Here is a 56955-nt window from a genome sequence, read left to right as displayed (position 1 = left end):
AGTCGAGGTTGGTCGGTTGCGGGGCGTTGGCGATCATGAAAATGATGCCCTGGTCCTCATCCGGCGCCAGTTCCGACTTGGTGAATTTGAGAAGGACCGGAATCAGGCACAACACGATCACGGCGAACACCAGCACCACCGGGCGGGTATTGAGGGTGCCGTGAAGCAAGCTCTGGTAGCGGCGCTTGAGGCTTTCGAAAATCATGTCCAGGCGATGGGCCAGGCCGCTGGGATTCTCGTCGTGACGCAGCAGAAACGCGCACATCATCGGCGACAGGGTCAGGGCAACGATGCCGGAAATCACCACCGCGCCAGCCAGGGTCAGGGCGAACTCCTTGAACAGCGCCCCGGTCAGGCCGGTCAGGAAACCTATCGGTGCGTACACCGCCGCCAGGGTGATGGTCATCGAAACCACCGGCATGGCGATTTCCCGGGCGCCTTCAATGGCGGCCTCAAGCGGTGTCTTGCCTTCCTCGATGTGACGGTGAATGTTTTCCACCACCACGATGGCGTCATCCACCACCAGGCCGATGGCCAATACCATCGCCAGCAGGGTGAGCAGGTTGATCGAGTACCCCATCATCTGCATGAAGAACATCACGCCGATCATCGACAGGGGGATGGTCACCACCGGGATCACCACCGAGCGCAGGGCACCAAGGAACAGGAACACCACCACGATCACGATCAGCACCGCTTCGAACAGGGTTTTCACCACTTCGTCGATCGAGGCCTGGATGAACAGGGTGGCGTCGTAGGCGATTTCACCTTTCAGGTTCGGCGGTAGCTGGGCCTCCAGGTCCGGCATGATCTTGCGCACTTCCTTGATCACTTCCAGCGGGTTGGCGCCGGGAGTCCCCTTGATGCCGATGTACACCGAAGGGGTGCCACCGAACGAGCTGATGGTGTCGTAGTTTTCCGCACCCATTTCCACGCGCGCCACATCCCGCAGCAGCACCCGGCTGTCGCCATCGACCTTGAGCGGAATCGCCCCGAAGGCTTCGGCGGACTTGAGTTCGGTATTGGCGTTGATGCTGGTGACCACGTATTCGCCCTTCACCTCGCCGGCGGCAGAGAGGAAGTTGTACTGGCGCACCGCGTTGGTCACATCGCTGGCACTGAGGCCGAAACCCGCCAGCTTCATCGGGTCCAGCCACAAGCGCATGGCAAAGACCTGGTTACCGAGGATCTCGGCTTCGGCCATGCCGGGCAAGGTCGCCAGTTTCGGCTGGATCACCCGCGACAGGTAATCGGTAATCTGCGGGTTGCTCAATTCCTTGCTGAAGAAGCTCATGTACATCAGCACTGACGCATCGGCAGATTCTTTGCTCAGCACCGGGTCTTCAGCGTCCTGGGGCAGCTGGCTCTTGACCTCGTTGGCCTTGGCCAGCAGTTCGGTAAATAGACGGTCGCTGTTGGAGCCGACGCGCGCGTAGATCGAGATCACCGAGAAGTTCTGGCGACTGACCGAGGTCATGTAGTCGATGCCCTCGGCGCTGGCCAGGCTTTGCTGCATCGGTTGGGTGATATAGCCCTGGATGGTCTCGGCGTTGGCCCCCGGGTAGGCGGTGGTCACCGTGATCAGGGCGTTTTCCATTTGCGGGTACTGGCGCAGCGGCAGCTTGCTCCAGGCCTGGAAGCCCAGCAGGACTATCAACAGGCTGACTACCGTAGCGAGAACCGGACGACGGATGAACGGGTCGGTAAAAGCCATGGGGATTCCTTGATCAGTCCGCGCGTGGCGGGCTGTTCTGCCCGGCCAGGGTCTTGTCGTCGCTGATGGCAACGCGTGAGCCGTTATCCAGTTTGAGCTGGCCGGCGGTCACCACTTTCTCGCCGCTCTGCACGCCTTTGGTGATCATCACTTGCCCGTCGCGGCGTTCGCCGGTCTCGACAAAACGCCGCTCGGCGATCAGCACCGGTTGGCCCTTGTCGTCCTTTACCAGGCTGCCATCCTCGGCCTTCTTTGGTACGGCCACATACACCGAGTTGCCGTAGAGCGTGTAGGTAATCGCGCTTTCCGGCACCACGATGCGTGGCTGCGGGTCGGGCAGGAGCACCTGGAGGCTGGCGAACATGCCTGGAATCAACTTGCCATCGGGATTGGCGAGGGTGGCGCGGACCTGCACGTTACGGGTGCTGTTCTCGACCTTGGGGTTGATTGCACTGATGGTGCCGGGGTACTCCCGGGTCGGATACGCCGCGACAATGACCCGCACTGGCTGGCCGAGCGCAATCTTCGGCACCGACTGCTCGGGCACGAAAAAGTCGACATACAGGCTACTGAGGTCTTGCAGGGTGGCGATCATGGTGCCACTGGCCACATAGTCGCCGACGTCCACCTGACGAATGCCGATGGTGCCGCTGAAGGGCGCGACGATGCTTTTTTTGCCGAGCGCAGCCTTGAGTTGATTGACCGTGGCCTTGCTCTTTTTCAGCACCGCCGAAAGTCGGTCGAACTCGCCTTTGGAAATGGCCTGGCTGCCGACCAGTTGGCTGCCGCGACCGTAATCGAGCTGTGCCAGCCCGAGGTCGGCCTGAGCAGTTTCCAGCAGGGCACTTTCCACGGCGCTGTCGAGGCGCAGGAGTGGTTGACCGGCCTTGACCTTTTGCCCTGACTCGAACTGCAAATCGATGACGGTGCCATCGGTCTCCAGGCTCAGGTCCACGCCCTGCAATGCCTTGAGCGTGCCAACGGTAGGCAGGCGGGCTTGCCATGGGCGCTCGGTGGCGGTGGCCACGGCAACGCTGACGGCCGGTCTGGGCACAGAGAAGCCTTGAACCATCGTATAGATCGAGAAGGCTTTGTACGCGGCCAGGACCAGCACAATCAGTAGAACAACACCCAACATGATCAGCATGCGGCGACGCAGCATATCCAGTTCCTTGGAGAAAATCAGGTGAGACAGTGGGGGCACATTACCGGGAGTGTAGAGGGTAATCCAACTGCCGTTTTTACAGGTTGTGAGGTATTAGAGGGGTGAATGCCTGAAAAGATTCGCCGCCTCGGGTCGCGCCTGTGGGGTGTACGTCATCCCGATGCAGGCGCGGCCCAAGGCGGCGATTTTTTCAATGATTCAGGCCATCAGATGCAGATGGTTGTCCCAGAGCCCTGCGGGTAGCTCCAGCGGTTTTGCAACAAGGTTTGTCTGGCGGCAGTCGTAGTAGCGGCAGCGTCCCTGGCCCGAGGTCACGACAAAACCATCGGCCACGGCACCGACCCCGGCGCAATCGGGCAGTGGCGCGTCCAGGCGTACTTCACCGCTGTCCAGGTCCCAGATGAAAAAACGGTTGCCCCGCGGTGCCGTCAACGCCACCAGGCGCAAGTCGCTGTGTACCGCGACGCTGGCGGTGTAGTGCCCCATGGCCTGCAACTGGTGCTCAGGCAGCGGGAACGCGACGAAGGGCTGACCGGGCCGCTTGATCGCCAACAGCTCTGACGACTCGTGGGCCGCGCCCATGAACTGCTGGCTGGCGACGATGGTGCCGTCGTTGGCGATGGCCAGATGGCGCACGCTGTTCATCTGCTGGGCGAGGGTTTCCTTGCTCAGCAGGGTGCCGTCGCGGTGCATCAGGACCAGGCTCGGTTCCATGGCGTTGAGGTTCATCTCCACCCGGCTTTCGGCCTCGGTGCGAATCCCGCCGTTGGCCACCACCAGGGTTTCGCCATCGGGCATCCACGACACCTGGTGCGGACCGAGGCCGTGGGTGGAAATCTCACCGCTGTGCACCAGCCGTTCGCCTTCGAACTTATACACGCCGAGCAGGCCGCGACCCGGATCGGTGGTGTCGTTTTCGGTGGCGTACAGCCAGTCGCCGCTATGGTGAATGACCGCGTGTCCGTAGAAGTGCCGGTTCGGCTGTGACACCACGGTTTGCAGGAGCGCGCCGTCGCGCAGATCGATCAGGTAGCTCTCGGTGCCCGGACGGCGGGCGACGAACAGTGCAATCGGCAGTGTCGGGTGGTTGACGATGTCGTGGCATCGCTGGCCGACCCGGGTGGCGAACACCTGGGTGCCATCCAGTCGATAACCGACGGCGTAATGCTGGCCATCGGTATCGTCCCGTGCCGAAAGCAACAACGGACTCTTGTCCTTTTGCTTGAACAGCGTCCAGCCGCCCAGCGTCACTGCACCCAGCAGCAAACTACCTAATGTCAGAACCTGGCGTCGCAGCATGGAACCGGCCCTCATCAGTCACCGTCGTTGGCGTTGAAGCCCAGTTGGATGCCCAGTGCCTTGGCCAGATCAGCCTCGTGCAGGCGATGGACGACGTTGAGGCTGTCATACAGCTCGTTGAGTTGTTGGCGGCCGGCTTCGTCATTGAGCATGTCGGTCAGCGAGCGCTGGTTGCCGGCGAACAGTTTCAGCGAGGCGGCATAGGCCGCATCGATCTTGTCGGCCAACGGCTTCTGCTCGCTCGGCAACAGGCCGCGCAGGCCTTTGTTATCCACACCTTCCCAGACGGTCCTGGCAGCCGCGAGGCTGGCTTCGAGGCTGGTCAGGGACGCCTGGCTGCGCCATGCATCGGCCTGGAACGGTTGCGGCACGCCCTTGCTCTGGCGGCCCATCGGCGTGCCGAGTTTTTTCTTCAGGGTGTCGATGGCCGTGACTTGCACGCGCAGCAGATCGGCGATCGCTTCGTGGGAGTCTGCATAGCGCTGGTTCGGGAATTTGCTCATTTGCGCGAGCATGCCGTCGGTGTTGTTCCAGGTTTGCAGAATCTCTTCGGCCAACTGCTTCTGGCGTTCACCGATGGCGATCAGCAGCGGGCAGTATTTGCTCTTCTGCTCAGCGTTGGCCACGTCAGGCTTGCTGTCGAACAGAATGTATTCGTAGGCCGAGAGCCCCTGTACCACAACGCTGGACTTGGCCAGGGCGGCGGCATCGATTTGCGGCTGGGCGGTGACCAGTTGCTCGACCTGACGGCCGACCAGGTTTTTCTTGTCCGGCCAGAACTGTACTTGCCACGAACGGTTGCCTTCGGCCAGCGGCCCGATCAGCAATGGTTGCAGCTCGGCCCAGGCTTTTTGCGCATGCAGGAAGTCGGCACGGGCGGTTTCCAGGTTTTCCTTGCCTTCGCAGTAGGCGAGGGCGCTGACCGCCAATTGACGGTCGGCTTCAACCCAGCGGGTGTAGGTCGGCAGGATCACCGACTTGGCGATGGCCGCCGACGTGACCGCTTGCGGGTCCTGGGGCGAGCAGGCGCCCAGGGCGAGGGCGGCAAGGCTGGTGAACAACAGTTTGGGACGGAACATGTCGGGCTCCCGCGAGTGGAATGCGTGTTAAAGGGAATTCAGGAACGCCAGCAACGCAGCGCGTTGCTCGGCATTGAAAGACAAAACCTGTTGCTGCGCCGCAGTCGCCTCGCCGCCATGCCAGAGCACGGCTTCGAGCAGGTTGCGGGCGCGGCCGTCGTGCAGGAACTGGGTGTGACCGCTGACCGCCTGTGTCAGGCCGATGCCCCACAACGGTGGGGTACGCCATTGACGGCCGCTGGCCTGGAATTCGCTACGGTTGTCGGCCAGGCCGTCGCCCATGTCATGCAACAGCAGATCGCTGTACGGGCGAATCACTTGATTGGCCAGTTCAGGTTCGGCGGCATTCGCGGCGGTGGTGTATTTCGGTGTGTGACAGGACTGGCAACCGGCCTGATAAAACAGGGTCTTGCCGGCCAGCACTTCAGGTGCGCTGACGTCACGGCGGGCCGGTACGGCGAGGTTTCGGCTGTAGAACAGCACCAGGCGCAGGATGTTGTCGCTGACTTCCGGCTCGCCATTGGGGCCGTTGCCACTGGGTGCCTGTTTGCAGGCCGTTTGCGCGTCCGTGCAGTCATCAAAGGGTCTCAGGCTGGTCGTGAGCCCCATATCCCCCGAAAACGCGTGGACATTCTGTTGATTGAGGTTCGGTTGTCCGGCTTTCCAGCCAAATCGCCCCAGGACGGTCTTTTGCTGGACGTCATCCCAGACCCGGTTCGGTTGGCCGCTGATGCCGTTGTTCGCCTTGGCCTGTGCCTCGGCGTTAGCCAGGATTGCCTCGTCGGGGATCGCTTCGAGCAGGCCCAGGCCAATCATTGGCGGCGCCACGCGGGCCGAGAAACGGGTGTCGGGGTGCATCGGGCCGTAGCCCAGCTGGGTGATGTTCAGGCTCGGTTTGCGCAACTCGACTTCGGTGCCGTCCTTGAAGCGAACCAGCACGGCGGTGTAATCGACCCGTACTTTGCCTTCGGGGGTCACACCGGGGACGGACATGTCCTGGAACTGGCCGCCGTAGACGGGCTCCGGTACCACGCCGAGCTGTTCGATGACCTTGGCATACGCCGGGGCGTCGGGAATCGACAGGCGTACCAGCATCGACACGGCGTTCACATCGTCGGGAGTCGGCGGATGGCCACGGCCGTCCTTGATGTGGCAACCCTGGCAGGCATTGGTGTTGAACAGTGGACCGAGGCCATCGCGAGCGGTCGTCGTCGACGGGGCGATCACCCAAGGGCTGCGGAAGAAACTGTTGCCGACGCTGAAATCCACGCGCCGTGACGGCGGCAGGTTCGCCGAGGGCATGGAAAACGCATTCTGATCGGTCTTGCGCACCGTCGCACTACCGCCGGAGCGGGCCTCACCGGGCTCAGCCTGGGTGAATTTCGGGGCGTCATCGCAGGCACTCAGGCCCAGGGCCAGAAACAGTGCGGACAAGCGAAGAGGCAGCGAGGGCATCAGACATCCTGCAAGACGAGCAAAACAAGGGCGCAAAGTCTAACAGGGGATGGGAATTTGAATAAGAGGAATTATCGTTTGCTTGATGTGGAGCAGGTAATTTGGCTGACCCATAACCCTGTGGGAGCGGGCTTGCTCGCGAAGACGGCGTCACATTCAACAATTGTGGTGACTGACACACCGCTTTCGCGAGCAAGCCCGCTCCCACAATGGACTGTGTAGGGCAGATATGAAAAAGGCGACCCGAAGGTCGCCTTATTACTCACTCAGCCAGCATTGATCAGAATTCGTGATCAGCGTTGTCCGGGTTCAGGTCGTTGATGCCCAGTTTGCCAGCGGCGGCTTCGATCGAACCGGTCTGCTTGACCAGGGAAGCGATGGCGTCACGGACGATCTGGTTGCCCGCGGTGTTGCCGGCAGCGATCAACTGGTCGTAGTGCTCACCCTTGTTGGCGTGGTCGACCATGACCTGAAGCTTGGCTTCGGTGGCGGCCAGGTCATCTTTGAGCGCGGTGTCGGCAGCCGGATCGGCCTTGGCCACCAGGGACGACAGGCTGGCGCCGGTCATTTTGGTGCCGTCGACGCGAGTGTATTCACCCAGGTACACGTTACGAATGCCCTTGGCATCGTAGAAGTGCGAGTTGTGGGTGTTGTCGCTGAAGCAATCCTGTTCGTCTTCCGGGGAGTTGGCTTCCAGGGAAACCTTCATGCGCTCGCCCGCCAGTTCGCCCAGGGACAGGCTGCCCATGCCGAACAGCATTTTGCGCAGGCCGGTTTCAGCCGGTTCTGCTTCCAGGGTGGCGCGGTAGTTGTCGGCCACGTTCGGCTTCCAGTTACCGACCATTTCTTCCAGGTCGCTGACCAGCAGCTGAGTCACAGACTTCAGGTAGGCACGACGACGATCGTTGTGACCGCCGGTAGCGCCTTTGCCTTCCAGGTAGTCCGAGGCCGGACGGTTGCCGGCGCCAGGGCCGGTACCGTTCAGGTCCTGGCCCCAGAGCAGGAATTCGATGGCGTGGTAGCCGGTGGCAACGTTGGCCTCGGAGCCGCCCAGCTCGTTCAGGCTGGCGAGTTTTGCCGGGGTGATGTCTTTGACATCGACCTTGTCTTCGCCGATCTGCACTTGAGTGTTGGCGATGATGTTGGCAGTGGCACCCGGGTTGCCCAGGGCGTGTTCGTAGGATTTGTCGACGTAGTCGATCAGGCCTTCGTCCAGCGGCCAGGCGTTCAGCTGACCTTCCCAGTCGTCAACGATGGTGTTGCCGAAGCGGAACACTTCGCTCTGCAGGTAAGGCACGCGTGCGGCAACCCAGGCAGCCTTGGCGGCTTTCAGAGTGTCGGCGTTCGGCTTGGCGAGGAAGGCATCTACGGCGGTTTGCAGGGTCTTCGCGGTGGATTCGGCATCGCTGTAAACGGCGAAAACGATGTCGGCATAATGGGCGACAACGGCCTTGGCGGCGGCTTCGTCGACTTTACCGGCAGCGGCAGGCGCAGCGGCTGGAGCAGCCGGGGCAGCGGCAGTGCTGGCAGCTGGCGCGGCAGCTTTTTCCTGGTCTTTACCTTCGCCACAACCGGCGAGGGAAATAGCGATGGCCAACAGACTGGCGGTAGCCAGAGGCATACGAATCATGGCGAACATCCTGCTTCGATAGGGGTGGAGTCGTGCTATGCACACGCAAAACTGCGACATAATGCAAATCTTTCGCATTATGTGTAAAGGGTTGTACCTGTAAATATTTCTTATTCACTGTAGGAGCGAGCTTGCTCGCGATGGACTTTAACGATGACGCGTTCATTCTGAATGAGCGTGTTGCTCTCAGGTTCATCGCAAGCAAGCTCGCTCCTACAGGACCACGGGATTTACAAAATAGCGGCGTTGCTGCGTTGGGCCTGCTTCAGGTAAACGCCGAGTTCCCGTGCCGGCAACGGCTTGCTGTAGTGATAGCCCTGACCTTCGTGGCAGCCTTCGGAGATGATGTAGGCCTCTTGCTCGGCGGTTTCCACGCCTTCGGCAATCACCTGCATGCCCAGGCTCTTGCCCAGCTGGATGATGGCGCGAACGATGGTCGCATCGTCGTCGTCATCGAGCAGGTCTTGAACGAAGCTCTTGTCGATCTTGATCTTGTCCAGCGGCAGGCTCTTGAGATAACTCAAGGACGAATAGCCGGTTCCGAAGTCGTCGATGGCGATCAGCGCGCCGGAGCGGCGCAGGCTGAGCAAATGCTGGGCCGCGGTGCTGATGTCTTCCATCAGGCCGGTTTCGGTGACTTCCAGTTCCAGGCTGCGCGGCGGCAGGCGGTACATCTGCAGCAGGTTGTTGACCACCCGTGGCAGTTCGGCGTGGTGCAATTGAACCGTAGACAGGTTCACCGCCATGCGCAGGTCGGAGAAGCCCTGGTCATGCCACTCGCGCAGTTGTTTGCAGGCTTGGTCCAGCACCCATTCGCCGATGGCAATGATGGTGCCGTTCTGTTCGGCCAGCGGAATGAACAGGTCTGGCGGCACCATACCGTGCTCGGGGTGTTGCCAGCGAATCAGGGCTTCGACGCCCACCACGCGGTTGTCGCGGTAGCTGATCTGCGGCTGGTAGACGAGGTAGAACTGATTGCGGATCAGGGCATCGCGCAGGTCTTTTTCCAGCTCGCGGCGGCGGCGCATTTCGGTGTCGACGCTGGCGATATAGAACTGATAGCGGTTGCGCGAACGGGTCTTGGCCAGCGTCATGGTCTGCTCGGCCTTTTGCAGCAACTTCTCGGTGCTGTTGCCGTCCTCGGGGAACAGGGTGATGCCGATGGTGGCGCGCAGGCGGATTTCCTGATGGTCGAGGGCAAACGCCGCCTCCAGGTCATCGAGAATGCTTTGCGCCAGCTCGGCGGCTTCGTAGGGCTGCTCGATGTCGGCCTGGACCAGGGCGAACTGGTCGCCACCGAGGCGGGCGAGGGCGCCCAGGCGACCGCTATGACCGCGCAGGCGATCGGCCAGGGCCAGCAACAACTGGTCGCCGGTCTGATAGCTGAACTGCTCGTTGATGCCCTTGAAGTCATCCAGGCCGACACACAACACGGCGACCCGGCGCTGTAATTTGCCGGCGTCGACGAGGATCTTGTCCAGTTGCTGCTGCAATTGCTGCCGGTTCGGCAGCCCCGTCAGGAAGTCGTACTGGGACATGCGCACCAGGCTGTTTTCCGCTTCGTGGCGCAGATGGGTATTGCGTTCGATGGACTCGAGCAACTGGTTGGCGGTGTTGATCCAGATGCCCAGTTCGTTGTTCTCGTGCCCCTTGAGCAGCGGAATCTTGTGTTCGCTGGGACGATCCGGATTGATTTCCGTGAGGTGCTCGATGATCCGCGACAGCGGCTTGGTCAGCAACCAGTGGTAGACCAGATACAACACCAGCCCCATGGCGAGCGCGCGCAGTACGCCGGAAATGAAGATGATCACCGAGCTGACAATGAACTCTTGGCCGTAGGTGGCGGTATCGAGGGTGATGCTCAGGTCGCCGTAATACTCGCTGTAGGGCCCGCGACCGACCAGTTGGGTGGTGAAGGTGCGTTCCTTGCCAAGAATCAGGTCGGTCAGCCAGCGACTGTTGGAGTGCTGCAATTCACGGTTTTTTTGCGCGAGCATGGCTTCGTTGGGATGGCCGATGGAGGCCTGGCGTACGGCGGCGTCCTGAAACAGGCCTTCGATCACTTGCATGCCCATTTCCCGGTCCAGGCTGTAGACGGCCTGGGTCGAGGGGTCGCGAAACATGTCGAGGATGCGCTCGGCATCGCTGGCGACGGCCTGGCGTGTTTTATAGGCATCGAACACAATCTGCGCGCAGCTCAAGACCACGCCGACGATCAATGCCGACAGGAGCACGACCCGGAGCAACTTCACCGACAAGCTGTTCTTGAGATCCAGCTTCAAAGGGTTATTCCTTGTTCCGTGCGGGTGGCATCAAGTTGCCATGAGTATTGGCAATCCTGTGATGGCAGTCAAAGGGACAATCATCCCTGGGGGATTTTGCCTTCAGCTTGGCCGATTTGCAGTTGTCTTGACGAGTTAGCCTATTAGCACTGTGTCGGTTGTCGAGTCCTTCAACTTGAGGGGCGGGGGTGGAGATATTTTCCTTTTGTTGATGTTAGTCGTCCGCGGCGGGGGAGCAAGGGCCAGGGGGGTTGTTTCATCGACGGAAAATGCCTTGGATTCTGTAGGTTGTTTTGGAGTTTTGACGGAGTACATATCCATTTCTTCGGTAACGGCGGCTGGCGGTTTCGCCCTTACGGCGAGTCCCTTTGGCAAACGCCCCAAAGGAACCAAAGGTCTCGCCCCTTACGTACGGCCCCTCGCCTATGCTCGGGGTTCCTTCGCTGCGGCATTCATCCGGGGGCATTGCCCTCCGGTCGGCTTCGCTTCGACCTACATGCAATGAGTTCGACTGCGTCGAACGGCGCTGCGCGCCAATCCCCGGATAAACACCTCCACTCAGCCTTCCGAGGGGGCGGGTGGATCAAGATCAAAAGCTGCAGGCGAGCTAACGCTCGACCTGATGAGTGGTGAGGAGCGTCTGTGTACGCCGGCCTGCCTTTGCTCTTCTGTGGGAGCGAGCTTGCTCGCGATGGCGGCCTGACAGCCGACCAATCTCCCACGCCTCTAAGCTGATCGTTCCCACGCCCCCGCGTGGGAATGCTGCCAGAGACGCTCCGCGTTACGTTTTTGCGAGTTAGTGCGGTGTAGGAAAGCGCCAGAAGTTTCCCACGCAGTTTTCAGGTTGCCCGTCGGAAGCGGGCTGAATAGCCTTTGGCTGTCGCTGAACACTCAGCGATCGGGTGTGAGAACCCGGCAAGTCATAGTCATCCAGTGCCAGTATCCGCATAATTGCCGCCAGCTTATTCGCTGACTGTAAATGCGTTATGGCGGCTGTGTGCGGGCAGACTTTTGTCTGGCCGGGTGCCTATGACCGGTTTTCTCACCTCGCACATAGCTGCCACCTCTTTGCCGTGTGAGAACGGCAATGGGTGGCACCCACCGCATAGGAATATTTCAGTGGATAAGTTAATCCCCGATCCGCCCTTAAATACTGTCAAACCCTACACCCCCAACACCATGTTCATGATCGTCCCGAACATGGATACCGAATCCCTGCTGGCCCACGCTTGTGAGTCATTGGCTTCGGCCAACGTCATGGCGAGTGATTTCGCCACCTTCCTGACCGGCTCTCAGCGCAACACGGCGTTGGCCATTGCGCAGATCATCATGCTGGCGGAGCTGGCGGTGAATCGTGCGTTGGATAACGTCGATCCACGGTAGTTGGCAGGCTGACCGCGTTATCGTTCTTCGCGAGCAAGCCCGCTCCCACTGGCTCGGTGATGACCTGTGGGAGCGGGCTTGCTCGCGAAGGCGGCGGAACGATCGCCACCGTCCCGTTGCTCATATCCTTCCATAAAAAAACCCGGCATAAGCCGGGTTCTTTTGACTGGCGTCGAGCTTAAGCAGTGAAGGTTTTGCCTTCGAACTGCTCAGCCACGAATTTCCAGTTGACCAGGTTCCAGAACGCTTCGACGTACTTCGGACGCAGGTTGCGGTAGTCGATGTAGTAAGCGTGTTCCCAGACGTCGCAGGTCAGCAGCGGGGTGTCGCCGTTGGTCAGCGGGTTGCCGGCGCCGATGGTGCTGGCCAGGGCCAGGGAACCGTCAGCCTTCTTCACCAGCCAGCCCCAGCCGGAACCGAAGGTGCCGATGGAAGTCTTGCTGAACTCTTCCTTGAACTTGTCGAACGAACCGAAGGCCGCGTTGATGGCTTCAGCCAGTGCGCCGGTTGGTTGACCGCCGGCGTTTGGCGCCAGGCAGTTCCAGTAGAAAGTGTGGTTCCAGACCTGAGCGGCGTTGTTGAAGATACCGCCCGAGGAAGTCTTGACGATTTCTTCCAGGGTCTTGCCTTCGAACTCGGTGCCTGGCACCAGGTTGTTCAGGTTCACGACGTAGGTGTTGTGGTGCTTGTCGTGGTGGAACTCCAGGGTTTCCTTGGAGATGTGCGGCTGCAGGGCATCGTGTGCGTACGGCAGTGGCGGCAATTCGAAAGCCATGATGATTCTCCTAATCAGGTCAGTTGCGGTGAGCGCAAGGCCGATCACGGGCGGCCAGACAAGCGCCGGGGAGTTTGTACTCTTTGCGGCGCAGGGAGTCGGATCATAGCACCGGGGGGGCGGCATAACCACGCAACAACTGTGTGGAATAGAGGTTCCGCCAATCAGCTGGCCACGATCAACTGCAGTGCTACGGCAAACATCATCACCGCCACCAACAGATCGAGAATTCGCCAGGTGCTGGGGCGGGCGAGCCACGGTGCCAGCCACGCCGCACCGAGGGCCAGGGTGAAAAACCACAGCAGCGAGGCACTGGCCGCACCCACGACATAGGCGCCTGGCTCGGTTTGTTGGGCACCCAGGGAGCCGATCAGCAAAACGGTGTCCAGATAGACGTGCGGGTTGAGCAAGGTCACTGCCAGCGCGCTGAGCATCACCGCCCGCAGCGAGCGCACGGTCTGGCCTTCGCCCTGCTCAAGGCTCTGCTTCGAGAAGGCCCGGCGCAGCGCCTGGCTGCCGTACCACAACAGGAACGCTGCACCGCCCCAACGAGCGATGGCCAGCAGCGTCGGGTTCTGCGCCAGTACCGTCGCCAGGCCAAATACCCCGGCGGCCACCAACAGGGCGTCGCAGGCCACGCAGAGCGCCGCCACCGGCAGGTGATGTTCACGCCGCAGGCTTTGCGCCAGGACAAACGCATTCTGGGTGCCGATCGCCATGATCAGGCCGAAGGCCACGAGCAGGCCGTTCACATAACTTTGCCACATGATTTTTTACTCCGCGTTGGCTGCCAGATCCCGCAGCACTTGCAGGGCACGGTCGGCGTCGGCCTGGCCGACAAACAGATGGTCGTGGTAGTAGCCGGCAATCACGTTGCAGCTGATTCCGGCCTGGCTCAATGCCGTGGCGAACGCGGCGGTCAGGCCGACGGCTTCGAGGGCCGAATGTACGTTCAAGGTGATCCAGGCGGCGATGTAGTCGAAGCTGAACCCGGCCTTTACGGCACGGGAACGTTCGAGAATCACGGTCAGGCCTTCCTGCTCGCGAAAGCTGCCGACAATTTCCAGCTCCGTAGGCAACTTGCCGTCGCGCAGGGTGCAGAACACGTATTCGCCGGCATTGAGTTGCGGGCTCATGCTGCGCAGCAGCGTTGCCAATGAAGTTTCGCCAGCCATGTGGGTGATCCTTGTTCAAGAGTTCTTGCTGGTCATTGTCCTTGTGAAGGTTGTATAAGAAAAACCAATCTTGCTGATCGCTCATTAGGAAAACTGATGTTCGACTATAAATTGCTTTCTGCCCTCGCCGCCGTGGTCGAACAGGCCGGTTTTGAACGGGCGGCCCAGGTGCTGGGCCTGTCGCAATCGGCGATTTCCCAGCGCATCAAGCTGCTGGAAGCGCGGGTTGGTCAGCCTGTGCTGGTGCGGGCCACGCCGCCAACGCCGACGGAAATCGGTCGGCGGTTGCTCAACCATGTGCAGCAGGTGCGATTGCTTGAACGGGATCTGCAAAGCCTGGTGCCGGCGCTGGATGAAGAGGGTCTGCCGGAACGCCTGCGGATCGCCCTGAACGCCGACAGCCTGGCCACCTGGTGGGCGCAGGCCGTGGGGGCGTTTTGTGCCGAACAGCATCTGCTGATGGATCTGGTGGTCGAAGACCAGACCGTCGGCCTCAAGCGCATGCGTGCCGGTGAAGTGGCGGCCTGTGTCTGCGCCAGCGAGCGGCCGGTGGCGGGGGCGCGCAGCGTGTTGCTAGGGGCGATGCGTTACCGGGCACTGGCCAGTCCCGCCTTCATTGCCCGGCATTTTCCACAAGGCGTACGCGCCGATCAGTTGGCCCGAACCCCGGCGCTGGTGTTTGGCCCGGACGATTTCCTGCAGCATCGCTACCTTGCGTCCCTCGGCGTCGAGGGCGGCTTCGAACACCATTTATGCCCGTCTTCCGAAGGTTTCATTCGTCTGACGGAAGCCGGGCTGGGCTGGGGGCTGGTTCCGGAACTGCAGGTGCGCGAGCAACTTGAAAGGGGGGTATTGAAGGAGTTGCTGCCAGATAAGCCGATCGATGTGCCGCTGTACTGGCATCATTGGCGTAATGGCGGCCAGTTGCTGGGGCTGCTCACCGATCAATTGGTCAGTGCATCAAAGCAATGGCTGGTGCCCTTGGACTGACGCGCAGCGTCAAGACCTCACGTAATACGCAAAGCGAAATATTCGGAGCAATTCATGAAGATTCTGGTTACCGGCGCAAGCGGCTTCATCGGCGGGCGCTTTGCGCGTTTTGCCCTGGAGCAGGGCCTGGACGTGCGGGTCAACGGTCGCCGGGCCGAGAGTGTGGAGCATCTGGTACGCCGCGGAGCCGAGTTTATCCAGGGCGACTTGAGCGACCCGGAACTGGCGCGCGAGCTGTGTTCGGACGTCGAGGCCGTGGTGCATTGCGCCGGTGCCGTCGGTTTGTGGGGACGTTATCAGGACTTCCATCAGGGCAACGTCCAGGTCACCGAGAACGTGGTCGAAGCCTGCCTCAAGCAACGGGTTCGGCGGCTGGTGCATTTGTCGTCGCCGTCGATCTACTTCGATGGACGCGATCACCTGGGCCTGACCGAAGAACAAGTGCCCAAGCGCTTCAAGCACCCTTTCGCCGCCACCAAGTACCTGGCCGAGCAAAAAGTCTTCGGCGCCCAGGAGTTCGGCCTCGAAACCCTGGCCCTGCGCCCGCGCTTCGTCACCGGGGCCGGCGACATGAGCATCTTCCCGCGCCTGTTGAACATGCAGCGCAAGGGGCGCCTGGCAATCATCGGCAACGGTCTGAACAAAGTTGATTTCACCAGCGTGCAAAACCTCAACGAGGCGTTGCTCAGCAGTTTGCTGGCCAGTGGTTCTGCGTTGGGCAAGGCTTACAACATCAGCAACGGCACGCCGGTTCCGTTGTGGGACGTGGTCAATTACGTCATGCGCAACATGGAAGTCCCACAGGTCACCCGCTACCGTTCCTACGGCCTGGCCTACAGCGTGGCCGCGCTCAACGAGGGCGTGTGCAAGTTGTGGCCGGGGCGCCCCGAGCCGACGCTGTCGCGTCTGGGCATGCAGGTCATGAACAAAAATTTCACCCTGGACATCAGCCGCGCCCGGCACTATCTGGATTACGATCCCAAGGTCAGCCTCTGGACGGCGCTCGATGAATTCTGTGGCTGGTGGAAGGCCCAGGCTATTCGATGATGTCAGGACAACGACCCCTTACTGAACCGGATACGGGACTTCAGGGTCAATGGTTACGGCTGTGGGGTTTATACTGCGCGGCATAAAGCCATCATGTGTTTCACTAAGGTTTATTCAATGTCCATGCGTAACGATGCCAACGACGACTTCGACGATGTACCGAGCTTGCGTGCAGACGTTCTCGATGACGATTTTCCGCCCACTGCCCGCACGGTCGTGCATTCGCGCCCGGCGCCAGTGGTGAAGGTCAAGGCGGCGAGCACCGGCCCCCTGTGGGCGTTGGTCGGGGCGCTGATCTTTGCGTTCGCGGGCCTGGCCTGGTGGAGCTTCCAGCAGATCTCCCTGATGGAACAGCAACTGGTGGCGACCCAGGAAAGCTTCGCGCGGATCAGTGAGGAAGCGGCAGGGCGCTTGCAGGATATTTCCGGAAAGGTTGTTGCCAGCCAGACCAATGTCACCACTGACAGCGAGGCCTTGAAACTGCAAATCCGCCAGCTGGAAAGCAAGCTCCAGGACCAGAGCGCCCAGCAGCAAGGTGTTGCCGGCCAGGCCTCGGACCTGGACAAGCGGCTGGCACAGATGACCGCGCAAACCAGCGAACTGGACAAGCGTCTGGTGCAGTTGACTGCCCAGGACACCGAACATCAGACGGTCAACACGCAGTTGCAGGCCCAGGTCAAAGCCTTGAGCGCTGAATTGGCCGCCCTGAAAAGTGCCCCGTCGGACGCCGAAAAACTCGATGCACAGCTCAAAAGCCTGGGCGCCGATATTGTCTCGCTGAAAAAGCAAGGCAACCCGAGCGCAGCCATCGAACGTCTTGAGCAAGACATGATTGTGCTCAAAAGCGAACAGGACAACCGCCCGGCCGCCGCGCAGGGTTCGACCAATACGGCCGAGTTCGATGCCTTCCGCAGTCAGGTCACCCGCAACATCAATACCCTTCAGGCGCAGATCCAGAACTTGCAGCAGCAACTGCGCGCCCGGCAGTAATTGACTGCTTCAGGAAGATCCGGAGGATCCTGATATCCATGCATCCCCCCATTGCCGTCTACGCTCTTCAAACACCACCAGGAACGAGGGATGCGCAATGGGGTTTCTGCATAGGTTCGCCTTGCTGTGCGGCATGTTTTTGTTGTGCCTGGGCCAGGTGCAAGCCGCCGGGACGGAAAAGGACGACAGCAAGGCGGCCATCGCCCTGCTGGAAAAAGCCCTGGCCTACTACCACGAGAATGGCGACAAGGCCTTTGCGGCGTTCAGCCGTCAGGGTGAGTTTGTCGACAAGGACCGTTATGTCTTTGTGCTCGACACCAAGGGCGTGATGCTCGCCAGCGGCGGGCCGTCGTCGGCATTGATTGGTCGGGACGTGTCGGAAGTGCTTGGGCCGGATTTGCAGAAAACCTTCAAGGACGCCCTGAAAGTACCGGAAGGCAATGGCATTCAGCAGGCGGAATATCGCTGGCAGAACTGGAGCGACGGCAAGGTCGAGCGCAAGCATGTCTACTACCAGCGCATCGGCCAGCGGATTCTGGCGGTCGGTTATTACCTGCCACGGGCTTCCGCCGAACAGGCCATGGCCTTGCTGAACAAAGCAGCAACCGATCTGGCCAAGGACGAAAAGGGCACCCTGACGGCGATCAATTCCCTCAAGGGCGGCTACCTGCAGGATGACCTGTACGTATTTGTCGTCGACCTGGACACCCAACGTTACGTGGCCCACGGCACCAATCTGCGGCTGATCAATACCGACTTCAGCAAGGTCCTGGACCCGGAAGGCAAACCGGTGGGCGAGCCGATTCTGGCGTTGATGGCCCAGCAGGATGATGGCGAATACGAATACCGCTGGAAAAACCCGGTGACCGGCAAGGTCGAGAACAAACATGCCTACCTGAAAAAGGTCGGGCATTTTCTGGTGGCTGTCGGGTATTACAGCCCTTGAATGGTAGTGACTGTTAAACCGTCTTCGCGAGCAAGCCCGCTCCCACAGTTGACTGCGTACTCATGAACAACTCAGTCTAATGTGGGAGCGGGCTTGCTCGCGAATACAGGCGACGCGGTCTGCCTAGCGAACCTTATCCTCCCGCCCGCGCAACAACATGTTCGGCATGGCAATCGCCGCCGCCAGCCCCAGCAACGACACCACCGCACTGACCGTCAGCAAGTGCCGGAACGTCAGCAACAACTCGCCACGCAAGGCGTTCTGCGCGTCCCCCGGTGCTGCATTCAACCCGTCCAGCAACACATTCCCCGAGCTGCCTTCGGCAATCAGCGACGAACCGGCCAGGTGCGCGAAACTCGAATCCTGCAATAACGCCAACAGCAGCGCCGACATCAACGCCACACCCACGGCACCACCCAGCGAACGGAACAGATTGGTAGTGCTGGTGGCCACGCCGATGTCTCGCTGCTCCACCGAGTTCTGCGTGCCGACCAATGACGTCGGGAACTGCATGCCGGAGGCAATCCCGCAGAGCAGCATGAACAGACTGCTGACGACGAACGCCTGCGGCGGGCTGAATGCCATGCCGATAATCGAGACAGGCATCAGCGCTGCACCGGCAAGGATCATCGGTTTGTAGCGCCCGGTCACCGAGGTGCGGCGGCCGGCGAAATACGCGCCAATCGGCAAGCCCATGGCCAGGGGCAGCAGGTGCAGGGCGGCGCTGTCGGCACCGGCGCCGGTGACGCTCTGAAAGCGCAGCGGCATCAATACGATCAGCGAGATGGCCTGGAAACTGGTGAAGAAAATCGTGCACCAGCACAGGATCGCGTTGCGGTTGGCGAACAGATGCATGGGCAACAACGGCTCCCGTGCCCGCCGCTCGTGGACGACGAACAGCCCCAGCACCAGCACCGCACTGGCCAGCAGCGCCAACACTTCGGCGCTGCGCCACGAATGGCCCTGGCCGACCTGGGTGATGCCCAGCAACAATGCCGTGAGCCCGATGATCATCAGCACGGTGCCCAGGTAATCGATGATCGGTCTGCGTTGCGGAATCGGCAGCCCCACCAGTGTGCGATGGGCCACCAGCCAGGCACCCAGGCCCAGCGGCAGGTTGATCAGGAACACCCAGCGCCAGGACAGGTATTCGGTCATGTAGCCGCCAAGCACCGGGCCGGCCACGCTGGCCACGGCATACATGCTGCTGAAATAGCCCTGGTAACGACCGCGCTCCCGTGGCGGCACGATGTCACCGATGATCGCCTGGCTCACCGAAATCATCCCGCCAGCGCCGATGCCCTGGAGGATCCGCGCCAGCACCAGTTGCTCCATGCTCTGGGCCATGCCGCAGAACACCGACGCCAGGGTGAACAGGCCCATGCCGAACAGCATCAGCTTGCGCCGCCCGTACAGGTCGCCCAGTTTGCCGTAGATCGGCACCGCCACGGTCATGGCCACCATGTAGCCGGAAATCACCCAGGCCAACAGGCTGACGTCCTTGAATTGCGCGGAAATGGCCGGCATCGAAACGGCGACGATGGTCTGGTCCAGCGCCCCGAGAAAGATCGCCAGCATCAGGGCGATCAGCACGCTGCGGATCGCTGGTTTAGGCGTTTCAGGCTGGTGGAGATTGGTCACGGGAAAACCTGCGGGCAGTGATTGACCCGCAAGTAGCAAGGCGAGCGGGGATGCTCGCCAGTGTAAGTCGGTAGGAAGCTATTCGATAGCCTCATAAGGAAGCCCGACGTAGTTTTCTGCAATGGTCTTGCGACCCGCTTCGGAGCCGACAAAATACTCCAGCTCCGACTCGGCGATGCGCTGGCTAAAGGCATCGTGGTCATCGAAACGGTGCAGCATCGAGGTCATCCACCAGGAAAACCGCTCGGCTTTCCACACGCGGCGCAGGCAGATTTCCGAGTATTTCTCCAGCAGATCAAGGCGATCTTCGCGGTAAACCTTGAGCAGGATATTGAACAGCGTACTGACGTCACTGGCCGCCAGGTTCAAGCCCTTGGCGCCGGTGGGCGGGACGATGTGCGCGGCATCGCCGACCAGGAACATGCGCCCGTATTGCATGGGTTCGACGACGAAGCTGCGCAGTGGCGCGATGCTTTTTTCGATGGACGGACCCGTTATCAGTTTGTCCGCCAGCTCTTGTGGCAGTCGCGACTTGAGTTCGTCCCAGAAGCGTTGATCCGACCAGTTATCCACATGATCGCTGGTGGGCACTTGCAGGTAATAACGGGTGCGTGTCGGCGAGCGCATGCTGCACAAGGCAAATCCGCGCTCATGGCGGGCGTAGACCAGTTCTTCATGGACAGGCGGGGTGTCGGCCAGGATCCCGAGCCAGCCGAACGGATAGATCCGTTCGAAGACTTTCAGGCTGTCGGCGGGAATCGATTGCCGCGCCACTCCATGGAAGCCGTCGCAACCGGCGATGTAGTCGCAATCGAGACGATACAGCTCGCCGTCCTTCTCAAAAGTGACAAACGCTTCGTCGGTTTTCATGCCGTGGGGAACGACGTTGTCGGCTTGATAAATCGTTTGCGCGCCAGCCTCCCGACGAGCGGCCATCAGGTCGCGGGTGACTTCGGTCTGCCCGTAGATCATCACGGTCTTGCCACCCGTCAGGGCGTGCAGGTCGATGTGTACCTGGCGTCCGTCGAGGGCCAGCTCGAAGCCGCCATGCACCAGTCCCTCGGCGTCCATGCGCTGACTCACGCCGGCCTGACGCAACAGCTCTACCATGCCTTGTTCAAGCACGCCGGCGCGGATTCGGCCGAGTACATAGTCCGGGGTCTGACGTTCGAGAATGAGGGTGTCGATTCCGGCATTGTGCAGCAATTGGCCGAGCAACAAGCCAGAAGGGCCGGCGCCAATGATGGCGACTTGGGTTTTCAGCGTTTTCATTGTTCTTATGACTCGCAAGCTTCACGCGACCAGGGCCGGTGAATGATTTTTATGGATCGAGTGCTTGCATTTTTCCCTTGCGGGTCTGTCAATTGAAGGTGAAAACTGAGCCGATAGCTGTACATTCTGCCAATCGGTGCGATTATCGCCCGCCATCTACTCCGAGGCCTGGATTGAAGTGATGAACAAGCCTGACCTGCCTTCGATTCCAGTGTTCAAGCTCTACGGTGAAAGCCTGGATTGGCCGACCCCGGACTTGCTGCACTGTGAAACCATTTCCAAACGCAGTCGCGAACATCATTGGGAAATCAAACCGCACCGCCATGCTGACTTGTGCCAGTTGCTCTTCGTATTCAAAGGTCAGGCCGAGCTTGAAATCGAAGGCAAACGTACGCAACTGGTGGAACCGGCGATCCAGATCCTGCCACCGTTGTCGGTGCACGGCTTTCGCTTTTCCGAGGACGTGGAAGGGTTTGTCGTAACCCTGGCCACGCCGCTGATTGCCCACCTGCAGATGCAGTTGGGACAGTCGGTCAATGCCCTGGCCCAGTCCGAAAGCTACCCGGCAGGCAAGGACGCCGAGTACCTCAACAGCCTGTTCAGTGCCTTGCAGAACGAATACACCAGCCATCAACCGGCGCGGGAAATGCTCATGCATTCGCTGGTCAGCGTGATCGTGGTGTGGGTCAGCCGCCAGGTGATCCAGCGTCGCACCGCCATGGCGCGACCGCAGCGGGCCCGGGAATACCTCAACGGGTTTATTCAGCTGGTGGAAGAGACCTATCGCCAGCACGTCAAGGTCGAGGACCTGGCGCACCGACTGGGGATATCCGTGTCGCACCTCAACGGCACCTGCCGTGAATTGGCGGGGCAACCGGCGTTGCAGATCATGCACGAACGGCAATTGCTGGAGGCCAAGCGTTTGCTGACCTACACCAGCATGACCATTTATGAAATGTCCGACGTGTTGGGGTTTTCCGATCCGACCAACTTCACGCGCCTGTTCCGGCGTCGAGTGGGGATTTCGCCCAAGGCATTTCGTGACCGCTTGAAGGCCGATCAGGACAACGAAGCCTGACCCCCTTCGTTACCGGAGGGTGTTGAAGGTAGCGTTGTGGGGGATGCAGCGCTCGAAGTTGCAGCTCGCGGTTTCACGGGGCAGGTTGCGCAACTGCTCGACGCGCCAGGCCGCAGCGCCATACAGCCCGAGTGTGACCGCACAGGTGATGAAAATCGCGAGGTATCTTCTTGTTCTGATGTTCATGGCGTTGACCTCTGAACGAATACCTTTCGGTATTACTTTGAGCATAGGTCAGCGTCGGTGAGTTACCAGCAAACCGGGTTTGGCATTTGACGCGGTATTCAGAACATTGATGCCCCCCTTGTGGGAGCGGGCTTGCTCGCGAAAGCGGTACTTCACGCGCAAAATCTACGTCGGATGTACCGACCTCTTCGCGAGCAAGCCCGCTCCCACATTTTCGATCCGGTCACAACCCGATATCCCATTCCGGCTCTTCCGGAAATCTAAGCACCAGAAAATCCAGCAAGCTGCGCAACGCCGCCGGCATGTGCTTGCGCGAGGCATACACCGCATACACGTTCATTTGCCGGGGCTCGGCCGTCGGCAGCAGGCGAATCAACTCGCCGCTGTGGATGTGCACGCCGGCCTGGTACGTGGGCAGCATCGCCACCCCGGCGCCGGCGATCGTTGCGCGCAGCAGCGTGCTGGCCTCGTTGGCGCTGATGTTGCCCTGCACCGGTACTGAAACCTGCTCACCGTCCTGCTCGAAATGCCACAGGCTTTTGCCGAAGTAGGAGTGGGTGAGGCAATTGTGCAGGCTCAGGTCCTCGACCCGTTGCGGCGCCGGGTGCTCGCGCAGGTAAGCGGGGGACGCGCAGATCACCGAGCGGCAAACCGTCAGGCGGCGGGCGATCAGGTTCGGGTCCAGGTCGTTGCTGGTGCGGATCGCCAGGTCGATGCGCTCATCCACCAGGTTCACGGTGCGGTCGAGCATCTGCATGTCGATGCTGACGCCGGGGTAGCGTCGGACATAGGCGGCCATGGCATCGGCCAGTTGCGCCTGGCCGAAGGAGGTGCTGACGCTGATCCGCAGCAGGCCGCGCGGCGCGTCATCCGGTTCGCTGACGGCGGCTTGCATGTCGCTGGACAAATCGAGCATCTGCCGACAGCGCGGCAGGATCTCGGTGCCGGCGGCGGTGAGGCTCAACTTGCGCGTGGTGCGATGCATCAGGCGCGCGCCGACCCAGTCCTCCAGTTCCGCCAGATACCGCGACACCACTGGCCGTGACAGCTCCAGATGATCGGCGGCGGCCGACTGGCTGCCGAGGTCGACCACCGTGACGAACACGCGCATTGCTTGAAGACGATCCATGATTTGCCCGCTTTCAGAAACAAACTATGTTCAAGCATCGCATTTTTTGTACTGACTCAGGCAACTAAGCTCTGTTCCTCTGTAGGAGCGAGCTTGCTCGCGATGGACCCCCAGGCGCCGCGTTTAACCGGCAAGTATGCGTCATCGATTACGACCATCGCGAGCAAGCTCGCTCCTGCAAGGGACCACGACAGCCATTGGAATACGGAGCAACAGATGATCGGTTTCACCACTTTAAAGCGCATTTTGCTGGCAAGCGCCGCCCTCGGTTTCGCCGCCCATGCAGCCGCCTCGACCCTGACGCTGGATGTCTACAACCCCGGCGAAAAAGCCATCTTCCCGGTAACCTCGGTGCTGGTCAGTGGCGAGAAAGAAGCGATCCTGGTGGATGCGCAATTCGGCAAATCCCAGGCCGAACAGGTGGTGGAAAAAATCCGCGCCAGCGGCAAGCAACTGACCACCATCTACATCAGCCACGGTGACCCGGACTACTACTTCGGCCTCGATACCCTGACGGCTGCGTTCCCCAAGGCCAAGGTCCTCGCCTCGCAGCCGACCGTCGACCACATCAAGCGAACCGTCGGCGGCAAACTGGCGTTCTGGGGCCCGAAAATGGGCACCGACGTGCCGGCCAAAACCATCGTGCCGGACGTGCTCAAGGGCGACAGCTTGAACCTCGAAGGGCAGAAGTTGCAGGTGCTGGGTCTTGAGGGCCCGCAGCCGGATCGCAGCTTTGTGTGGATTCCGTCGATCAAGGCCGTGGTCGGTGGTGTCGTGGTGGCGAAAAACATCCACGTGTGGATGGCGGACACGCAAACGCCACAGTCCCATACCGATTGGTTGGCTACGCTGCATTCCATTGAAACCCTGAAACCGCAGACCGTGGTGCCGGGTCATTACCTCGGCGAGAGCGATCGCTCCCTGACAGCCGTGCAGTTCACCGCCGCTTACATCAAGGCCTTCGACGAGGAAACCGCCAAGGCCAAGGATTCTGCCGCGCTGATCGTGGCGATGAAAAAACGCTTCCCGACCCTGAGTGACGAAAGCTCCCTGGAGCTGAGCGCCAAGGTCGCCAAGGGCGAGATGAAGTGGTAACCCGCCTCAACTGAAGTCCAAGAAGCTCAACCCACTGGAGAACGTCATGAGCAAAATCGCAATCATCGGTGCCACCGGTCGTGCCGGTAGCCAACTGCTGGAAGAAGCCCTGCGTCGCGGTCACAGCGTTACCGCCATCGCCCGCGACACATCGAAAATCGACCTGCGTGAAGGTGTGGCCGGCAAGGCCGTCGATGCTCTTGATGCCGCTGCGTTGCAAGCTGCAATTGCGGGCCATGACGTGGTTATCAGCGCGGCGCATTTCGCCACGCTGCCTGCCAGCGCAGTCGTTGGCCCGGTGAAAAGAGCCGGGGTCAAACGTCTGGTGGTGGTGGGCGGGGCGGGTTCGCTGCTATTGCCCGATGGCACTCGAGTGATCGATAGCGAAGGTTTCCCTGAGGCTTACAAGGCAGAGGCCGGCGCCGGTGCCGAATTTCTCGCAAGCTTGCGTGAAGAGCGGGATCTGGACTGGACCTTCCTGTCGCCATCGGCTGAATTCGTCGAGGGCGAGCGCACGGGGACATTCCGCCTCGGTCAGGATGATTTGCTGGTGAGCAGCGCAGGGCGCAGCTGGATTACCTTTGCCGACTACGCGATTGCGATGCTCGACGAAGTGGAAGCGCCGAAGCATTCGCGGCAGCGCTTTGCGGTCGGGTATTGATGGCGTGGCTTAAACCATTCGCGAGCAAGCCCGCTCCCACACGTGATCACCGTCGTACACAAATAGTGTGTTCACGAGAGATCTACTGTGGGAGCGGGCTTGCTCGCGAAGCTTTTCAGCGGCTCTGCGCCTGCTCCACCAACCAGCCCATCAATTCACGCAACTTCGGCGAAGGCCCGGGTTTTTCGGGGAACACCAGGTAATACGCCAGTCCTGTCGTCACTTTCAATTCGAATGGCATGACCAGCCGCCCGGCGTTCAGGTCATCGCCGATCAGCGACCAGTCGCCAATCGCCACCCCCGTTCCCTGGGACGCCATCGACATCGCCAGGTCCAGTGTTTCGAAATGCTGGCCCTTGCCGACATTGGTCAGGTGCACATCTGCGGCTTTCAACCAGGCCTTCCAGTCACGCTCGTCGCGGGTCGGGTGCAGCAACAGGTGCTGTTGCAGATCGGCTGGTGTCTGCAGAGGCATGGGGCCTTCGAGCATCGGTCTGGAACACACCGGCGTGAGTTGTTCGTCGAAGAGTTTTTGTGACATCAATGAATCGTCCGGCGGTGCGCCGTACATCACCGCGGCATCGAACTGCTCGCGATGAAAATCCACCCCGTGCTTGACCGTGGTGGTCAGTTCCACCGGCACGTCCGGGCGTTCCCTTTGCCATTGCAACAGACGCGGCAGCAACCAGCGCATGACGCAGGTCGGTGCCTTGAGTTGCAGGGTTTCGCGCTTCTCGCCGATCTGCTCAACGGCCTCGTCGATCAGGCCGAAAATCTGCTGGACCCGTGGCAGCCATTCCCGTCCCTCGGCTGTCAGGTCCAGGCCTCGGGCCAGGCGGATGAACAGCTCATAACCCAGATGATCTTCCAGCCCGGCGATCTGCCGACTCACCGCGCCCTGGGTGATGTGCAGCTGTTCGGCGGCCCGGGTGAAATTGCAGCACTGCGCGGTAATCAGAAAGGTGTGCAGCGCCGGCAGGGGAGGCAGTCGTTTCATTGGGATCCAAGGTATGACGTGAGGACATGGCTAGTATGACTTTTTATCCATTGTTGCGGCTACCTGTCGCCCGTTCCAATGAGGCCATTCCACGGACCCTGTGGGAGCGGGCTTGCTCGCGAAAGCGGTCTTACATTCAACATTGATGTCGGTTGATACACCGCTTTCGCGAGCAAGCCCGCTCCCACAAGGGCCCTTGTGTCTCAAACGAACAAAAAGGGCAAAGACATGGCGACGTGCGGCGAAGTATTGGTCAAGTTACTCGAAAACTACGGGGTCGAGCAGGTGTTCGGTATTCCGGGGGTGCATACCGTGGAGCTGTATCGCGGGCTGGCCCGTTCGAGCATCAACCACGTCACGCCGCGCCACGAACAGGGCGCCGGTTTCATGGCCGACGGCTACGCCCGCACCAGCGGCAAACCGGGTGTGTGCTTCATCATCACCGGCCCTGGCATGACCAACATCACCACCGCCATGGGCCAGGCCTATGCCGATTCGATCCCGATGCTGGTGATCTCCAGCGTGCAATCGCGCAGCCAGTTGGGCGGCGGTCGCGGCAAGCTGCATGAGCTGCCGAACCAGGGCGCACTGTGCGCCGGTGTCGCGGCGTTCTCCCACACCCTGATGTCGGCGTCCGAGCTGCCGGGCGTGCTGGCCCGCGCCTTTGCACTGTTCCAGGCCGGCCGTCCGCGTCCGGTGCACATCGAAATTCCATTGGACGTATTGGTCGAAGAAGCCGATGACCTGCTCAGCAGCCTGCCGGTCAACATCGACCGCGCCGGTGCTTCGCCGAGCGCTGTTTCGCGCATGACCGAATTGCTGGCCGACGCCAAGCGTCCGCTGATTCTCGCCGGTGGCGGCGCCATCGACGCGGCCGTCGAGCTGACTGAGCTGGCCGAGCTGCTGGACGCGCCGGTCGCCCTGACCATCAATGCCAAGGGCATGCTCGCCTCCGGCCACCCGTTGCTGATCGGCTCGACCCAAAGCCTGGTCGCCACCCGTGCGCTGGTCGCCGAGGCCGACGTGGTCCTGGCCATCGGTACCGAACTGGCCGAGACCGACTACGACGTGACCTTCGCCGGTGGCTTCGAGATTCCTGGCAAGTTGCTGCGCGTCGATATCGACCCGGACCAGACCGTGCGCAACTACCCGCCGCACGTGGCGCTGGTGGCCGATTCGCGCAACGCCGCCCAGGCTTTGCTCAGTGCCCTGTCGCACAAAACCCTGGGCGAGCGCCGCAACGATTGGGGTCAGGTACGTGCCGCCCGTCTGCGTGAAGACCTGGCCGCGACCTGGGATGCACCGACCCTGGCCCAGACCCGCTTCCTCGAAACCGTGCTGCAGGAATTGCCGAACGCGGTATTCGTCGGCGATTCGACCCAACCGGTGTACACCGGCAACCTGACGTTCAACCCGGAGCGTCCGCGTCGCTGGTTCAACTCGTCCACCGGTTACGGCACCCTCGGCTACGCCTTGCCGGCGGCGATTGGCGCCTGGCTGGGTGGCAGTGTCGAAGGTGGCGCGCGTCCTCCGGTGGTGTGCCTGATCGGCGACGGTGGCCTGCAGTTCACCCTGCCGGAACTGGCCAGTGCCGTTGAAGCGCGCACCCCGGTGATCGTGCTGCTGTGGAATAACCAGGGCTACGAAGAGATCAAGAAATACATGGTCAACCGCGCCATCGAGCCGGTGGGCGTGGACATCTACACCCCGGACTTCATCGGTGTGGCCAAGGCATTGGGTTGCGCCGCCGAAGCGGTCAGCAGTGTCGAGCAACTGCGTGGCGCATTGCGTGTGGCCACCGATCGCCAGGGCCCGACCCTGATTGAAATCGACCAGACCCAGTGGATGCAGGCGGTGTCGAAATGACTTTCCCTACGACTCTGGATGGCCTGTACATCAATGGCCAATGGTCGGCCGGCAACGAACACCTGCGTGTGATCAACCCGGCGACCGAAGCCCTGTTGACCACCGTCAATGGCGGCGACGAACGCGCGGTTGATCAAGCCGTGAGTGCGGCGACCCAGGCGTTCGCCGACTGGTCGAAAACCACGGGCGCCGAGCGCGGCGCGATCCTGCGCAAAATCGCCGCGGGCGTGCAGGCCAATCGTGAAAAGTTGATGCACTTGCAGTCGAGCAACAACGGCAAGCCGCAATTCGAAGCCGCGATCGACGTCGATGACGTGATCGCCACGTTCGAGTATTACGCCGGTCTGGCCGAAGGGCTGGACGCGAAACAGGACAGCGCCATTGAGCTGCCGACCGACGACTTCAGCGCTCGCCTGCGCCGTGAACCCTGCGGTGTGGTCGGCCTGATCGTGCCGTGGAACTTCCCGATGGTCACCACCGCGTGGAAACTCGCCCCGGCCCTGGCCGCCGGTTGCTGTGTGGTGCTCAAGCCATCGGAAGTGACGCCGCTGCCGGAACTGGAACTGGCGGCGATCATCGCTGAAGCCGGGTTGCCTGCGGGCGTGTTCAACCTGGTGTGCGGCACTGGCCTCGCGGTTGGCGCGCCCCTGTCGGCTGACTCGCGCATCGCGAAAATTTCCTTCACCGGCAGCAACGCGGTCGGTGTGCAGGTCATGCAACGGGCGGCGGAAACCGTCAAGGGCGTGAGCCTGGAACTGGGCGGCAAATCCTCGCTGCTGGTACTGGCCGATGCCGATCTCGACCTGGCGGTGGAAGTGGCCTGCGGCGGTGGTTTCTTCAACGCCGGGCAGATGTGCTCCGCCACCAGCCGCGTGCTGGTCGCCGATGAACTGGCCGATGAGTTCCTGAGCCGAGTGAAGGCTCGTGCAGAAGCCATTCGCGTGGCCGACCCGTTCGACCCGAACGTGGAAATGGGCGCACTGGTCAATCAGGCGCAATACCAGCGCGTGCTCGGTCACATCGACCGCGGTTTGAGTGCCGGCGCCAAGCTGGTTTGCGGTGGCAATCGCCCGGCCGACCTGTCGCGCGGATATTTTTTGCAGCCGACGGTGTTCACCGAAGTGCCCCTCGACAGTGCACTGTGGTGTGAAGAGATTTTTGGCCCGGTGATCTGCGTACGCCGTTTCGCCTCTGAAGCCGAGGCGATTGCCCTGGCCAACGACAGCCAGTTTGGCCTGGTCGCCAGTGTGGTGACGCGCAATGCACAGACCGCTGACCGCGTCGCCAACGCCTTGCAGGCGGGGCTTGTGTGGATCAACGCGCCGCAGGTGATCTTCCCGCAGACCGCCTGGGGTGGCTATAAGCAGAGCAGCATCGGCCGTGAATTGGGGCCGTGGGGCTTGCAGGCTTTCCAGGAAATCAAACACGTGATCCGGGCCGTCTGACGCCGACCACTGTAGGAGCGAGCCTGCTCGCGAGGGACGTCAACGATGACGTGGGTCGCCTGAAGGTACGCGGTGCCCTTGCACCCATCACGAGCAGTCGAGCGTCGACCGGCTGCTCCTACAAGAGGCATGCGCTGGCGTCATGGCTTCAATGAGTTTTTATCGATAGTCAGGTGTTTTACACGACCTCAGGATGAACTCGCTGGTTCAACCAAACCCCCGAAAATAGAGGGGCTAACGCTGATCCAGTCGCGCGGATGCAACAGTTTCGACCTGCCTTATACCTACAAAAACAAAGGGAGTCCGTAATGGGCGAGCATGATCTGAACAGACGTCAATTCATCAAGACCGTGGGCGTAGCCTCGGTTGCAGCGGCAGCCATGAGCATGCCGTTCATCAAGGCCAATGCCAGCGACACACGTTTTGCCGGCAAGACCTTGCGTTTGCTGACCTGGTCCGATGACACCGGCCTGGCTGCACTGCGCAACATCGCCGCGACGTTCGAAGACAAGTACGGCTGCAAGGTCATCGCCGACCGCACCGGCAGTACCTCGGAAATGGTCGCCAAACTCAAGGCCGGCGGTGATCGTCCGCAGTACGACATCATCACCCTGGCAGGCGTCGGCGCCGAAGGTCTGGCCGCCGCCAACCTGCTGGAAAAACCCGACCTCAACCGCATTCCCAACCTCGTCGATGTACCGGAGAAGTACCGCACCGGCGCCAACGGCCACGGCATCGGTTACCTGCTGTGGTGCAACAGCCTGGTCTACAGCACCCGCACCCAGAAAGAAGCCCCGACCAGCTACGCCTCCCTGTGGGATGCCGACGCGGCGCCGAACATCTTCCTGCCGCCGCCGAACTGGACCGAGGCCATGGACCTGATCATCATCGCCGCCAAACTGGCCGGTGGTGACGAACACAACATCGAGCCTGGCTTCAAGAAACTCGCCGAGCTCAAAGATCGTGTGGTGACCCTGGGCGAAAACCCGAACCAGATCGCCGAACTGTTCCGCACCGGTTCCCTGGACATGGGCGGCCTGTACGCACCAGCCTTCTTCCCGAAACAGATCCGCGATCCGGCCTACGGCCTGGGCGCCACGTTCGGCATGAAGGAAGGTTTCTACACCGACCTGATGCTGTCGGTGATGCCGAAGAACCGTCCGGGCGATATCGACATGGCCTACGCCTTCATCAACCACTCCCTGGACCCGCTGGTGCAGGGCAAGATGGCTGAAGACATCTACAACGGCCCGGTCAACGCCAAGGCGATCATCTCCGCCGAAGCTCGCAAGAGCCCGTACATCCTCACGCCGGAGCAGATTGCCGAGAAGGCGATCATGCACGACAACGCCTTCCTGGCCAGCGTGCATGACCAATGGATTCGTCGTTACACGGAAATCTTTTCTTCCTGATCGAGTGACTTACACAAGCCCGTAAAGCACCACAAATCAAATGTGGGAGCGGGCTTGCTCGCGAATGCAGTGTGACATTCAACATTGATGTCGGCTGACACGGCCTCTTCGCGAGCAAGCCCGCTCCCACATTGGACCTCGGTGTCGTCAGGTCTTGTGTCTGTCAGCTGCTTTCCATTGACGAGACCTTTTGCTATGGAACACCAACCTTTGACCCATTCGGTCAGCGCCGCTGAGTCGCGCCCGAGTCGGGGTGTTTCGCCGACCGCGCGCGCCTGGCTTTTCCTCTCGCCGTCGATGCTGTTTCTTGGCGTATTGATTGCCGCGAGCCTCCTGGTACTGCGCATGAGCGTGGGCACCAAGGGCGCGGAATGGTCCGGGTTCAGCCTGGCCAGTTACGCCCAGTTGCTGGAACCCTATTACCTCAAGTCGCTGATGCTGACCTTGCGCCTGGCGCTGATCAGCGCGGTGATCGCAGTGATCCTGGCGATCCCGGTGGCCTACACCATGTCGCGCCTGACCTCGCCGTTCGTGCGCCGGATCTTCCTGGCGGCGGTGTTGCTGCCGCTGCTGGTCAACCTGCTGCTGCAAAGCTACGGCTGGCTGGTGATCCTCGGCCCCGGTGGCATGCTCAACCAGACCCTGATGGGCCTGGGCCTGATCAAGCGCCCGATCATGCTGCTCTACAACCAGAACGGCGTGTTGATGGGCCTGGTGCAAACCGCCTTCCCGCTGGCCGTGTTGCCGATCGCCAGCGCCATGCGCGGCGTTGCCCGCAGCTACGAAGAAGCCGCCGCGACCCTCGGCGCCAGTCGCTTCCAGGTGTTCCGCCAGGTGGTATTGCCGATGAGTCTGCCGGGGATCATTACCGGTGCGACCCTGGTGTTCGCCTACAACGCCAGCAGTTTCGTGGTGCCGTTGCTGCTCGGTGGCCGGCGTGTGCCGATGCTGGCGGTGATGGTGCATGACCAGATCGCCCCGCTGATGAACTGGCCCGCCGCATCCGCTGCCGGTGTGGTGCTGATCGTCACCACCCTTGCGATCATGACCCTGTCCGAATACATCACTGGCCGTCGTCGCCGCATGCTGGAGGCTTCGCAATGAGTACCCTGACCAAGAAGCGCCAGTCGCTGTTGCCGGGTGAAACCGGCAAGTTTGCCGGCATCCTCTCGGGCTTCATCCTGCTGTTGGCGGTGCTGCCGATCCTGACCATGATCGTCATGTCGTTCAGCGGCGCGTCGAACCTCGACTTCCCGCCGAGCAGCTACAGCCTGCAATGGTACAAGGCCGCCTGGCACACCTTCGTGTCGCCGGACGCCAGTGACGTGCTGAGCCTGGGCAAAGCCATGAGCACCAGCCTGCTGGTGGCGTGCCTGACCATGATTTTCGCCACGATCATTGCGGTGCCGGCGGCCTACGCGCTAACCCGTTGCGAGTTCCGCGGCAAGGCCGTGGCGCTGCAACTGATGTCGTTGCCACTGGTGTTCCCGATGGTGGTATTGGGGCTGGCGTTGCTGCTGGTGTTCGACAGCCTGCCGTTCCAGATGACCACTTCGCGCCTGGTGATTGCCCACGTGATCCTCGCGTTGCCGTTCGTGGTGAAGAACTGCACGGCGGCGATGCTCTCCATCGGCAGTGAAGTCGAAGAGGCTGCGCAAATGCTCGGTGCTTCACCGCTGCGGGCGATTGTCGATGTGGTGGTGCCGTTGATGAAGTCGGGGATCCTGGCGGGCATGCTGCTGGCGTTCATCGTCTCGTTCAACGAGTTCACCGTGACCTACTTCCTCTACACCATCGATGTGATGACCGTGCCGATCTGGATGTACAGCCGCACCGTGTCTTCGCTCGACCCAACCGTATTTTCGTTTGCCGTGCTGATCGTGTTGATCGACTTCGTCCTGATCTGGGCGCTCGAAAAACTGGTTGGTGAAGGTGGCGTTTCGTTCTGATTTCTTGAGGTGATTCACATGTCTGGTCTGATTCTGGAAAACGTCGAGAAACATTACGGCTCGGCCTGCGCGGTAACGGATGTGAACCTGCATTTGCCCGAGGGCAAACTGGTGTGTTTCCTCGGCCCTTCGGGCTGCGGCAAAACCACCTTGCTGCGCATGATTGCCGGCCTTGAAACCCTGACCGGCGGCGAGATCCGCCTGGACGGCGAAGACATCGGCAATACCCCGGCGCATCTGCGTAACTTCGGCATGGTGTTCCAGTCCCTGGCGCTGTTCCCGCACATGACGGTCGGGGAGAACATCGCCTATCCGCTGAAACTGCGCGGGGTAAGCAAGGCCGATCAGCAGGCGCGGGTGGTTGAGTTGCTGGAACTGATCCAGCTGCAGCAGATGATCAATCGTCCGGTGGCCAAGCTGTCCGGCGGCCAACGCCAGCGCGTGGCGATTGCCCGGGCGATTGCCTCGCACCCGAAAATCCTCCTGCTCGACGAACCGCTGTCGGCGCTGGACGCCAAGCTGCGCGAGTCGATGCAGGTGGAAATCCGTCAACTGCAACAGCGCCTGAACATCACCACCATCATGGTGACCCACGACCAGCGCGAGGCCATGACCATGGCCGATATCGTGGTCGTATTGGGTGAGCACAAGGTGCAGCAGGTGGGCACGCCGATCGAGATCTACCGGCACCCGGCCAACGAGTTCGTCGCGGACTTCATTGGCTCGGGCAACATCTTCCCGGCCACGGTGCTGGGTAACGGCAAGGTCAGCTTGCCGGGCGGCGATGCGCTGCAAGTGCCGATCTGCAGCAGCATTGTGGCCGGGGAAAAGGTGAAGATGCTGATTCGCCCGGAAGACCTGCAACTGTCCGCACCCCAGGCGACCGCGGGCAACCGCTTGCTGGGCAAGGTGACGTTCGTGCGCGATATCGGGGCGACCATCGAGACTACGGTGGAGTGTTCCGGGGTGTCGTTTACCGCGCTGAGCACGCCTTGCCAGGGCTTTGGCCTGAGCGTTGGTCACCCGGTTTCGGTGACCTTGCCGGTGGAGGCTTGTCGGGTACTTGGGGCCTGATCCAAATTTGATTTTGGTCTTGCTGGCCTCTTCGCGGGCAAGCCCGCTCCCACAGGGTATGTGGCGTTCACAAAACCTGTGGGAGCGGGCTTGCCCGCGAAGGCGTCAGTAGCCACACCACTGGATCCGGATCAAACCGTCAACCGCAACCGCGCCAGATCCCGCAACGGCGGAGCCCCGAACAACCGGCTGTACTCCCGGCTGAACTGCGACGGACTTTCATACCCGACCCGATACCCCGCCGCCGAAGCCTCCAGCCCTTCGGCGAGCATCAATCGCCGTGCTTCCTGCAGGCGCAACTGCTTCTGATACTGCAACGGACTCATCGCCGTCATCGCCTTGAAGCGGTGATGCAGCGTCGACACGCTCAGGTTCACTTCCTTGGCCAGATCATCAATGCGCAACGGCTGTTCAAAATTGCCATTGAGCCATTTGATCGCCTGGCTGATGCGATGGCTCTGGCTGTTGGCAATGGCGATTTCGTACAGCCGATGCCCCTGTTTGCTGCGCAACAGGCGATAGAGGATCTCCCGGCGAATCAGCGGCGCGAGCATGGCGATGTCTTTGGGCGTGTCCAGTAACCGTGCCAGACGCAGCACGGCGTCGAGCATCGCGCTGTCGAGTTTTTCGACATACAGCCCGCGCCCGGTCGGCCGGGTGGGCACGCCGAGGGGGCCGGCGTCGGCGATCAGTGCGGTGATTTCTGTCGGGTCGATGTCCAGGCGCAAGGCCAGGATCGGTTCCTCGGCCGAGACATTCACCACGCGCCCGCTCAGTGGCATCGAGACCGAGACCACCAGGTAGTTCAACGGGTCGTAGTTGAAGTACTCGTTGGCCAACTGAACTTCCTTGCGCCCCTGGGCCATGATGCACAGCGCCGGTTGCGCGAGCACCGGGGCGAACTCGTGGGATTGGCTGTGGCGGGACATGAACAGCGAGCCAATGGCCGTGGCATAACTGCCATCTTCGGCGGTGTTGCGGCGAATGATCGCCGCCAGTTCCGTGCGCTGCTTTTCCATGTCGGTGTCCAGCGGGGTTTGAAAGTGATCGAGCGACGACATGCGCGGCATCCTCGGCAAGGCATGGAGGGAATGGAGCAGAGCATAAGTTTGTGCAAGTGGCAGCGGTAGACACATCCTGCCGGATGCTTGCCTGATTCTGCCTGGTGGCGACCGGCGGTGTAGCCACTAGAGCCTTGTGCCGCAAGAACTTGCTTGAAACTCGTATGGCAGAACCGTGACAGGGTTTTACAGCTTGTTACAGGCTGGCGATGCAGTTTCGCAGGATTGTGCAACGCGCCGGCAGGAATCGACTAACGAGGCAGGCGTCGCGGCCCTTAACCTTTGATCCTGTCGCAGCCCGTCCCCCGGCTGCCACGCGACTCCCCGGGAGGGTTGAACATGTCCACGCAGATCCCCGTCAGTCATATGGCCTTCGTTCGAGCGCGCACCGGGCGTTCGGCGGAACTCGGTGTGCGCCTCAGCGCCCTGATCGAGCCGTCCCGCGCAGCGCCAGGCTGCCTGAGCTTTGCCTTGCAGCATTCGCAGTGCGACCCGGAACTGTGGCTGGTGTCCGGTTTCTGGAGCAATCAACAGGCCATGACCGCGTACTTCAGCACGCCGGCGATGGACATTTTTGCCGAGCTGGTGCAGGAGCTGGTGGTCAACAGCCTGGATTTCCACACCTTCAAGGATGTCTCGGTGGCGCAGGCCCTGGGGCAGTCCGCAGTGGCGGTACACAAACTGGCCGGTTGAGGGTTTAATGACGGCATTCTCAACCAGCCAGGATGCGCGACATGGCACGTAAAGCCTTTGATCACTTCGAAGCTGTTTCCGCTGTAGTACCGGGCGAGGGTGGCTACCACGCCGCTATCGCCGTCAAGGCGCTGGGTGGTGCCGGCGCCCCGCGTTTTCACAAAGTGCTGGAAGGGCAGATCTTCAAGACCGCCCATGACGCCGACCTGGCAGCGGCCAAAGAGCTGACCCACCTCAAGGACGTCAAAGAAGACGCCGACCTGCTCTGGTAGTCACTTCACCGCCCTGGGCGGTACATCTTGAACAAGGCCTCAGGCCCCAACTGGAAATAATCCGCCGGCCCGCCGCCGCGCAGAATCGGTTCTGCCGCGGCGGTGTCGTATACCCCATCCTTCAACAGCCATTTGGCGATATGCACGGCGACCACTTCGCCGAGGATCAGCCAGCTCGGCACCACATTGCCGTCCGCCCGTTGCAGCTGAATGATCTGCGTGACCTTGCACTCGAAGGACACCGGGCTCTCGGCCACCCGTGGCACCTGAATGACTTTCGAGGCGACGGTCGTCAGCCCGGCCAGTTCGAACTCGTTGACCTCAGGCCCGACCATGGCGCAGCTCTGGTTCATCTGCTCGGCCAGCGGCCGGGTGGCCAGGTTCCAGGCGAACTCGCCGGTTTGTTCGATGTTGTTCAGGCTGTCTTTGCGCCCGACGCTGGAAAAACCAATGATCGGCGGGATGTAGTTGAAGGCGGTGAAGAAACTGTAGGGCGCCAGGTTCAGGCGGCCCTCGGCATCCTGTGAAGAGATCCAGCCGATGGGGCGCGGGCCGACGATGGCGTTGAACGGATCGTGGGGCAGGCCGTGGCCGTTGGCGGGTTCGTAGAAGTGGATGTCGTCGGGCATGGGATTTCCAGGGCTTTCGGGAGACGTTCATGGTGCAAGCACGCGCCGCAGATTTCCAGTCGGATTCGGTACTTGAGTTGATGAGATCCAATGTGGGAGCGGGCTTGCTCGCGAAAGCGGTGTGCCAGTCACATTGATATTGGATGTGCCGCCGTCTTCGCGAGCAAGCCCGCTCCCACAGGTCTTCGGCCAACCCTGAGATTTGCTTTACCCCAATAACGACCAAGCCCGGCCGAAGCCGGGCTGTGAGTTTCCCTCCACATTCAGCCGATAGCTTCAGCGCTACCGGTTTTGTCGAAACCGTCGGCAGCGACAGCGTCCGCGGTGCCGGTTTTATCGAAGCCGTCCGAGGCATAGGTGCCCGAGTGGCTGCGTTCGATGGCAGCGCTGGCATCGGAGCCGAAAGAGGCCGAGCCGGTTTTGTCGTAGCCATCGGCGGCGAACGTGTTGGCGGCCAGTACGGAAAGGGCCAGGGCAAGGATCAGTTTGGTTTTCATGGTGGTGACTCCCGTCTCGTTGGCGTTTAGTGGAAAAAGCCAAGACGCCAGATAAATCGATTAAATTTCGCAATTAAATCCTGCTACTGATCGATTAATTGGATGTTAAGGCCGTCAGGCTTTTTCGCTTTCAAGGACTGAGTGAGCACATCGCAATGAATCGATCAGGCCGTTAAAGGTTGGGCGGCGAGCATTAACGCGTGATTAATCGGCTCTTTTACCTGGGTGACAGATTTTTTATGAAGCCCTTGTCCATTTTTCACTGCCGCAACGCCAATCCGGGCACCGGTCGAACCTGGATTTGGCTGTCATGACTATGCTGACCTGGTACCGAGTCGGCTCCATTCGCGAGCAAGCCCGCTCCCACATTTAACCGGGTTGTTCCAGAAGGAACGCGGTCGAATGTGGGAGCGGGCTTGCTCGCGAAGAGGCCAGTACAGCCAGCCTCGATTTGTCAGTCAGTCAGTGACGATCCGCGAATGCTTGCGGGTGTCTTTCATGGTGACGTACACCAGCAACGACACGGCAATGCACGCGGTAACGTACCAGTAGTAACCCGTCTCCATGCCGATGCTCTTGAACCACAGCGCGATGTATTCAGCGGTGCCGCCGAAGATCGATACGGTCAGTGCGTACGGCAGGCCCACGCCCAGGGCGCGGATTTCAGTCGGGAACAGTTCGGCTTTCACCACGGCGTTGATCGAGGTGTAGCCGCTGACGATGATCAGCGCCGCCATGATCAGGAAGAACGCGCCCCACCAGGTCGTAATGGTGTGCAGGGTGGTCAGGATCGGTACGGTGAACAGCGTGCCCAGAATGCCGAAGGCAATCAGGATCGGCCGACGACCGATTTTATCCGACAGCCCGCCGATGATCGGTTGCAGGCACATGAACAGGAACAACGTGGCAGCGGAAATGGTGGTGGAGTCGGAAATGCTCATGCCGACGGTATTCACCAGGTATTTCTGCATGTACGTGGTGTAGGTGTAGAACGCCAGCGTACCGCCCATGGTCAGGCCGACCACGGTCATCAGTTCCTTCGGGTGGCGCATCAAAGTGCGCATCGCGCTTTCCTTGGCTTTTTCCTTCTTGGTGAAGGACTCGGTCTCTTCCATGCCGCGACGCAGGTACAACGCAACCACGGCACACAGCGCGCCAATGGCGAACGGGATGCGCCAGCCCCAGGCGTACAGCTCTTCGGTGGTCAGGAAGTTCTGCAGGACAATCAGCACCGCCAAAGCGATGAGTTGGCCGGAGATCAGGGTCACGTACTGGAAGCTGGAGTAGAAGCCGCGACGCTCCTTGGTTGCCATCTCGCTGAGGTAAGTGGCCGAGGTGCCGTATTCGCCACCCACCGACAGGCCTTGCAGCAAGCGCGCGAACACCAGCAGGATCGGCGCGCCGATGCCGATGACTTCATAACTCGGGCTCAGGGCGATCAGCAGCGAGCCGAAGCACATCAGGTACACCGAGGCCATCAGGGCCTTTTTGCGCCCGACCTTGTCGGCATACAGCCCCATCAGCCAGCCGCCGATCGGGCGCATCAGGAAGCCCACGGCGAAGATCGCGGCGGTGTTGAGCAGCTGTGCGGTGGTGTCGCCTTTGGGGAAAAAGGTCTTGGCGAAGTACAGGGAGAAGGCGGCGTAGACGTACCAGTCATACCACTCGACCATGTTGCCGACAGAACCGCTGAAAATCGATTTGATGCGACTGGCGGTGGTTCTTTCTTTAGCCGGCGTGGCAGCCGACCCAAGGGGCAGGGCGTTGGAGTTATCCATTGAAGGATCCTTCATTTAATTGTTTTTGTGGAGCGCGATTAAACGCAGCCTGCAGGGGCTATAGCAGGAGCTGTGCCAAGGGAGAGAGGGCCGGTTTAGAGGGGTGAGGGTGTTTTGATGAGCGGAAATCCGCTTATAAAAGTTTGGTGGTGAGCGGAAAGTTGCTTGTCGGGAGGTGTATTTGTATTGCCTTTGCCGGCCCCATCGCGAGCAAGCTCGCTCCCACAATGTTCGGCGTACACAGATCCACTGTGGGAGCGAGCTTGCTCGCGATGAGGCCAGGACAGGCACTGCAAAAACTCAGCTGTCCTGCAAAAACATCTCCCGACTCAACCCATGTCGCTGCATCTTTTCATTGAAGGTCCGGCGCGGCAGTTGCAGTTCTTCGAGCACCGCTTTCACATCGCCCTTGTGCCGGGTCAATGCCGCACGCAGGCATTGCGCCTCGAACGCTTCCTGCTGCGCCGCCAGTGACTGGCCGGGCTCGATGCCCAAGGGCTCCGGCTCACCGAGCCCCAATACCTGACGCTCGGCGACGTTCGCCAGTTCGCGTACGTTGCCCGGCCAGTCGTGGCTCAGCAGGTGACTCAACTGTGCGCCGCTCAACGGTGGAAATTTGCGTCCCAGGCGTTCGGCGGCGTTTTGGGCAAACGATTCGAACAGCAGAGGGATGTCTTCACGGCGTTCGCGCAAGGGCGGCAGGCGTAGTTCAGCGACGTTCAAACGATAGGCCAGGTCTTCGCGAAAACGTCCGGCCCGCGCTTCGTCGAGCAGGTCCGGTTTGGTCGCGGCGATGATTCGCAAATCCACGCGGATGCTCTGGTTCGAACCCAGTCGCTCAAGCTTTTGTTCCTGCAACACCCGCAGCAATTTCACCTGCTGGGCCAGCGGCATGCTTTCGATTTCATCGAGAAACAGCGTGCCGCCGTCGGCGTACTCCAGCTTGCCAATGCGCTTGCCGGACGCCCCGGTGAACGCGCCGCTCTCGTGACCGAACAGCTCGGCCTCGAACAATTGCTCGGGGATGGCCGCGCAGTTGAGTGCGACAAAGGGCTTATCGGCCCGCGGCCCGAAGTCGTGTAGGCAACGCGCGACCAGCTCCTTGCCGCTACCGGTTTCGCCGCGAATCAGTACGTTGACCGGCAGTGCTGCCAGGTCCAGCACCTGCCGGCGCAAGGTCTGCAAGCCCCGGGACACGCCGAGCAGCGTGGCATCCAGCTTGGCGCGGTTGTCCGCCTGCTCGTGCAGCGCGCGGTTCTCCAGCACCAGCCGGCGCTTGTCGAGGGCGCGGCGCAGGCTGCCGAGCAGGGTTTCCGGGCTGAAGGGTTTTTCGAGGAAATCGTAGGCACCGTCGCGCATGGCCTCGACGGCCATCGGCACATCGCCGTGGCCGGTCAGCAGGATCACCGGCAAATCGGCATCCCGGCGTTGCACCTCGGCCAGCAGTTCCAGGCCGGTCATGCCGGGCATGCGCACATCGCTGAGAATCACCCCGGCAAAATGCCTGGGCAATTGCGCCAGGCATTCATCGGCGCGGCTGAACAGCTGCACCTCGAAACCCGACAGGCTCAACCATTGCTCGACGGCACTGCGGATGCTGCTTTCGTCGTCGACCACGATCACTGAGTTCAGCATGGTTCATGCACCTCCAGGTCGATGGGCAAGGTCACGGTAAACACGGCCCCTTTGTCATGATTTTCGGCACTCAGGCGCCCGCCGGATTCGTGAACGATGGCAAAGGACACGGCCAGCCCGATACCCAGGCCTTCGCCCACCGGCTTGGTGGTGAAGAACGGATCGAAGACTTTGGACAGGTTCTCTTCGGCGATACCGCCACCGTTGTCGATCACGCTCAGGCGCCACAATTGTTCGTCGGCTTCGAGGCGGATTTCCAGGCGTTTGCAGGGTTTATCCTGCATCGCATCGAGGGCATTGCGCAGCAGATTGATCAGTACCTGTTCCAGGCGAATCGCATCACCACGCACCCAGGCCGGGCGGGTCAGGTGCAGCACGGTGCTGACCTGTTCGTCGCGCAACCGGGTGTCGAGCAATTGCAGCGACTGGTCCACCACCGCCGCCAGGTCCAGGCGTTCGCGCAAACCGCTGGGGCTTTTGCGGGCGAAGGTTTTCAGATGGCCGGTGAGGGCGGCCATGCGGGTGAGCATTTCATCCACCGGTTTGAGCGCCTTGTAGGCGTCGTCGATGCGACCGTGGTCGAGCAGCAGTCTCAGAGTAGCAAGCTGCATGCGCTGGGCGGTGAGCGGCTGGTTGATCTCATGGGCCAGGGCGGCGGACATCTGCCCCAGCGCCGCGAGTTTGGCCGACTGCACCAGGCCCTCCTGGGCGGTGCGCAAGTCGCGGGTGCGTTCTTCTACCAGTCGTTCGAGTTCTTCGCGACTGCGCTGACGCAGTTTGGCCAGGCGCCAGCGCTGGTTGAGGAACAGCAGCAGGAACACCAGGGTCAGCCATAGCCCGGCCGCGGCAAGCGCGGCGTTGCGGCTGTCTTCGAAGGCGACCTGCGGGCGCCGCAGCAGGTGCAGGGTCCAGCCTTCAGTAGTCAGCGGCAGGGATTCCCACAGGTAATCCGCCTTGCCGTCGGGGCCATCGACCCGAGCCAGGTCGCTGTTGTCGTCGAAGCGCCGCAACGATTGAAACTCAAGCGGCGTCAGCGGCTGCTTGTCGTACTGGCGAGTGGTCTTGAGTTCGGCATGATCGCTGTCACTCAGCGGCTTGAGCAGGCGATAGCGCCAACCCGGCTGGTTGGCGATGAAGATGATCCCGCGCGCATCGCTGACCAGCAGCGTGTCGCTGCCCTGACGCCACTCGCGTTCCAGTTCGGGGAATTCCAGTTTCACCACCATGGCACCGAGAAACTGGCCGTCGTCATCGCTGACCGCGCTGGAGAGGAAGTAGCCGGGAATCCCGCTGGTCACCCCCACGGCATAAAAGCGCCCGGTGCCCTGGGTGCGGGTCTGGTTGAAATAGGGACGGAAACCGTAGTTGTGACCGACATAACTGCTGGGCAAACGCCAATTGCTCGCCGCTACGGCCAGACCGGTGCGATCGAGCAGTTCCAGGGTCGAGGATTGAGCGGCGCCGTTGATCTTTTCCAGTTTGCGGTTCAGCGCATCCTGTTGCTCGGGACTCACCGCCCCCTTGAGCGCTGAGCGCAGCTCCGGGTCCAGCGCCAGCACCGCGGGCAGGGCGCGGTAACGTTCGATCAGGGTATGCAGGGACGTGGCATACAGCGCCAGTTGCTGATTGGCGCGGCCAGCGTCTTCGACCATTGACTGGCGCACGGTGTGGCGCATGGCCAGAGTGGCGGCGAGGGCGGCGCCGGCGATGATCAATAGGGTGTAGAGCGCCAGGCGCAGGGATCTGGAAGTCGGGAGCATCGAACGAAAATCGGACAAAAGATAGGAGGCGCAAGATAGCATGCGGACTCTCTTGCGCCAGATCTCATCTCACTGCGCCCGAGTGGATACCTTGAGCTTTCAACGATTCATGTTTCGTCTCATCTGCTCCAGTTCATCTGTCAGTTTCCCCAACGAAACTACCGAGTTCCCGGAGTTACTCAGATCATCATTGTTCAAGTGTGCTTCATGCATTCTGTTGGTTAGCCCGGTCTATTCAGACGGGCTGTCACCAGGATCCTGATTGGCTCCACGGGTTTGGTAAAGGGCGAGCCGGTGAAAACGCATGAGTGTTTCACGGAAAAACGTTTCCCATGCTCAGGGGGAAACTCGACGGGTAGATGGCCGCTGATGAGTCGCCTTGTGCGGCGTTACCCCGAGAACATTCCCAAGCGTTTCACTGTGAAACGCTTCGAATGACCAGCACCTCACGCACGGCACCGCCCTCGAGCATGGCGCGCATCAAAACAACCCCGCTTGGATTTTCTGCTGCAGCAGCGCAGCCAATTCCCGACTGGGGTATTGGGCTTGCAGTCTCCAGGCTTTACAGCCGAGAGCATGCCGAAAAGCGCCGGCGTCCGCGAGGTCCTGAACGCTCCCACACAGCCGACAGCGCACCAGCGGGCCGTCGAGTGTCCAATGTTTATTCCAGGCTTCCAGCGGCAGGTAGGTCACGGACATTCAAAACTAGGCCTTTGGCGAGGTACGACAGGGACTGCGTGCGCGTAAAACTACTCACTGCAAGTGATGGTAGGCCAGTCCCCGGGGGGTGGTGACCAGAAGGTAAAAAAAAGCCGCGCTGTCGTACAGACAGCGCGGCTCTTTTTTAATCAGCGGTTAAGTGCTTACTGCACTTCCACCGCCAGGCTTTCACTGATCTTTTTCTGCCAGATCGCAGGACCGGTGATGTGTACCGACTCGCCCTTGCTGTCGACCGCAACGGTCACTGGCATGTCTTTTACGTCGAACTCGTAGATCGCTTCCATGCCCAGTTCGGCGAAAGCTACTACGCGGGATTTCTTGATCGCTTGCGCCACCAGGTAAGCCGCGCCGCCGACTGCCATCAGGTAAACGGCTTTGTGGTCTTTGATCGCTTCGATTGCGGTAGGGCCGCGCTCGGATTTGCCGATCATGCCCAGCAGGCCAGTCTGCTCGAGGATCTGACGGGTGAACTTGTCCATCCGCGTCGCGGTGGTAGGACCTGCCGGGCCAACCACTTCTTCGCGCACCGGATCAACCGGGCCGACGTAGTAGATGAAGCGACCCTTGAGGTCCACCGGCAGGGTTTCGCCCTTGTTCAGCATCTCGACCATGCGCTTGTGCGCAGCATCACGACCGGTGAGCATTTTGCCGTTGAGCAGGACGGTCTCGCCCGGCTTCCAGCTCTGCACTTCTTCCGGGGTCAGGGTGTCGAGGTTGACGCGGCGGGCCGACGGGCCGGCTTCCCAGACGATTTCCGGGTAGGCGTCCAAAGGTGGCGCTTCCTGGGCAACCGGGCCGGAACCGTCGAGCACAAAGTGCGTGTGACGGGTGGCGGCGCAGTTTGGGATCATGCACACCGGCAGCGAAGCGGCGTGGGTCGGGTAGTCCATGATCTTCACGTCGAGCACGGTGGTCAGGCCACCGAGGCCCTGGGCACCGATGCCCAGCTGGTTGACCTTCTCGAACAGCTCCAGGCGCATTTCTTCGATGCGGTTCTGCGGGCCACGGGCTTTGAGCTCGTGAATGTCGATGGATTCCATCAACACTTCCTTGGCCATGACCGCGGCTTTCTCGGCGGTGCCGCCGATGCCGATGCCGAGCATGCCTGGTGGGCACCAGCCGGCGCCCATTTCCGGGACGGTTTTCAGCACCCAGTCGACGATCGAGTCGGACGGGTTGAGCATGGCCATCTTCGACTTGTTCTCGGAACCGCCGCCCTTGGCCGCCACGTCCACTTCCACGGTGTTACCCGGAACGATGGAGTAGTGGATGACTGCCGGGGTGTTGTCCTTGGTGTTCTTGCGAGCGCCCGCCGGGTCGGCGAGGATCGAAGCGCGCAGGACGTTTTCCGGCAGGTTGTAGGCGCGACGTACGCCCTCGTTGATCATGTCGTCCAGGCTCATGGTGGCGCCATCCCAACGCACGTCCATGCCCACGCGGACAAACACGGTCACGATGCCGGTGTCCTGGCAGATCGGACGGTGGCCGGTGGCGCACATGCGCGAGTTGATCAGGATTTGTGCCATCGAGTCGCGGGCCGCTGGCGATTCTTCGCGCAGGTAGGCTTCGTGCATCGCCTGGATGAAATCCACGGGGTGGTAATAGGAAATGAACTGCAGGGCGTCGGCAACGCTCTGAATCAGGTCGTCTTGCTTGATCACGGTCATGAGTCGCGCTCCTCTAAAAGACGGGAACATTCAATAAGGTGCTTGCAGCTTGGGTGCATCGGTCGGTTGCAAGCACCTTTCAAGGCACGCCGGGCAAGCTGGCGCGACGCTAAAAAGGCGCGGCAGTATAACGCGCCTCGCGAACAGGCACACCCGCCGGCAGTCAATCGTTGGTCGCATGGAAGCAGCTGCATGCGGCAAGTTTGAAGCTGCAAGTCAAAGCGCATGATATTTGTGGCGAGGGAGCTTGCTCCCGCTCGGCTGCGAAGCAGTCGTAAATCTGCCGGCACATTACTCCTGAAAGAATGCGGGGGGCCGCTTCGCAGCCCGGCGGGAGCAAGCTCCCTCGCCACAGAGTCTTCCGATGCTCGGAAAGTCGATCCCGAAAATTGAATGGTCATTTATCGGTCTCGCCACTAAAGTGACATACGGTCTGTAGAGTAGGACGCTCTGTCAGTCTCCTTTCATTTGGTGAGTCAACGATTGACCCATAACGCCATCCAGCGCCTGTTGCTCAAACGTTTCGCCCTCGCGGCCGGCACCTATGCCCTGGCATTGCTGTTGCTGTGGCTGGCGTTTTTTACCGGTCACTATGATGCACCGCTTTCCAATATCGCCATCGGCAGCGCACTGGTAGTGATCAGCCAGGCCACCCTGTTCGCGGTGTTCTACAGAGGCTACAACCTGCGCTTCGCCGACCCCAGCCTGACCGAGGCGCAAGTGTTGCTGGGGCTGGGCTGGCAAACCTGGCTGATCGCCCATCTGGACGAAGCCCGGGGCGCGTTTCTGGTGTTTTACGTGCTGATCCTGCTGTTCGGCCTGTTCCATCTGTCACGCCGGTCTTTAGTACGATGCGCGCTGCTGGTGTTTTTCAGTTTCAGTGCGATCACGCTGTGGGAGGGCTACCACTTCCAGCTGCCTGACCCGGCAATGGCGGTGTTGCAGGTCTGTGTGCTGTTCATCGTGCTGGTGTGGCTGGTGCTGTATGCCCGCTATGTCCAGGCTTCGCGACAGCGTATGCGCCAGCGGCGTTTTGCCTTGCAGGCGCACCAGGACACGTTGCGCGGGATGATGCGCCAGCTCGAAGACCTGGTGGCCACCGACGAGCTCACGGGCCTGTTCAATCGCCGGCATTTCCTGCGCCTGGCGTCCCGTGAGCTGAACGCCATGGACGCGGGTGTCGTGCATGGCCTGGCGCTGATCGACCTTGACCATTTCAAGTGCATCAACGACCTGCACGGTCATGCCGCCGGCGATCAGGTGCTGCAAGCCTTTGCCGGCGTTGCCAGCGCGTGCCTGCGCGACGGTGATGTTCTGGCCCGCTACGGCGGCGAAGAGTTCGTGGTGCTGCTGCCCGATTGCGATGCCGACAGCCTGACTTCGTGCTGCGAACGGCTGCGCATCGCGTTCACCGATGTCGAGCTGATTGGTCTGAATGTGCGCAACCTTAGCCTGTCCGCCGGCATGACCCTGCTGGAACGGGGCGACGACCTCGATGACGCCCTGCAACAGGCCGATCAGGCGCTTTATCGCGCCAAACGTGACGGCCGTAACCGGTGCGCGGCAGCGTGGGAGAACGTCGATGCCTGAGCTGCGGGTCGGCGAGCGCCATTGGTCGGTGGCGGCGGGCAGCAATTTGCTCGACGCGCTGAACCAGAACGGCGTGCCGGTGCCTTACAGTTGCCGCGCCGGCAGTTGTCATGCGTGCCTGGTGCAGTGTGTACGGGGCCTGCCGAGCGACAGCCGCCCCGATGCCCTGAGTGTGCTGCAGCGTGAACAAGGCTGGCGCCTGGCGTGCCAGTGCCAGGTGGTCGAGGACTTGCAGGTGCACGCCTTCGACCCGCAAACCGATGGCCGACCGGCCGAAGTGGCTGCCGTCGATTGGTTGAGCGCCACGGTCCTGCGTCTACGCGTAACCCCCCAGCGACCGTTGCGCTATGGCGCCGGCCAGCACCTGGTGTTGTGGGCGGGCAGCGTGGCACGGCCGTACTCTCTCGCCAGCCTGCCGCAAGAAGACCGTTTTCTGGAGTTTCATCTCGATTGCCGCAAGCCCGGGGAATTCAGCGATGCAGCCAGGCAATTGCGCATCGGCGATCCGATCCGTCTCGGTGAACTGCGCGGCGGTGCCTTGCATTACGACCCTGACTGGCACGCCCGGCCGTTGTGGTTGATGGCGGCCGGCACCGGGTTGGGGCCCTTGTTTGGTGTATTGCGCGAAGCGCTGCGACAGGATCACCAGGGCGCCATCCGCGTCATTCACCTGGCCCATGACGCCGATGAGCACTATCTGGCCAAACCTTTGCAAGCCATGGCCACCAGCCGTCCGAACCTGAGTGTCGAACTGTGGACCCCGGCCGAGTTGCCAGCGGCTTTGGCGCAACTGCGGCTTGTTTCCCGGCAAACCCTGGCCTTACTCTGCGGAGCCCCCGACAGCGTCGACGCCTTTGCCCGGCGCCTGTACCTGGCGGGATTGCCGCGCAATCAACTGCTGGCCGATGTGTTCCTGCCCCGTGGTTGAGCGCTGACCTTTCAGACGCGAGACCTGCCATGACCGATGCCATCCAAGTTGAACGCGAACGCGGCCTGTTGACCCTGCGCCTGAATCGCCCGGACAAGAAAAACGCCCTGACCCGCGCCATGTACAGCGACCTGGCCGAGGCGTTGAAACAGGCCGACAGCGACCCCGGGATCAACGCCGTGCTGATCACCGGCTCTGCCGAATGCTTCACCGCCGGCAACGACATCGCCGATTTCATCCAGCAACCGCCGAGCGGCCTCGACAGCCCGGTATTCCAGTTCATGCTCAACCTGCTCGAATGCCGCAAACCGGTGATCGCCGCCGTGGCCGGAGCGGCGGTGGGCATTGGCACGACGATGTTGCTGCATTGTGATCTGGTCTACGTCAGTCGCGACGCACGCCTGCGCATGCCGTTCGTCAACCTTGGTCTATGCCCGGAGTTCGGCTCCAGTCTGATCCTGCCGCGCTTGCTTGGGCAGGCCAAAGCGGCGGAGTTGTTGCTGCTCGGTGAAGGCTTCAGTGGTGAACAGGCTGCGGCGTGGGGCATTGCGTCCGAGGCGCTGGGCAGTGGCGAAGAGACCTTGGCCAAGGCGCGGGAGATGGCGCTGCGCTTCGAGTCGTTGCCGCCGGAAGCGGTGCGCATCAGCAAGCAATTGATGAAGACGCCGGACCGGGAGTTGTTGCGTAAGGTGATTGAGGAGGAGGGGGCGTTGTTTACCCAGCGGGTGCGTTCGCCGGAGGCGCTGGCGGCGTTGACCGGATTCATCAAACGGCATTGAATTTTTCGCTGACTGTACCGACCTCTTCGCGGGCAAGCCCGCTCCCACATTGACCGGGGTTGTTCACAAATCATGTGACCAACACAATACCCTGTGGGAGCGGGCTTGCTCGCGAAGGGGCCGGATCAGGCAATACAAAAAAAGGATCAGAAAGCAAAAAGCCCCGCCATTCACATGGCAGGGCTTTTGTTTTTCAGCAACTGGTCACTCAGACCATCGGGTCGCCAACGTGCAGGATTTTCATGCCATTGGTGCCGCCAGTGGTGTGGTAGCTGTCGCCCTTGGTCAGGATGACCCAGTCGCCTTTCTGTACTACGCCGCGCTTGACCAGCTCGTCGATAGCCTTCTGGCTGACTTCGTTCGGCGCCAGCGAAGCCGGGTCGAACGGGATGGTGTACACGCCACGGAACATTGCCGCGCGAGCCTGGGCTTCGCGGTGTGGAGTGAATGCGTAGATCGGCACCGAGGAGCGGATGCGCGACATGATCAGCGGGGTGTAGCCACTTTCGGTCAGGGCGATGATCGCCTTCACGCCCGGGAAGTGGTTGGCGGTGTACATGGTCGCCAGTGCGATGCTTTCGTCGCAGCGCTCGAACTCTTTGCCGATGCGGTGGCTGGAGGTCTTGCTGGTCGGGTGCTTTTCGGCACCGATGCAGATGCGCGCCATGGCCTGAACGGCTTCCAGCGGGTACAGGCCAGCGGCGCTTTCGGCCGAGAGCATCACGGCATCGGTGTAGTCGAGCACGGCGTTGGCTACGTCGGACACTTCGGCGCGGGTCGGCATCGGGTTCTGGATCATCGACTCCATCATCTGGGTCGCGACGATTACCGCCTTGTTGTGACGGCGTGCGTGCAGAATGATTTTCTTCTGGATGCCCACCAGCTCGGCGTCGCCGATTTCCACGCCCAGGTCACCACGGGCAACCATCACCGCGTCGGACGCCTTGATCAGGCCGTCGAGGGTTTCGTCGTCGGCCACGGCTTCGGCGCGTTCGATCTTCGCCACCAGCCAGGCAGTGCCGCCGGCTTCGTCGCGCAGTTGACGGGCGTATTCCATGTCGGCGGCGTCACGCGGGAAGGAGACTGCGAGGTAGTCGACTTCCATTTCCGCGGCGAGCTTGATGTCGGCCTTGTCTTTTTCAGTCAGGGCTGGAGCGGTCAGGCCACCACCGCGACGGTTGATGCCTTTATGGTCGGACAGCGGGCCGCCGATGGTCACGGTGCAATTCAGTTCGGTAGCCGTGGCGGTATCGACGCGCATCACCACGCGACCGTCGTCGAGCAGCAGCTCGTCGCCCACGCCGCAGTCCTTGACCAGGTCCGGGTAGTCGATGCCGACCACTTGCTGGTTGCCTTCGGTCAGAGGATGGCTGGTGGAGAAGGTGAATTGATCACCGATCTTCAGCTCGATCTTCTTGTTGGCGAATTTGGCGATACGGATTTTCGGGCCTTGCAGGTCACCCAGCAGGGCGACGAAGCGACCGTGCTTGGCCGCGAGGTCACGCACCAGCTTCGCGCGAGCCTTGTGCTCGTCGGGGGTGCCGTGGGAGAAGTTCAGGCGGGCGACGTCCAGGCCAGCCAGAATCAGCTGTTCGAGAACTTCCGGCGAGTTACTGGCCGGGCCAAGGGTGGCGACGATTTTGGTACGACGGACGGACATGCAAAGACTCCTGAGTTCAAGCGCTGAGTGAGGCTACTATGCTCCGAAGGTGTAGTCATTGTTCGTGTGCACTACTTTTTTTGAAGATATTAGTTTTAAGGAAGAACCAGATGTTGCCCCGGCCTCTGTAGGAGCGAGCGTGCTCGCGATGAACTCAAGTACGACGCGGTTACTCAGAAAGTACGCATAATCGTTGACGTCCATCGCGAGCAGGCTCGCTCCTACAACAACGGTCCACAGTGCCTTGATTGAACCCGACAACTTTGCATCTCGCAGCCTGAAGATTTCCGACTACGGGTCGATACAGGGTTCAAGACAGGAGATCCCCCATGCGATTCGTGCTCATTGCCGCCCTTGCCATCAGCGCTCTCAGCGTCACGGGCTGCACCCGTTGGTCGATGAACCATCATTTGAACAATGCCTACAGCGCCTATGACCGGGGCAATTGCGAGCAGGTGATGCTCGAACTGTCCAAGGTCGAACGCGACAGCCGCGCGCGGCCTTACGTGTGGCCGGAAGTGTCGATGATGCGCGGCTTGTGCCTGGAGCGACAGAAGATGTTTATCGACGCGGCCCAGACCTATCAGTTCATCATGGCGTCCTATCCACTGAGCGAATATGCCTACCGCGCCCGTGCCCGCATTGAAACCCTGCAGAGCCTGGGCCACTACCCGACGCGCAGTACGGCGGCCGCAAAACCGACGCAGTTCTGATGTCGGTAACCCTCTGATTGCTGGCTCACCGGCGGTGCTGAGCTATAGTCCAATGAACCGGTTTTAGAGCCTTGTCTCTGGACCGGGGCAACACCTGTGACCGGCACAAGCAAGACTCTGCGCTACAAGGACTGGTGCACCGGGAGCGGGGAGAGCGGGCAACGACAAAATGCATACCCGTTCCGAAGCAGTAGTGCGGCTCTGCTTAAGAGCCTTGCATAGCGAAATTGCACATGTTCACCGACCGCCGAATCGAGCGGCATCAACTGCCGTACTTCCTGAAAGTGTTCAACGGCATCACCGGCAAACCCATCGGCTACCTGGGCAATGTCTCCGAAGACGGGCTGATGCTGATCAGCCAGTTGCCGATGATGATCGGCGCGGACTTCAACCTGCGCCTGAAAATTCCAGCCAGCGAAGGTGGCCAGCGGATCATCGACCTGCAGGCCTGTTGCCTGTGGTGCCACGAAGATGCGACCCCCCAACATTACGACACCGGGTTCAGCCTGCAACGGGCGCCACCGGAGTATGGGCAACTGGTGGAGGCGCTGAGGCGGTATTTCAGTTTTCAGCCGATGCCGGCTTCGGCTTGAGATCACTGGAAAACCGGCTGTGAGTGATTGCTCAGGCTCAGGCTCAGAGTCCAGTTCTTTTCCAGCCCAGGTACCGAGTCACCAACTCTGCCCCCAACTCACCGGGCCGCGCATCCATCACCAACACTCCATGAGCGTTCAAGCGCTCATGGAGTTCGGCGCGTGTATTGAGGTAGTCCACGGTCCCGCAATAGGCCAGCGCCTCGGGCAAGGTCTGCACCGGTGACTGACGCAGGGTGTCGAGCACGTCTTCGCGCAGGCTCGCGACCAGCACCTGATGCTGCTGGCTCAGGCGGTTGACCGCCGAGAGCAACTCATCGTCGTCCTCTTCGCGCAGATTGGTTACCAGCACCACCAGTGCCCGGCGTTTTTGCCGTGCCAGCAGTTGCGTTGCCGCGGCTTGATAGTCGGCGCTGCGTTGGCTGCTGTTCAAGTCATAAACGCTGTTGAGCAGTGTGTTGAGATGGCTGATGCCTTTTACCGGCGCAAGGTAGCGCGGTTGTTCACTGGCAAAGGTACTCAGGCCCACCGCGTCGCCCTGGCGTAGCGCGACGTAGCTGAGCAACAGACAGGCGTTGAGGGCGTGATCGAAGTGCGACAGTTCATCATCCTGGCTGCGCATGTGCCGGCCGCAGTCGAGCATGAAAATGATCTGTTGATCGCGTTCGTCCTGATACTCCCGGGCAATCGGCGTGCGCTGGCGGGCGGTGGCTTTCCAGTCGATCTGGCGCAGGCTGTCGCCCTCACGAAATTCGCGCAACTGATGGAATTCCAGGCCCAGGCCCCGTCGTTGTTTCTGGCGGACGCCAAGCTGGCTGAGCCAGTTGTCCACCGCCAGCAACTGCCCACCATACAAGCGGGCGAAATCCGGGTAGACACGGGTGGCAGCGGGCAGGTCGAGCAAACGTCTGTCCGACCAGAGCCCCAAGGGGCTTGGCAGGTCGATTTCGCAGCGTTTGAAGCTGAAGTGGCCGCGCTTGAGCGGGCGCAGGCGATAACCGGCCAGGCTGTGCTGGCCGGGTTGCAGTTCGACCGTCAGTGGCAGGTTTTCGAAGCTCAGGCCCGACGGTACGTGGTCGAAGACTTGTACGTTCAGCGGTTGTGCGAAGTCGTGTTCGACTGTCAGTTGCACCTCGCTCCATCGACCCAGCGCCAGGCTGCCGGGCAACTGGCGTTTCAGCCGGGGCGAAGGCCGGCGCTTCACGCGCACCGCATCCAGCAGGGCCAGAACCAGCAGCGCCAGGAGCAACCCCCAGTTGATCGCCATGAGATTCGCCGGAACCGCGAATTCCAATACCCGCAGAGTGCCCGACACGATGCCGATGGACAGCAAGATCAGCAGCCAGGCGAGCATCAGGCGCGAGGGTTTCACAGGCGTGGCGCCGGCACTTGGTCAAGCATCTGCTGGAGCACCTGATCGACATCCAGGCCCTCGATGTCCAGCTCCGGCGCGATGCGCACACGATGGCGCAGCACGGCCAGGGCGCAACCCTTGATGTCATCCGGAATCACGAACTCACCACCACGCAGCAGCGCACGGGCCCGGGCACATCGCACCAGCGCGATGGACGCGCGTGGGCCGGCGCCGAGGATCAAGCCGGGCCAGCTGCGGGTAGACCGGGCCAGGCGCACGGCGTAATCGAGCACCTGTTCGTCCAGCGCCAGGTCGCTGGCAATGCGTTGCAGGGCCAGTACATCCTTGGCCTGCAACAACGTACGCATCGGTTGAACGTCGAGCATGTCGGCCCGGGTCGAGCGGCTGACCTGACGCACCATGTTCAGCTCTTGCTCGGCGTCGGGGTAATCCATGCGCACTTTGAGCATGAAACGGTCCAGTTCGGCCTCGGGCAATGGATAGGTGCCTTCCTGTTCGATCGGGTTCTGTGTGGCGAGCACCATGAACGGTTGCGCAATCGGCAATGGCTGGCCTTCGAGGGTGACTTGCCGTTCCTGCATGGCTTCGAGCAGCGCGGCCTGGGTTTTCGCCGGGGCACGGTTGATCTCGTCGGCCAGTAGCAGGTTGGTGAACAACGGCCCCTTGCGCAGCTTGAACTGCTCGGTCTGCAAGTCATACACCGCATGCCCGGTGACGTCGCTGGGCATCAGGTCCGGGGTGAACTGGATGCGCGCGAACTCACCGCCGAAACAGCGGGCGAGGGCACGCACCAACAGGGTTTTTCCCAAACCCGGCACACCTTCGAGCAACACGTGGCCGCCGGCGATCAGCGCGGTCAGGACGTCGTCGATCACGCGGTCCTGGCCAATCACTGCTTTTTGCAGTTCTTTGCGTATGGCCTGGGCCAGATGGCCGGCACGCTGACGTTGTTGAGCGGCGTGGCTCGGTACGTCGGGCTCGATCGGTTGACTCATAAGGCGTTCCTCAAGGATTGCAGGTGGGCGACCTGACGGCTGAATTCAACGCTGGAAAGCCGTTGCTTCGGTCGCGGGCTCATGGCCTGGCTGATAGCGCGTGTGGGTTGGCCGGTCAGGCGCGCGAGCACCAGCCATTGTTCGGCAACGCCGAGTTGTTCAAAGCCGGGGTGACGACGCCGCACGCGCCGCAGGATGTCTTGCTGCAAGGCTTGCAACAGGCCGGCCTGACCGTTACGGCGCAACAGGAAGTCGGCACTGGCGCGCAGGTGCTCCTGCAATTGCCGGCGCGCTTTCGGCGCCGGTTCCAGCAGCGGACCCTGACGCACGCCAAAGTGCCAGAAACCCAGGCCGATCAAGGCGAACAACGCGACCAGCGCCTGGGGGAAATAACGCAGCAGCAAAGTCGGCAGGCTGTCGTGATCGGTGTTGAAGATCAGCGTCACGCGGGTGTCGGCGGTCAGGTACCAGAGCAACCAGGCGTTGTCGTACCGGTCGATGGCCGGGGTTTTCCACAGGTCGGCATCGGTGACCACGATGATCGAACCCTGCCCGTGCTTGAGCTGCATCATGTGCGTGGCCCTGGCCCTGGCGCTGTTGGCCCAGGCCAGTGCGAGGTTTTTCGGGTCCTCGAGATGGAACGCGGTATCGAAACCGGCGTAGGCCGGGGCGTCTTCGTTTTCCAGATAGAGCTTGGTCAGTTGCGGGTACGGATCTTCGCCGACATTCGGCGGCGGGTCCTTTAGGTCTTTGCTCAGGGATTGGTGCAGTTGCACCCGATCGAGCAGCAGGTCATTGCTTTGGCCGAGCTTTTCATCCCACAGCGACTCGGCGACAAACAGAAGCCGCCCGCCGGCCCGGGTCCAGTTCATCAGCTGGTCGATCTGCCGTGGGGCCATGTTGTAGCGGTCCCCGAGCAACAGCAGGCTGCGTTGACGCGGGTCGAGACTGGGCAGGATGTCGAGGCCATTGGCATGGTCGACGCTCAGGCCTTGTTTGCGTAGAAAGAGTTCCGCTGCCAGATAAGGGTTGGCATTGGCTTCGGGGGAGGGGCCGTGGTCGATTTCGGTCTGGTAGGGGGTAGCCTTGAGGTACAGATAAACGCTCAGCGCAGCCAGCAATACGGCAATCAATGCACCGGCTATCAAGCCCCAGCGCCGACTCAACGGACAGCCTCCGGGCCGAACAGAACGCGCCAGCCGTTACACAGTTCCTGCTGCACCTGAGCGGGCGGCAGGCGATGCCCGTAGGCCATGTTTTGCCAGTGCCCGGTCAGGTTTTTACTGTAGGCCAGCAAGGCCGGTTGCTGTAATAGCTCGACACGCCGAAGCACCTGGCCTTCGGTGTCGGCGGCTTTGAGCGCGATGTTGAAGTCGTGCAGCAGGCGGCTGAGCAGGGCGCGATAGAGCAAGCCCAGCGCTTCGCGCGGATGGGTCTGCCAGAGGCTTTCAGCGCGGGTGGCGATGTCGGCGGGCAGGGACTCGGGCTTGAGGTCCAGGCCGAATGCCTGCTGCGGTAACGGTCGCGTGGCTTTGATGTCGGGGATCGGTCGTCGGCTGACGAACGCCTGCAACCAGTCGCGATAGCGCCAGATCAACAGGCCGATGGCGCCAATGACGATGCCCCACAGCACGATTTCAATCAGGGTCGCCAATGCCCCGAAGCGTTGCCCCTCAAACAGCTTCAACAGCGCCTTCAACCATTGCGGTGTCTTGCTATCGTCCGAAGCTTCAGCACTCGGTTGCTCTTCGCCAAAGCGGTAGCGCGTGACCGATTCCCGGTTCTTGAAGGGCGGCTGTTCGAGGATCGTCTTGATGCTGTCCCTGGAGGCCTGGCTGCTCAGGGGCTGGTCCAGGAGGCGTGGGCTGTCGGGTGAGAGGGCCGGTTCGGTGGCCCATGCGCTGTGGGTGGGCGGCATCAGCACAATCACGGCGATCAACAGGACAGCGCTTGCACTGACCAGACGCTGGCGCATTCGGCGGAACACCAGTTCGATATCCCAGGCCTCCAGCACGGTGCGCCGGTTCAGGTACAGACTGAAACCGCAGGCGACATAGATCGGTTCCCAGACCACCAGTACCAGTGCATAAAAGGCATTGGTCAGGTGTTCCAGCCAGCGCCAGTCCTGGTTGACCGCCGAGATCAGCGACTGCCAGCTCCAATCGAGCGCGACCTGTTGAGGCAGCAATAGATAGAACAACACCATCAAGCCGATCCACAACGCGCCTTCCAGGTGCGCGCCGATGATCGTCAGCCAGCGTGCGGCGCCAGCGTTTCGCTGCAACAGGACCTGTAGGCGTTGTTGCCGTTGCTGTCCGTTGAGCCCTTCGAGTTGCACCACCGGCATCACGAAACTGCGGGGCAAACTCAGGCGTCGCCAGGTCAGGCTGGCCAGCAATTGCGGTTTGAGCAGGCGTGGCCATTGGCGCAGGGCCTGTTTGAGCGTGGGCGTTTCACCGAACATGGCCTGGGACAGGATGTATAAGGGCAGGCGTTCGAACGCCGGCTTCAGCCACCAGAAAATGAACACGGCGAGAGACGGCGAATCCCAGAATCCCCAGCTGAGCAGCGCGAAAACCGGCAAGGTGACCAAGGCCCAACTGGTCACCAACAGGCGTCGGTGGCGTTGGCTCAGGAGCACCCCGAGGTCCATGGCTTCCCAGGTCGAGCGCGGGCGAATCACCACCGTGGCGTCACTCAGGCGCATGGCGGCGACGTCCGGCAAACACGAGATAAACCACCACCAGCAACCAGAGCGCCGCGCCAACCAGGTACTTGGTCTGGTGCGACGGGCCGGTCATTGACGACCAATAGGCTTCGATAAACGCCGCGATCAACAGAAACAGCATGACCCCGCAGATCAGCAGCACGCTCTTGCGCGCCGCCAATCGCAAGGCCTCGGCGCGTGGCAGGCGCCCCGGGGCGACCAACGCCCATCCCAGCTTCAAGCCTGCGGCACCGGCCAGGGCGATGGCGCTGAGTTCGAAAGCACCATGGCCTATCACGAATGACCAGAAGGTTTGCCCGTAGCCGACGTAGGTCAGGTGCCCGGCCACTGCACCGATCATCAGGCCGTTGAAGATCAGGAAAAACACGCTGCCCAGGCCGAACAGAAAACCGCTGGCAAAGGTCTGAAAGGCAATGCCGATGTTGTGCATGATGTAGTAGCCGAACATCGCCCAGTCCTCACTGGCGGCCCGTTCCACCGTGCGCCCGAGGTGGCCGGCAACGGGGTCGTACATGCTTTGCATTTCACTGACCTGCTCGGCGGGGATCAGGTTGTAGACCAGGTCCGGGTACAGGTACACCAGCAGTGCGAAACCGGCCAGGCTGCCAAAGAACATCAGGCTGGCGGCGAGGACGAAACGCCACTGTTCGCGCACCAGTCGCGGAAAGTCGGCCAGGATGAATGCCAACACGTTGGCGCCCAAATGGCTGCGATGACGGTAAAGCTGTTGGTGTCCGCGCAGCACTTGTTGCTGCAGGGAGTCGATCAGGAAACTGCTGTAGCCACGCTCCCGGGCCAGTGCCAGGTGTTGGCAGAGGCGCCGGTAGTCCTTCGGGAAACTGCCGGCGTCGGTGGCCTTACCGCCCCGTTCCAACTGCTCGAGCAGGTGGGAGAAATGGTCCCATTCGGCCTTGTGCCGGCTTTCAAAAAGGCTTTGCTTCATGCCGGCCCCAACAAGCCGCGGGCGATGCCGTTGAGCTCGGTCACCGCCTGCGGGGGCTGGACTTGCAAGGGTTGGGCAAGAATCGAAGCCAGTTCATTGACCCGCGCTTCGGAGAGTTCACCCTGGCGCTCGGCAAACCCGAGGATGGCCCGTTGCTCGGTGAGTGTCAGGACAAAGGCCGGGCGGCGGGGCTGGGCTTCGGGG

The 56955-nt window shown here is 61.3% G+C and carries 50 protein-coding genes and 1 pseudogene (1 of these 51 only partly in view); 21 read left to right on the top strand and 30 right to left on the bottom strand.

Features of this window, described 5'->3' with window-relative positions; genetic code table 11:
• From KGB28_RS14205 to KGB28_RS14175, 7 genes are all read right to left on the bottom strand, one after another.
• Window positions 1–1714, bottom strand: partial view of a multidrug efflux RND transporter permease subunit gene (locus tag KGB28_RS14205; protein WP_223445983.1) — the 5' portion only. Its footprint begins 1313 nt before the window's first position; 1714 of the gene's 3027 nt are visible here — the first part of the coding sequence; it begins with the start codon at window positions 1712–1714; its stop codon lies beyond the left edge, outside the window.
• A 13-nt stretch (window positions 1715–1727) separates the two neighbouring features.
• A complete protein-coding gene (locus KGB28_RS14200) occupies window positions 1728–2876 on the bottom strand; it encodes an efflux RND transporter periplasmic adaptor subunit (RefSeq protein WP_150728311.1) in 1149 nt (382 codons plus the stop codon).
• 201 nt (window positions 2877–3077) lie between these two features.
• Window positions 3078–4178, bottom strand: coding sequence for a DUF1513 domain-containing protein (locus tag KGB28_RS14195; protein ID WP_223445981.1), 1101 nt, complete (start codon window positions 4176–4178; stop codon window positions 3078–3080).
• 14 nt (window positions 4179–4192) lie between these two features.
• A complete protein-coding gene (locus KGB28_RS14190) occupies window positions 4193–5257 on the bottom strand; it encodes an imelysin family protein (protein WP_223445979.1) in 1065 nt (354 codons plus the stop codon).
• 27 nt (window positions 5258–5284) lie between these two features.
• Window positions 5285–6712 carry a di-heme oxidoredictase family protein gene (locus tag KGB28_RS14185; RefSeq protein ID WP_223445977.1) on the bottom strand — a complete coding sequence of 476 codons (1428 nt, stop codon included), beginning with the start codon at window positions 6710–6712 and terminating at the stop codon, window positions 5285–5287.
• A gap of 280 nt (window positions 6713–6992) precedes the next feature.
• On the bottom strand, window positions 6993–8342 hold the full coding sequence (locus KGB28_RS14180; RefSeq protein ID WP_223445975.1) for an imelysin family protein: 1350 nt from the start codon (window positions 8340–8342) through the stop codon (window positions 6993–6995).
• 230 nt (window positions 8343–8572) lie between these two features.
• Window positions 8573–10624: a putative bifunctional diguanylate cyclase/phosphodiesterase gene (locus KGB28_RS14175; RefSeq protein WP_223445973.1), complete on the bottom strand. Its 2052-nt coding sequence runs from the start codon at window positions 10622–10624 to the stop codon at window positions 8573–8575.
• 1119 nt (window positions 10625–11743) lie between these two features.
• On the opposite strand from KGB28_RS14175, the gene KGB28_RS14170 reads away from it, so the two are divergent.
• A complete protein-coding gene (locus tag KGB28_RS14170) occupies window positions 11744–12007 on the top strand; it encodes a DUF6124 family protein (protein ID WP_223445972.1) in 264 nt (87 codons plus the stop codon).
• Between the two features lie 178 nt (window positions 12008–12185).
• On the opposite strand, the gene KGB28_RS14165 is transcribed toward KGB28_RS14170, so the two are convergent.
• The 3 genes from KGB28_RS14165 to KGB28_RS14155 form a co-directional block, all read right to left on the bottom strand.
• Window positions 12186–12782, bottom strand: a complete 597-nt coding sequence (locus KGB28_RS14165; RefSeq protein ID WP_008022038.1) for a superoxide dismutase — start codon at window positions 12780–12782, stop codon at window positions 12186–12188.
• 164 nt (window positions 12783–12946) lie between these two features.
• The gene (locus KGB28_RS14160; protein WP_223445970.1) at window positions 12947–13549 is read right to left on the bottom strand and encodes a LysE/ArgO family amino acid transporter; all 603 of its coding nucleotides are present in this window, start codon (window positions 13547–13549) and stop codon (window positions 12947–12949) included.
• Window positions 13550–13555: 6 nt separating this feature from the next.
• The gene (locus KGB28_RS14155) at window positions 13556–13957 is read right to left on the bottom strand and encodes an ACT domain-containing protein (RefSeq protein WP_223445969.1); all 402 of its coding nucleotides are present in this window, start codon (window positions 13955–13957) and stop codon (window positions 13556–13558) included.
• A gap of 96 nt (window positions 13958–14053) precedes the next feature.
• Here KGB28_RS14155 and KGB28_RS14150 point away from each other — a divergent pair, with 96 nt between their 5' ends.
• The 4 genes from KGB28_RS14150 (at window position 14054) to KGB28_RS14135 (ending at window position 17930) form a co-directional block, all read left to right on the top strand.
• On the top strand, window positions 14054–14947 hold the full coding sequence (locus tag KGB28_RS14150; RefSeq protein WP_223445967.1) for a LysR family transcriptional regulator ArgP: 894 nt from the start codon (window positions 14054–14056) through the stop codon (window positions 14945–14947).
• A gap of 54 nt (window positions 14948–15001) precedes the next feature.
• A complete protein-coding gene (locus KGB28_RS14145; RefSeq protein ID WP_223445965.1) occupies window positions 15002–15994 on the top strand; it encodes an NAD-dependent epimerase/dehydratase family protein in 993 nt (330 codons plus the stop codon).
• A gap of 117 nt (window positions 15995–16111) precedes the next feature.
• Window positions 16112–16984 carry an ATPase gene (locus tag KGB28_RS14140; protein ID WP_223445963.1) on the top strand — a complete coding sequence of 291 codons (873 nt, stop codon included), beginning with the start codon at window positions 16112–16114 and terminating at the stop codon, window positions 16982–16984.
• 97 nt (window positions 16985–17081) lie between these two features.
• Window positions 17082–17930, top strand: coding sequence for a cache domain-containing protein (locus tag KGB28_RS14135; RefSeq protein ID WP_223445961.1), 849 nt, complete (start codon window positions 17082–17084; stop codon window positions 17928–17930).
• Window positions 17931–18053: 123 nt separating this feature from the next.
• Here the strand turns inward: KGB28_RS14135 and KGB28_RS14130 are convergent, their stop codons facing one another.
• On the bottom strand, window positions 18054–19571 hold the full coding sequence (locus tag KGB28_RS14130) for an MDR family MFS transporter (protein WP_223445959.1): 1518 nt from the start codon (window positions 19569–19571) through the stop codon (window positions 18054–18056).
• A 78-nt stretch (window positions 19572–19649) separates the two neighbouring features.
• Complete coding sequence (pobA, locus tag KGB28_RS14125) at window positions 19650–20834, bottom strand: 4-hydroxybenzoate 3-monooxygenase (protein ID WP_223445992.1); 1185 nt, start codon at window positions 20832–20834, stop codon at window positions 19650–19652.
• 190 nt (window positions 20835–21024) lie between these two features.
• Between pobA and KGB28_RS14120 the strand changes: the two genes are divergently transcribed.
• A complete protein-coding gene (locus KGB28_RS14120) occupies window positions 21025–21921 on the top strand; it encodes a helix-turn-helix domain-containing protein (RefSeq protein ID WP_223445957.1) in 897 nt (298 codons plus the stop codon).
• A gap of 9 nt (window positions 21922–21930) precedes the next feature.
• On the opposite strand, the gene KGB28_RS14115 is transcribed toward KGB28_RS14120, so the two are convergent.
• Complete coding sequence (locus tag KGB28_RS14115; RefSeq protein ID WP_223445955.1) at window positions 21931–22107, bottom strand: hypothetical protein; 177 nt, start codon at window positions 22105–22107, stop codon at window positions 21931–21933.
• 223 nt (window positions 22108–22330) lie between these two features.
• Window positions 22331–23236 (bottom strand): LysR family transcriptional regulator, encoded by a 906-nt coding sequence (locus KGB28_RS14110; RefSeq protein WP_223445953.1) that lies wholly within the window; start codon window positions 23234–23236, stop codon window positions 22331–22333.
• A 216-nt stretch (window positions 23237–23452) separates the two neighbouring features.
• On the opposite strand from KGB28_RS14110, the gene KGB28_RS14105 reads away from it, so the two are divergent.
• Window positions 23453–24331 carry an MBL fold metallo-hydrolase gene (locus tag KGB28_RS14105; protein WP_223445951.1) on the top strand — a complete coding sequence of 293 codons (879 nt, stop codon included), beginning with the start codon at window positions 23453–23455 and terminating at the stop codon, window positions 24329–24331.
• Window positions 24332–24377: 46 nt separating this feature from the next.
• Window positions 24378–24992: an NAD(P)-dependent oxidoreductase gene (locus tag KGB28_RS14100; protein ID WP_223445949.1), complete on the top strand. Its 615-nt coding sequence runs from the start codon at window positions 24378–24380 to the stop codon at window positions 24990–24992.
• A gap of 115 nt (window positions 24993–25107) precedes the next feature.
• On the opposite strand, the gene KGB28_RS14095 is transcribed toward KGB28_RS14100, so the two are convergent.
• Window positions 25108–25989 (bottom strand): LysR substrate-binding domain-containing protein, encoded by an 882-nt coding sequence (locus KGB28_RS14095; protein WP_150728056.1) that lies wholly within the window; start codon window positions 25987–25989, stop codon window positions 25108–25110.
• Between the two features lie 228 nt (window positions 25990–26217).
• Between KGB28_RS14095 and KGB28_RS14090 the strand changes: the two genes are divergently transcribed.
• The 6 genes from KGB28_RS14090 (at window position 26218) to KGB28_RS14065 (ending at window position 33735) form a co-directional block, all read left to right on the top strand.
• On the top strand, window positions 26218–27855 hold the full coding sequence (locus tag KGB28_RS14090; RefSeq protein WP_223445947.1) for a 5-guanidino-2-oxopentanoate decarboxylase: 1638 nt from the start codon (window positions 26218–26220) through the stop codon (window positions 27853–27855).
• The gene (locus KGB28_RS14085; RefSeq protein ID WP_223445945.1) at window positions 27852–29300 is read left to right on the top strand and encodes an aldehyde dehydrogenase family protein; all 1449 of its coding nucleotides are present in this window, start codon (window positions 27852–27854) and stop codon (window positions 29298–29300) included. The genes KGB28_RS14090 and KGB28_RS14085 overlap by 4 nt, the downstream gene beginning before the upstream one ends.
• Before the next feature lie 308 nt (window positions 29301–29608).
• Window positions 29609–30712 carry an extracellular solute-binding protein gene (locus KGB28_RS14080; RefSeq protein ID WP_223445943.1) on the top strand — a complete coding sequence of 368 codons (1104 nt, stop codon included), beginning with the start codon at window positions 29609–29611 and terminating at the stop codon, window positions 30710–30712.
• Window positions 30713–30907: 195 nt separating this feature from the next.
• Window positions 30908–31816, top strand: a complete 909-nt coding sequence (locus KGB28_RS14075; protein WP_223445942.1) for an ABC transporter permease — start codon at window positions 30908–30910, stop codon at window positions 31814–31816.
• Window positions 31813–32661 (top strand): ABC transporter permease, encoded by an 849-nt coding sequence (locus tag KGB28_RS14070; RefSeq protein ID WP_223445940.1) that lies wholly within the window; start codon window positions 31813–31815, stop codon window positions 32659–32661. Before KGB28_RS14075 ends, KGB28_RS14070 begins: the two co-directional genes overlap by 4 nt.
• An 18-nt stretch (window positions 32662–32679) precedes the next feature.
• Window positions 32680–33735: an ABC transporter ATP-binding protein gene (locus KGB28_RS14065; RefSeq protein WP_218427002.1), complete on the top strand. Its 1056-nt coding sequence runs from the start codon at window positions 32680–32682 to the stop codon at window positions 33733–33735.
• Between the two features lie 131 nt (window positions 33736–33866).
• Here the strand turns inward: KGB28_RS14065 and KGB28_RS14060 are convergent, their stop codons facing one another.
• Complete coding sequence (locus KGB28_RS14060) at window positions 33867–34796, bottom strand: AraC family transcriptional regulator (protein ID WP_223445938.1); 930 nt, start codon at window positions 34794–34796, stop codon at window positions 33867–33869.
• Window positions 34797–35135: 339 nt separating this feature from the next.
• Here KGB28_RS14060 and KGB28_RS14055 point away from each other — a divergent pair, with 339 nt between their 5' ends.
• Window positions 35136–35489, top strand: coding sequence for a putative quinol monooxygenase (locus KGB28_RS14055; protein ID WP_223445936.1), 354 nt, complete (start codon window positions 35136–35138; stop codon window positions 35487–35489).
• 41 nt (window positions 35490–35530) lie between these two features.
• Window positions 35531–35761 (top strand): hypothetical protein, encoded by a 231-nt coding sequence (locus KGB28_RS14050; protein ID WP_056726096.1) that lies wholly within the window; start codon window positions 35531–35533, stop codon window positions 35759–35761.
• A gap of 5 nt (window positions 35762–35766) precedes the next feature.
• Here KGB28_RS14050 and KGB28_RS14045 read toward each other — a convergent pair whose 3' ends face one another.
• The 7 genes from KGB28_RS14045 to KGB28_RS14015 form a co-directional block, all read right to left on the bottom strand.
• Window positions 35767–36390, bottom strand: coding sequence for a flavin reductase family protein (locus tag KGB28_RS14045; protein ID WP_223445934.1), 624 nt, complete (start codon window positions 36388–36390; stop codon window positions 35767–35769).
• Window positions 36391–36653: 263 nt separating this feature from the next.
• A complete protein-coding gene (locus KGB28_RS14040; RefSeq protein ID WP_056726094.1) occupies window positions 36654–36887 on the bottom strand; it encodes a hypothetical protein in 234 nt (77 codons plus the stop codon).
• Between the two features lie 458 nt (window positions 36888–37345).
• Window positions 37346–38665 carry an MFS transporter gene (locus KGB28_RS14035; protein ID WP_056726093.1) on the bottom strand — a complete coding sequence of 440 codons (1320 nt, stop codon included), beginning with the start codon at window positions 38663–38665 and terminating at the stop codon, window positions 37346–37348.
• A gap of 300 nt (window positions 38666–38965) precedes the next feature.
• Complete coding sequence (locus KGB28_RS14030) at window positions 38966–40300, bottom strand: sigma-54-dependent transcriptional regulator (protein WP_150754475.1); 1335 nt, start codon at window positions 40298–40300, stop codon at window positions 38966–38968.
• Window positions 40294–42060, bottom strand: coding sequence for an ATP-binding protein (locus KGB28_RS14025; RefSeq protein ID WP_223445932.1), 1767 nt, complete (start codon window positions 42058–42060; stop codon window positions 40294–40296). Before KGB28_RS14025 ends, KGB28_RS14030 begins: the two co-directional genes overlap by 7 nt.
• A gap of 480 nt (window positions 42061–42540) precedes the next feature.
• Window positions 42541–42759: a hypothetical protein gene (locus tag KGB28_RS14020; protein ID WP_223445930.1), complete on the bottom strand. Its 219-nt coding sequence runs from the start codon at window positions 42757–42759 to the stop codon at window positions 42541–42543.
• 164 nt (window positions 42760–42923) lie between these two features.
• On the bottom strand, window positions 42924–44447 hold the full coding sequence (locus tag KGB28_RS14015; RefSeq protein WP_150754473.1) for a fumarate hydratase: 1524 nt from the start codon (window positions 44445–44447) through the stop codon (window positions 42924–42926).
• 483 nt (window positions 44448–44930) lie between these two features.
• Here KGB28_RS14015 and KGB28_RS14010 point away from each other — a divergent pair, with 483 nt between their 5' ends.
• Genes KGB28_RS14010 through KGB28_RS14000 form a run of 3 tightly spaced genes read left to right on the top strand, consistent with a single transcriptional unit; the run spans window position 44931 to window position 47744 of the window.
• Complete coding sequence (locus KGB28_RS14010) at window positions 44931–46037, top strand: sensor domain-containing diguanylate cyclase (RefSeq protein WP_223445928.1); 1107 nt, start codon at window positions 44931–44933, stop codon at window positions 46035–46037.
• Window positions 46030–46965, top strand: coding sequence for an iron-sulfur-binding ferredoxin reductase (locus KGB28_RS14005; protein ID WP_223445927.1), 936 nt, complete (start codon window positions 46030–46032; stop codon window positions 46963–46965). The genes KGB28_RS14010 and KGB28_RS14005 overlap by 8 nt, the downstream gene beginning before the upstream one ends.
• Window positions 46966–46994: 29 nt before the next feature.
• Window positions 46995–47744, top strand: coding sequence for an enoyl-CoA hydratase-related protein (locus tag KGB28_RS14000; protein WP_223445925.1), 750 nt, complete (start codon window positions 46995–46997; stop codon window positions 47742–47744).
• Window positions 47745–47952: 208 nt separating this feature from the next.
• On the opposite strand, the gene pyk is transcribed toward KGB28_RS14000, so the two are convergent.
• Window positions 47953–49404: a pyruvate kinase gene (pyk, locus tag KGB28_RS13995; RefSeq protein ID WP_150726740.1), complete on the bottom strand. Its 1452-nt coding sequence runs from the start codon at window positions 49402–49404 to the stop codon at window positions 47953–47955.
• A gap of 329 nt (window positions 49405–49733) precedes the next feature.
• Between pyk and KGB28_RS13990 the strand changes: the two genes are divergently transcribed.
• Both KGB28_RS13990 and KGB28_RS13985 read left to right on the top strand, forming a co-directional pair.
• The gene (locus KGB28_RS13990) at window positions 49734–50117 is read left to right on the top strand and encodes a tetratricopeptide repeat protein (protein ID WP_223445924.1); all 384 of its coding nucleotides are present in this window, start codon (window positions 49734–49736) and stop codon (window positions 50115–50117) included.
• A gap of 233 nt (window positions 50118–50350) precedes the next feature.
• On the top strand, window positions 50351–50710 hold the full coding sequence (locus KGB28_RS13985) for a PilZ domain-containing protein (RefSeq protein ID WP_223445922.1): 360 nt from the start codon (window positions 50351–50353) through the stop codon (window positions 50708–50710).
• A 43-nt stretch (window positions 50711–50753) separates the two neighbouring features.
• On the opposite strand, the gene KGB28_RS13980 is transcribed toward KGB28_RS13985, so the two are convergent.
• The 6 genes and pseudogenes from KGB28_RS13980 to KGB28_RS13955 form a co-directional block, all read right to left on the bottom strand.
• Entirely contained in the window at window positions 50754–52082 is a 1329-nt protein-coding gene (locus KGB28_RS13980) for a DUF58 domain-containing protein (RefSeq protein WP_223445920.1), read from the bottom strand.
• Entirely contained in the window at window positions 52079–53080 is a 1002-nt protein-coding gene (locus KGB28_RS13975; protein WP_223445918.1) for an AAA family ATPase, read from the bottom strand. Before KGB28_RS13975 ends, KGB28_RS13980 begins: the two co-directional genes overlap by 4 nt.
• Complete coding sequence (locus tag KGB28_RS13970) at window positions 53077–54246, bottom strand: DUF4350 domain-containing protein (protein ID WP_223445916.1); 1170 nt, start codon at window positions 54244–54246, stop codon at window positions 53077–53079. The genes KGB28_RS13975 and KGB28_RS13970 overlap by 4 nt, the downstream gene beginning before the upstream one ends.
• Window positions 54243–55787: a DUF4129 domain-containing protein gene (locus KGB28_RS13965; RefSeq protein ID WP_223445914.1), complete on the bottom strand. Its 1545-nt coding sequence runs from the start codon at window positions 55785–55787 to the stop codon at window positions 54243–54245. Before KGB28_RS13965 ends, KGB28_RS13970 begins: the two co-directional genes overlap by 4 nt.
• Window positions 55774–56751 carry a stage II sporulation protein M gene (locus KGB28_RS13960; protein WP_223445912.1) on the bottom strand — a complete coding sequence of 326 codons (978 nt, stop codon included), beginning with the start codon at window positions 56749–56751 and terminating at the stop codon, window positions 55774–55776. The genes KGB28_RS13965 and KGB28_RS13960 overlap by 14 nt, the downstream gene beginning before the upstream one ends.
• Window positions 56748–56955 (bottom strand): annotated as a pseudogene (locus tag KGB28_RS13955) (RDD family protein); the annotation flags it as partial. The pseudogene KGB28_RS13955 and the gene KGB28_RS13960, both read right to left, overlap by 4 nt.

Source organism: Pseudomonas sp. BF-R-19, assembly GCF_019956445.1.
Lineage (GTDB): Bacteria > Pseudomonadota > Gammaproteobacteria > Pseudomonadales > Pseudomonadaceae > Aquipseudomonas > Aquipseudomonas fluorescens_BH.
The sequence above is the reverse complement of the archived record's forward strand: the minus strand, read 5'-3'. Positions and strand labels throughout refer to the sequence as shown.

Excerpts from the sequence above, each read along its gene's own strand:
- KGB28_RS14040 (WP_056726094.1), bottom strand. The coding sequence starts at position 36,887 with ATGAAAACCAAACTGATCCTTGCCCTGGCCCTTTCCGTACTGGCCGCC.
- KGB28_RS14185 (WP_223445977.1), bottom strand. The coding sequence starts at position 6,712 with ATGCCCTCGCTGCCTCTTCGCTTGTCCGCACTGTTTCTGGCCCTGGGC.
- KGB28_RS14015 (WP_150754473.1), bottom strand. The coding sequence starts at position 44,447 with ATGACCGTGATCAAGCAAGACGACCTGATTCAGAGCGTTGCCGACGCC.
- KGB28_RS14045 (WP_223445934.1), bottom strand. The coding sequence starts at position 36,390 with ATGCCCGACGACATCCACTTCTACGAACCCGCCAACGGCCACGGCCTG.
- KGB28_RS14145 (WP_223445965.1), top strand. The coding sequence starts at position 15,002 with ATGAAGATTCTGGTTACCGGCGCAAGCGGCTTCATCGGCGGGCGCTTT.
- KGB28_RS14160 (WP_223445970.1), bottom strand. The coding sequence starts at position 13,549 with ATGTGGCAAAGTTATGTGAACGGCCTGCTCGTGGCCTTCGGCCTGATC.
- KGB28_RS14165 (WP_008022038.1), bottom strand. The coding sequence starts at position 12,782 with ATGGCTTTCGAATTGCCGCCACTGCCGTACGCACACGATGCCCTGCAG.
- KGB28_RS13965 (WP_223445914.1), bottom strand. The coding sequence starts at position 55,787 with ATGCGCCTGAGTGACGCCACGGTGGTGATTCGCCCGCGCTCGACCTGG.
- KGB28_RS14005 (WP_223445927.1), top strand. The coding sequence starts at position 46,030 with ATGCCTGAGCTGCGGGTCGGCGAGCGCCATTGGTCGGTGGCGGCGGGC.
- KGB28_RS14100 (WP_223445949.1), top strand. The coding sequence starts at position 24,378 with ATGAGCAAAATCGCAATCATCGGTGCCACCGGTCGTGCCGGTAGCCAA.
- KGB28_RS14105 (WP_223445951.1), top strand. The coding sequence starts at position 23,453 with ATGATCGGTTTCACCACTTTAAAGCGCATTTTGCTGGCAAGCGCCGCC.
- KGB28_RS14050 (WP_056726096.1), top strand. The coding sequence starts at position 35,531 with ATGGCACGTAAAGCCTTTGATCACTTCGAAGCTGTTTCCGCTGTAGTA.
- KGB28_RS14180 (WP_223445975.1), bottom strand. The coding sequence starts at position 8,342 with ATGATTCGTATGCCTCTGGCTACCGCCAGTCTGTTGGCCATCGCTATT.
- KGB28_RS14025 (WP_223445932.1), bottom strand. The coding sequence starts at position 42,060 with ATGCTCCCGACTTCCAGATCCCTGCGCCTGGCGCTCTACACCCTATTG.
- KGB28_RS14035 (WP_056726093.1), bottom strand. The coding sequence starts at position 38,665 with ATGGATAACTCCAACGCCCTGCCCCTTGGGTCGGCTGCCACGCCGGCT.
- KGB28_RS14190 (WP_223445979.1), bottom strand. The coding sequence starts at position 5,257 with ATGTTCCGTCCCAAACTGTTGTTCACCAGCCTTGCCGCCCTCGCCCTG.
- KGB28_RS13960 (WP_223445912.1), bottom strand. The coding sequence starts at position 56,751 with ATGAAGCAAAGCCTTTTTGAAAGCCGGCACAAGGCCGAATGGGACCAT.
- KGB28_RS14060 (WP_223445938.1), bottom strand. The coding sequence starts at position 34,796 with ATGTCGTCGCTCGATCACTTTCAAACCCCGCTGGACACCGACATGGAA.
- pyk (WP_150726740.1), bottom strand. The coding sequence starts at position 49,404 with ATGTCCGTCCGTCGTACCAAAATCGTCGCCACCCTTGGCCCGGCCAGT.
- KGB28_RS14070 (WP_223445940.1), top strand. The coding sequence starts at position 31,813 with ATGAGTACCCTGACCAAGAAGCGCCAGTCGCTGTTGCCGGGTGAAACC.
- KGB28_RS14075 (WP_223445942.1), top strand. The coding sequence starts at position 30,908 with ATGGAACACCAACCTTTGACCCATTCGGTCAGCGCCGCTGAGTCGCGC.
- KGB28_RS14030 (WP_150754475.1), bottom strand. The coding sequence starts at position 40,300 with ATGCTGAACTCAGTGATCGTGGTCGACGACGAAAGCAGCATCCGCAGT.
- KGB28_RS14140 (WP_223445963.1), top strand. The coding sequence starts at position 16,112 with ATGTCCATGCGTAACGATGCCAACGACGACTTCGACGATGTACCGAGC.
- KGB28_RS14195 (WP_223445981.1), bottom strand. The coding sequence starts at position 4,178 with ATGCTGCGACGCCAGGTTCTGACATTAGGTAGTTTGCTGCTGGGTGCA.
- KGB28_RS14200 (WP_150728311.1), bottom strand. The coding sequence starts at position 2,876 with ATGCTGCGTCGCCGCATGCTGATCATGTTGGGTGTTGTTCTACTGATT.
- KGB28_RS14000 (WP_223445925.1), top strand. The coding sequence starts at position 46,995 with ATGACCGATGCCATCCAAGTTGAACGCGAACGCGGCCTGTTGACCCTG.
- KGB28_RS13985 (WP_223445922.1), top strand. The coding sequence starts at position 50,351 with ATGTTCACCGACCGCCGAATCGAGCGGCATCAACTGCCGTACTTCCTG.
- KGB28_RS14065 (WP_218427002.1), top strand. The coding sequence starts at position 32,680 with ATGTCTGGTCTGATTCTGGAAAACGTCGAGAAACATTACGGCTCGGCC.
- KGB28_RS14150 (WP_223445967.1), top strand. The coding sequence starts at position 14,054 with ATGTTCGACTATAAATTGCTTTCTGCCCTCGCCGCCGTGGTCGAACAG.
- KGB28_RS14090 (WP_223445947.1), top strand. The coding sequence starts at position 26,218 with ATGGCGACGTGCGGCGAAGTATTGGTCAAGTTACTCGAAAACTACGGG.
- KGB28_RS14020 (WP_223445930.1), bottom strand. The coding sequence starts at position 42,759 with ATGTCCGTGACCTACCTGCCGCTGGAAGCCTGGAATAAACATTGGACA.
- KGB28_RS14085 (WP_223445945.1), top strand. The coding sequence starts at position 27,852 with ATGACTTTCCCTACGACTCTGGATGGCCTGTACATCAATGGCCAATGG.
- KGB28_RS14120 (WP_223445957.1), top strand. The coding sequence starts at position 21,025 with ATGAACAAGCCTGACCTGCCTTCGATTCCAGTGTTCAAGCTCTACGGT.
- KGB28_RS14055 (WP_223445936.1), top strand. The coding sequence starts at position 35,136 with ATGTCCACGCAGATCCCCGTCAGTCATATGGCCTTCGTTCGAGCGCGC.
- KGB28_RS13990 (WP_223445924.1), top strand. The coding sequence starts at position 49,734 with ATGCGATTCGTGCTCATTGCCGCCCTTGCCATCAGCGCTCTCAGCGTC.
- KGB28_RS14115 (WP_223445955.1), bottom strand. The coding sequence starts at position 22,107 with ATGAACATCAGAACAAGAAGATACCTCGCGATTTTCATCACCTGTGCG.
- KGB28_RS13975 (WP_223445918.1), bottom strand. The coding sequence starts at position 53,080 with ATGAGTCAACCGATCGAGCCCGACGTACCGAGCCACGCCGCTCAACAA.
- KGB28_RS14080 (WP_223445943.1), top strand. The coding sequence starts at position 29,609 with ATGGGCGAGCATGATCTGAACAGACGTCAATTCATCAAGACCGTGGGC.
- KGB28_RS14155 (WP_223445969.1), bottom strand. The coding sequence starts at position 13,957 with ATGGCTGGCGAAACTTCATTGGCAACGCTGCTGCGCAGCATGAGCCCG.
- KGB28_RS14110 (WP_223445953.1), bottom strand. The coding sequence starts at position 23,236 with ATGGATCGTCTTCAAGCAATGCGCGTGTTCGTCACGGTGGTCGACCTC.
- KGB28_RS14135 (WP_223445961.1), top strand. The coding sequence starts at position 17,082 with ATGGGGTTTCTGCATAGGTTCGCCTTGCTGTGCGGCATGTTTTTGTTG.
- KGB28_RS14095 (WP_150728056.1), bottom strand. The coding sequence starts at position 25,989 with ATGAAACGACTGCCTCCCCTGCCGGCGCTGCACACCTTTCTGATTACC.